Origin of the sequence: Mesorhizobium sp. B1-1-6, assembly GCF_006443035.1 — a bacterium.
Taxonomy (GTDB): Bacteria; Pseudomonadota; Alphaproteobacteria; order Rhizobiales; family Rhizobiaceae; genus Mesorhizobium.
The window spans coordinates 113,783-170,432 of the sequence record NZ_VFWR01000006.1 but is presented as its reverse complement, the minus strand read 5'-3'; the positions used below and the strand labels follow the sequence as shown (position 1 = coordinate 170,432).

General features: G+C 63.0%; 53 protein-coding genes and 5 pseudogenes (2 of these 58 cut by a window edge). 30 read left to right on the top strand and 28 right to left on the bottom strand.

Features of this window, described 5'->3' with window-relative positions; all coding sequences use genetic code 11:
• On the top strand, nt 1–652 hold the 3' portion of the coding sequence (locus tag FJ979_RS14125; RefSeq protein WP_140581651.1) for an IS481 family transposase. It extends 350 nt beyond the left edge of the window; 652 of the gene's 1,002 nt are visible here — the last part of the coding sequence; its start codon lies beyond the left edge, outside the window; it ends in the stop codon at nt 650–652.
• Nucleotides 653–916: 264 nt separating this feature from the next.
• Here FJ979_RS14125 and FJ979_RS14120 read toward each other — a convergent pair whose 3' ends face one another.
• Nucleotides 917–1,882: an IS110 family transposase gene (locus FJ979_RS14120; RefSeq protein ID WP_140581648.1), complete on the bottom strand. Its 966-nt coding sequence runs from the start codon at nt 1,880–1,882 to the stop codon at nt 917–919.
• 177 nt (nt 1,883–2,059) lie between these two features.
• Between FJ979_RS14120 and FJ979_RS14115 the strand changes: the two genes are divergently transcribed.
• From FJ979_RS14115 to FJ979_RS14060, 12 genes and pseudogenes are all read left to right on the top strand, one after another.
• Nucleotides 2,060–2,611, top strand: coding sequence for a hypothetical protein (locus FJ979_RS14115; RefSeq protein WP_140581646.1), 552 nt, complete (start codon nt 2,060–2,062; stop codon nt 2,609–2,611).
• A complete protein-coding gene (locus tag FJ979_RS14110; protein WP_224704893.1) occupies nt 2,604–3,116 on the top strand; it encodes an ATP-binding cassette domain-containing protein in 513 nt (170 codons plus the stop codon). Before FJ979_RS14115 ends, FJ979_RS14110 begins: the two co-directional genes overlap by 8 nt.
• A gap of 322 nt (nt 3,117–3,438) precedes the next feature.
• Complete coding sequence (locus FJ979_RS14105; RefSeq protein ID WP_224704894.1) at nt 3,439–3,768, top strand: hypothetical protein; 330 nt, start codon at nt 3,439–3,441, stop codon at nt 3,766–3,768.
• Between the two features lie 21 nt (nt 3,769–3,789).
• Nucleotides 3,790–3,975, top strand: a pseudogene (locus FJ979_RS14100) (TOBE domain-containing protein); the annotation flags it as partial.
• Nucleotides 3,976–4,169: 194 nt separating this feature from the next.
• Nucleotides 4,170–5,330, top strand: a complete 1,161-nt coding sequence (locus FJ979_RS14095) for a transporter substrate-binding domain-containing protein (protein ID WP_140581640.1) — start codon at nt 4,170–4,172, stop codon at nt 5,328–5,330.
• Nucleotides 5,327–5,971 (top strand): ANTAR domain-containing protein, encoded by a 645-nt coding sequence (locus FJ979_RS14090; RefSeq protein WP_140646432.1) that lies wholly within the window; start codon nt 5,327–5,329, stop codon nt 5,969–5,971. The genes FJ979_RS14095 and FJ979_RS14090 overlap by 4 nt, the downstream gene beginning before the upstream one ends.
• 17 nt (nt 5,972–5,988) lie before the next feature.
• The gene (locus tag FJ979_RS14085; protein ID WP_140581636.1) at nt 5,989–7,218 is read left to right on the top strand and encodes an urea ABC transporter substrate-binding protein; all 1,230 of its coding nucleotides are present in this window, start codon (nt 5,989–5,991) and stop codon (nt 7,216–7,218) included.
• A gap of 81 nt (nt 7,219–7,299) precedes the next feature.
• Nucleotides 7,300–8,163 carry a branched-chain amino acid ABC transporter permease gene (locus FJ979_RS14080; protein ID WP_140551984.1) on the top strand — a complete coding sequence of 288 codons (864 nt, stop codon included), beginning with the start codon at nt 7,300–7,302 and terminating at the stop codon, nt 8,161–8,163.
• A 5-nt stretch (nt 8,164–8,168) separates the two neighbouring features.
• Complete coding sequence (locus FJ979_RS14075; protein ID WP_140581633.1) at nt 8,169–9,227, top strand: branched-chain amino acid ABC transporter permease; 1,059 nt, start codon at nt 8,169–8,171, stop codon at nt 9,225–9,227.
• Nucleotides 9,228–9,229: 2 nt separating this feature from the next.
• Nucleotides 9,230–9,946: an ABC transporter ATP-binding protein gene (locus tag FJ979_RS14070; protein WP_140581631.1), complete on the top strand. Its 717-nt coding sequence runs from the start codon at nt 9,230–9,232 to the stop codon at nt 9,944–9,946.
• Nucleotides 9,939–10,649, top strand: coding sequence for an urea ABC transporter ATP-binding subunit UrtE (gene urtE / locus FJ979_RS14065; RefSeq protein ID WP_140581628.1), 711 nt, complete (start codon nt 9,939–9,941; stop codon nt 10,647–10,649). The genes FJ979_RS14070 and urtE overlap by 8 nt, the downstream gene beginning before the upstream one ends.
• Nucleotides 10,650–10,673: 24 nt before the next feature.
• Entirely contained in the window at nt 10,674–11,663 is a 990-nt protein-coding gene (locus FJ979_RS14060) for an acetamidase/formamidase family protein (RefSeq protein WP_140551882.1), read from the top strand.
• Between the two features lie 118 nt (nt 11,664–11,781).
• On the opposite strand, the gene FJ979_RS14055 is transcribed toward FJ979_RS14060, so the two are convergent.
• The 4 genes from FJ979_RS14055 to FJ979_RS14035 all read right to left on the bottom strand — a co-directional run bounded on the left by FJ979_RS14055 (nt 11,782) and on the right by FJ979_RS14035 (nt 18,132).
• Entirely contained in the window at nt 11,782–11,952 is a 171-nt protein-coding gene (locus FJ979_RS14055; RefSeq protein ID WP_246678959.1) for a DUF1330 domain-containing protein, read from the bottom strand.
• A gap of 517 nt (nt 11,953–12,469) precedes the next feature.
• Entirely contained in the window at nt 12,470–13,831 is a 1,362-nt protein-coding gene (gene hydA / locus FJ979_RS14045) for a dihydropyrimidinase (protein ID WP_140581626.1), read from the bottom strand.
• Between the two features lie 139 nt (nt 13,832–13,970).
• Nucleotides 13,971–15,641: an ABC transporter substrate-binding protein gene (locus FJ979_RS14040; RefSeq protein ID WP_140581623.1), complete on the bottom strand. Its 1,671-nt coding sequence runs from the start codon at nt 15,639–15,641 to the stop codon at nt 13,971–13,973.
• A 70-nt stretch (nt 15,642–15,711) separates the two neighbouring features.
• Nucleotides 15,712–18,132, bottom strand: a complete 2,421-nt coding sequence (locus tag FJ979_RS14035) for an FAD-dependent oxidoreductase (RefSeq protein WP_140581620.1) — start codon at nt 18,130–18,132, stop codon at nt 15,712–15,714.
• 497 nt (nt 18,133–18,629) lie between these two features.
• On the opposite strand from FJ979_RS14035, the gene FJ979_RS14030 reads away from it, so the two are divergent.
• The 10 genes from FJ979_RS14030 (at nt 18,630) to FJ979_RS13985 (ending at nt 30,507) form a co-directional block, all read left to right on the top strand.
• Nucleotides 18,630–20,303: an ABC transporter substrate-binding protein gene (locus FJ979_RS14030; protein ID WP_140581618.1), complete on the top strand. Its 1,674-nt coding sequence runs from the start codon at nt 18,630–18,632 to the stop codon at nt 20,301–20,303.
• Between the two features lie 73 nt (nt 20,304–20,376).
• Nucleotides 20,377–21,390, top strand: a complete 1,014-nt coding sequence (locus FJ979_RS14025) for an ABC transporter permease (protein WP_140581615.1) — start codon at nt 20,377–20,379, stop codon at nt 21,388–21,390.
• Nucleotides 21,387–22,268 (top strand): ABC transporter permease, encoded by an 882-nt coding sequence (locus tag FJ979_RS14020; RefSeq protein ID WP_224704900.1) that lies wholly within the window; start codon nt 21,387–21,389, stop codon nt 22,266–22,268. Before FJ979_RS14025 ends, FJ979_RS14020 begins: the two co-directional genes overlap by 4 nt.
• Nucleotides 22,265–24,346: an ABC transporter ATP-binding protein gene (locus FJ979_RS14015; RefSeq protein ID WP_140581612.1), complete on the top strand. Its 2,082-nt coding sequence runs from the start codon at nt 22,265–22,267 to the stop codon at nt 24,344–24,346. The genes FJ979_RS14020 and FJ979_RS14015 overlap by 4 nt, the downstream gene beginning before the upstream one ends.
• On the top strand, nt 24,343–25,590 hold the full coding sequence (locus FJ979_RS14010; RefSeq protein ID WP_140581608.1) for an MFS transporter: 1,248 nt from the start codon (nt 24,343–24,345) through the stop codon (nt 25,588–25,590). The genes FJ979_RS14015 and FJ979_RS14010 overlap by 4 nt, the downstream gene beginning before the upstream one ends.
• The gene (locus tag FJ979_RS14005) at nt 25,587–26,360 is read left to right on the top strand and encodes an SDR family oxidoreductase (RefSeq protein WP_140581605.1); all 774 of its coding nucleotides are present in this window, start codon (nt 25,587–25,589) and stop codon (nt 26,358–26,360) included. The genes FJ979_RS14010 and FJ979_RS14005 overlap by 4 nt, the downstream gene beginning before the upstream one ends.
• A gap of 29 nt (nt 26,361–26,389) precedes the next feature.
• Nucleotides 26,390–27,415 carry an NAD(P)-dependent oxidoreductase gene (locus FJ979_RS14000; protein ID WP_140581602.1) on the top strand — a complete coding sequence of 342 codons (1,026 nt, stop codon included), beginning with the start codon at nt 26,390–26,392 and terminating at the stop codon, nt 27,413–27,415.
• 11 nt (nt 27,416–27,426) lie between these two features.
• The gene (locus FJ979_RS13995; protein ID WP_140581599.1) at nt 27,427–28,374 is read left to right on the top strand and encodes a polysaccharide deacetylase family protein; all 948 of its coding nucleotides are present in this window, start codon (nt 27,427–27,429) and stop codon (nt 28,372–28,374) included.
• A 15-nt stretch (nt 28,375–28,389) separates the two neighbouring features.
• The gene (locus tag FJ979_RS13990; RefSeq protein ID WP_140581596.1) at nt 28,390–29,724 is read left to right on the top strand and encodes a dihydroorotase family protein; all 1,335 of its coding nucleotides are present in this window, start codon (nt 28,390–28,392) and stop codon (nt 29,722–29,724) included.
• Nucleotides 29,725–29,733: 9 nt separating this feature from the next.
• On the top strand, nt 29,734–30,507 hold the full coding sequence (locus tag FJ979_RS13985) for an SDR family NAD(P)-dependent oxidoreductase (protein ID WP_140581593.1): 774 nt from the start codon (nt 29,734–29,736) through the stop codon (nt 30,505–30,507).
• A gap of 51 nt (nt 30,508–30,558) precedes the next feature.
• On the opposite strand, the gene FJ979_RS13980 is transcribed toward FJ979_RS13985, so the two are convergent.
• Genes FJ979_RS13980 through FJ979_RS13940 form a run of 9 tightly spaced genes read right to left on the bottom strand, consistent with a single transcriptional unit; the run spans nt 30,559 to nt 41,271 of the window.
• Entirely contained in the window at nt 30,559–31,461 is a 903-nt protein-coding gene (locus FJ979_RS13980; RefSeq protein ID WP_140581590.1) for an SMP-30/gluconolactonase/LRE family protein, read from the bottom strand.
• Between the two features lie 29 nt (nt 31,462–31,490).
• Nucleotides 31,491–33,035: a trimethylamine methyltransferase family protein gene (locus tag FJ979_RS13975; RefSeq protein WP_140581587.1), complete on the bottom strand. Its 1,545-nt coding sequence runs from the start codon at nt 33,033–33,035 to the stop codon at nt 31,491–31,493.
• Between the two features lie 12 nt (nt 33,036–33,047).
• Nucleotides 33,048–34,016, bottom strand: coding sequence for a D-2-hydroxyacid dehydrogenase (locus FJ979_RS13970; protein WP_140581584.1), 969 nt, complete (start codon nt 34,014–34,016; stop codon nt 33,048–33,050).
• A gap of 1 nt (nt 34,017) precedes the next feature.
• Nucleotides 34,018–34,935, bottom strand: a complete 918-nt coding sequence (locus FJ979_RS13965) for a dihydrodipicolinate synthase family protein (protein ID WP_140581581.1) — start codon at nt 34,933–34,935, stop codon at nt 34,018–34,020.
• The gene (locus FJ979_RS13960; protein WP_181171887.1) at nt 34,935–35,528 is read right to left on the bottom strand and encodes a hypothetical protein; all 594 of its coding nucleotides are present in this window, start codon (nt 35,526–35,528) and stop codon (nt 34,935–34,937) included. The genes FJ979_RS13965 and FJ979_RS13960 overlap by 1 nt, the downstream gene beginning before the upstream one ends.
• Nucleotides 35,529–35,530: 2 nt before the next feature.
• Entirely contained in the window at nt 35,531–38,377 is a 2,847-nt protein-coding gene (locus FJ979_RS13955; protein WP_140581575.1) for a 2Fe-2S iron-sulfur cluster-binding protein, read from the bottom strand.
• On the bottom strand, nt 38,374–38,637 hold the full coding sequence (locus FJ979_RS13950; protein ID WP_140551861.1) for a sarcosine oxidase subunit delta: 264 nt from the start codon (nt 38,635–38,637) through the stop codon (nt 38,374–38,376). The genes FJ979_RS13955 and FJ979_RS13950 overlap by 4 nt, the downstream gene beginning before the upstream one ends.
• A 2-nt stretch (nt 38,638–38,639) precedes the next feature.
• Nucleotides 38,640–39,881: an FAD-dependent oxidoreductase gene (locus FJ979_RS13945; protein ID WP_140581572.1), complete on the bottom strand. Its 1,242-nt coding sequence runs from the start codon at nt 39,879–39,881 to the stop codon at nt 38,640–38,642.
• Complete coding sequence (locus FJ979_RS13940; protein ID WP_140581569.1) at nt 39,871–41,271, bottom strand: MmgE/PrpD family protein; 1,401 nt, start codon at nt 41,269–41,271, stop codon at nt 39,871–39,873. The genes FJ979_RS13945 and FJ979_RS13940 overlap by 11 nt, the downstream gene beginning before the upstream one ends.
• Nucleotides 41,272–41,438: 167 nt before the next feature.
• Between FJ979_RS13940 and FJ979_RS13935 the strand changes: the two genes are divergently transcribed.
• On the top strand, nt 41,439–42,338 hold the full coding sequence (locus FJ979_RS13935; RefSeq protein ID WP_140581567.1) for a LysR substrate-binding domain-containing protein: 900 nt from the start codon (nt 41,439–41,441) through the stop codon (nt 42,336–42,338).
• Nucleotides 42,339–42,496: 158 nt separating this feature from the next.
• Here FJ979_RS13935 and FJ979_RS13930 read toward each other — a convergent pair whose 3' ends face one another.
• Nucleotides 42,497–42,973, bottom strand: coding sequence for a tripartite tricarboxylate transporter substrate-binding protein (locus FJ979_RS13930; RefSeq protein ID WP_246678961.1), 477 nt, complete (start codon nt 42,971–42,973; stop codon nt 42,497–42,499).
• Between the two features lie 37 nt (nt 42,974–43,010).
• Between FJ979_RS13930 and FJ979_RS13925 the strand changes: the two are divergent.
• Nucleotides 43,011–43,528 (top strand): annotated as a pseudogene (locus tag FJ979_RS13925) (DMT family transporter); the annotation flags it as partial.
• Nucleotides 43,529–43,540: 12 nt separating this feature from the next.
• On the opposite strand, the gene FJ979_RS13920 reads toward FJ979_RS13925, so the two are convergent.
• From FJ979_RS13920 to FJ979_RS13900, 5 genes and pseudogenes are all read right to left on the bottom strand, one after another.
• The gene (locus FJ979_RS13920) at nt 43,541–43,825 is read right to left on the bottom strand and encodes a multiubiquitin domain-containing protein (RefSeq protein ID WP_140581561.1); all 285 of its coding nucleotides are present in this window, start codon (nt 43,823–43,825) and stop codon (nt 43,541–43,543) included.
• Nucleotides 43,826–43,928: 103 nt separating this feature from the next.
• Nucleotides 43,929–44,174, bottom strand: a complete 246-nt coding sequence (locus tag FJ979_RS33025; protein WP_246678962.1) for an RES domain-containing protein — start codon at nt 44,172–44,174, stop codon at nt 43,929–43,931.
• Nucleotides 44,123–44,431, bottom strand: a pseudogene (locus FJ979_RS33020) (RES domain-containing protein); the annotation flags it as partial. The pseudogene FJ979_RS33020 and the gene FJ979_RS33025, both read right to left, overlap by 52 nt.
• A 98-nt stretch (nt 44,432–44,529) precedes the next feature.
• On the bottom strand, nt 44,530–45,156 hold the full coding sequence (locus tag FJ979_RS13905; RefSeq protein ID WP_224704905.1) for an XRE family transcriptional regulator: 627 nt from the start codon (nt 45,154–45,156) through the stop codon (nt 44,530–44,532).
• A 147-nt stretch (nt 45,157–45,303) separates the two neighbouring features.
• Nucleotides 45,304–45,951, bottom strand: coding sequence for a hypothetical protein (locus FJ979_RS13900; protein ID WP_140581552.1), 648 nt, complete (start codon nt 45,949–45,951; stop codon nt 45,304–45,306).
• Nucleotides 45,952–46,000: 49 nt separating this feature from the next.
• Between FJ979_RS13900 and FJ979_RS33465 the strand changes: the two are divergent.
• From FJ979_RS33465 to FJ979_RS13880, 4 genes and pseudogenes are all read left to right on the top strand, one after another.
• Nucleotides 46,001–46,528: pseudogene (locus FJ979_RS33465) on the top strand (RelA/SpoT domain-containing protein); the annotation flags it as partial.
• Between the two features lie 664 nt (nt 46,529–47,192).
• Nucleotides 47,193–48,233: a PIN domain-containing protein gene (locus FJ979_RS13890; RefSeq protein ID WP_140581888.1), complete on the top strand. Its 1,041-nt coding sequence runs from the start codon at nt 47,193–47,195 to the stop codon at nt 48,231–48,233.
• Nucleotides 48,234–48,262: 29 nt separating this feature from the next.
• Nucleotides 48,263–48,622 carry a hypothetical protein gene (locus FJ979_RS13885; protein ID WP_140581549.1) on the top strand — a complete coding sequence of 120 codons (360 nt, stop codon included), beginning with the start codon at nt 48,263–48,265 and terminating at the stop codon, nt 48,620–48,622.
• Nucleotides 48,622–49,362 carry a hypothetical protein gene (locus tag FJ979_RS13880; RefSeq protein ID WP_140581547.1) on the top strand — a complete coding sequence of 247 codons (741 nt, stop codon included), beginning with the start codon at nt 48,622–48,624 and terminating at the stop codon, nt 49,360–49,362. The genes FJ979_RS13885 and FJ979_RS13880 overlap by 1 nt, the downstream gene beginning before the upstream one ends.
• A gap of 325 nt (nt 49,363–49,687) precedes the next feature.
• Here the strand turns inward: FJ979_RS13880 and FJ979_RS13875 are convergent, their stop codons facing one another.
• From FJ979_RS13875 to FJ979_RS13860, 4 genes and pseudogenes are all read right to left on the bottom strand, one after another.
• Nucleotides 49,688–50,314 (bottom strand): SMC-Scp complex subunit ScpB, encoded by a 627-nt coding sequence (locus FJ979_RS13875; RefSeq protein WP_140581544.1) that lies wholly within the window; start codon nt 50,312–50,314, stop codon nt 49,688–49,690.
• 56 nt (nt 50,315–50,370) lie between these two features.
• Nucleotides 50,371–51,324 carry a DUF1403 family protein gene (locus FJ979_RS13870; protein WP_140581541.1) on the bottom strand — a complete coding sequence of 318 codons (954 nt, stop codon included), beginning with the start codon at nt 51,322–51,324 and terminating at the stop codon, nt 50,371–50,373.
• 247 nt (nt 51,325–51,571) lie between these two features.
• Nucleotides 51,572–52,166, bottom strand: a pseudogene (locus FJ979_RS13865) (hypothetical protein).
• On the bottom strand, nt 52,156–52,452 hold the full coding sequence (locus FJ979_RS13860; RefSeq protein ID WP_140499702.1) for a hypothetical protein: 297 nt from the start codon (nt 52,450–52,452) through the stop codon (nt 52,156–52,158). The pseudogene FJ979_RS13865 and the gene FJ979_RS13860 overlap by 11 nt, the downstream one beginning before the upstream one ends.
• Nucleotides 52,453–52,702: 250 nt before the next feature.
• Between FJ979_RS13860 and FJ979_RS13855 the strand changes: the two genes are divergently transcribed.
• On the top strand, nt 52,703–53,830 hold the full coding sequence (locus FJ979_RS13855; protein ID WP_140560112.1) for a site-specific integrase: 1,128 nt from the start codon (nt 52,703–52,705) through the stop codon (nt 53,828–53,830).
• A gap of 44 nt (nt 53,831–53,874) precedes the next feature.
• Here FJ979_RS13855 and FJ979_RS13850 read toward each other — a convergent pair whose 3' ends face one another.
• The 4 genes from FJ979_RS13850 to repB form a co-directional block, all read right to left on the bottom strand.
• Nucleotides 53,875–54,393: an RES family NAD+ phosphorylase gene (locus tag FJ979_RS13850; protein WP_140560113.1), complete on the bottom strand. Its 519-nt coding sequence runs from the start codon at nt 54,391–54,393 to the stop codon at nt 53,875–53,877.
• On the bottom strand, nt 54,390–54,725 hold the full coding sequence (locus FJ979_RS13845) for an MbcA/ParS/Xre antitoxin family protein (protein ID WP_181165405.1): 336 nt from the start codon (nt 54,723–54,725) through the stop codon (nt 54,390–54,392). Before FJ979_RS13845 ends, FJ979_RS13850 begins: the two co-directional genes overlap by 4 nt.
• 467 nt (nt 54,726–55,192) lie before the next feature.
• A complete protein-coding gene (repC, locus tag FJ979_RS13840) occupies nt 55,193–56,398 on the bottom strand; it encodes a plasmid replication protein RepC (protein ID WP_140523080.1) in 1,206 nt (401 codons plus the stop codon).
• Between the two features lie 155 nt (nt 56,399–56,553).
• Nucleotides 56,554–56,650, bottom strand: the end of a protein-coding gene (gene repB / locus FJ979_RS13835; RefSeq protein WP_140499711.1) for a plasmid partitioning protein RepB. 869 nt of this gene lie beyond the right edge of the window; 97 of the gene's 966 nt are visible here — the last part of the coding sequence; its start codon lies beyond the right edge, outside the window; it ends in the stop codon at nt 56,554–56,556.

The window sequence follows — 56,650 nt, the reverse complement described above, 5'->3', positions numbered from 1 at the left end:
CGAAGGCGACAGGCCGGCGAAGAAGACGTTCAAGGCCTATCCGATCGGCTTCTTCCACATTGATATCGCGGAGGTCCGAACCGAGCAGGGCAAGCTACACATGTTTGTCGCCATCGACCGGACCTCGAAATTTGCCTTCGTCGAACTGCACGAGAAGGCTCCGACAGCCATTTCCAAAGAGTTTCTGCTACGCCTGATTGCCGCCGTCCCTTACAAGATCCATACCGTGCTCACCGACAACGGCATACAGTTCACCACGCCAGGAGCTGGCGGTTCGGCCGTTCCACTGATCAAGGAAGCGATCGCCAACGGTGAGATATTCCGGGCTCATGCCTTCGAATACACCTGTGCCAAGAACGATATCGAACATCGGACCACAAAGCCAAAGCATCCTTGGACCAACGGCCAGGTCGAGCGCATGAACCGCACCATCAAGGACGCAACGGTCAAGCGCTTCCACTACGACGATCACGACCAACTGCGTCGGCACCTTGCCGACTTCGTCACAGCCTATAACTTCGGTCGCAGGCTCAAGACCCTCAAAGGTCTCACCCCCTACGAGTTCATCTGCAAGGCATGGGCTTCCCAGCCCGAGCGCTTCACTCTCAACCCGATCCAGCAAATGCCGGGACTTCTCTATTCGGCGTGTTGAAGTCAAGCGCTTTCGAGCTCCCTCATCCAAGGGGTTTTGGTGCCTTCGCGGGGCCTCGCTTCTCTTCGGGATCGGCGCTTTGGCCCTCCCAGGATGGGATCAGTTGGAATGAAGGGAGCAATCTAAACAGCGTTCTCACCATGTTGCCATGGCCGACACGAGTCCCGGCACGCTCTTCCTCATCCTCCGTCCCGCGAAGGACATCTATCCACCCCAAGGCGGATTCCGTTATTGGTCGTTGCGTTCTGTTCTTCGATGAATCAGCTACATCACCGCTGGCGTATCTTCTCGAGCCCAGCGGAACTCGCTGCCGTCAATCCATATCCTGTGCATGATGACCGCCAATCTGCGTGCAAGAGCGACTGTAGCCCTTTGTCGACCACGGCGTTTGGCAACATTCATCGCCCACGCTTTCAACCACGACCACTTCTTCACGACGGTCAACAAGACTTGCGCGGCTTCATAAAGCAGCGTCCGCATCATAGCGTCGCCGCACAGTGAGACACGTCCGACGCGATGGTCTTCCCCTGATTGATGCAGCCGCGGCGTCAAACCGAGAGAAGGACCCACAGCCTTCGAATTTCTGAAGCGTGCCGGAATGTCGATCGTGGCTTTGAAAGCCAGCGCAACAACGGGACCCACCCCGGGCACGGTCATCAATCGTCTGCAAACAGGGTCACCCTTCACAATCGAATATTTTCCCTGCGAGATGCCATCGACAAGCTCACGGATACGCTCGCCGAACTTGATTACACTCACAATGCCAACCTTAAGCCCGAAGTTGCGCAGCAGCCCCCGGATATCATTCTCGATTGCCACAGCCTTTTCCTGCAACAGTTTGCGCGCAGTCAGCAAAGCCCGGCGCTTTTGACTGGTGAGCGTCTTCACATGCACGGGTCGGAACAAGTTGACCCGCATCATCTGGGCAATGCCACGGGCGTCGTTGCGATCGCTCTTGTTTACCTGCGCCTTCAGGTAGGCCTTCGTGTGCCGGGTCTCGATGCAAACCACCGGTAGCCCGGCTTCCGCCATCCCGCTGAACAGCCACTGTGACAGCGGCCCGGCTTCAAGACCGATGCGAGTCGCTGGCATCGCAGGATCATTGAGCAACCTCACCAAATCGTCGGGATAGCTCGGGATCTTGGTCTCACGGCAAATCTTGCCGGCGTCGTTCACGATACAAACCGAGGTCTCTTTGACCGAGACGTCCAGGCCAACATAATATGACATGCTGCGCTTCTCCATCTGATGCTTGTGGCTGCTCCAAAACAGACCACGTTTACCATCAGCTCGAAGCGCAGCACCTCAACGGGGAAACGAGGGGCTCGGACAGCCGAATACCCCATCTAAACATGTAGCGTTAGGCTTCCTCGATCGCGGCCGACCAGCTCGGCTGAGCGCATGGGCTTGGTGCCTGCCGGCCGGCCAACTGACGCCGACATGGCGTGTTGTCACCGCCACGGTTGCGACAAGCTGGTTGCCGCGGTCTCGGCAGCCACCACATTGGTCCAACATCATGCCGAAGTGGGGGCTACGGTCGGTCTTGCCGGCGGCCTGCTTGTCTTCATGCTCTGCCTGCGCTGTCATCCTCTCGGCTCGCCGGTCTTGCGCACCGCACCGATCGGTTTTGCGCGAGCGTGGTTGCGGCTCATCCAGCTTCCACTGATACTGTTGGCTGCATTCTTCTTCGTGCCCGCCAGTGCCGCGCTGGCGGCCGAGCCATCATCATGGGCGATACCGGCTGCAAGCGGAGTGTGGCTGCTGATCCTCAACGGCACCTATGCGGTGTTCGCGGCGTATTTCCTGAACACGCCGCTGGTCGCATCCATCAGCTTCCTGGCAGCGATCGCCTACACGAGCTACGAATCCCTGGAATACGGCCGCACCGTTATCATCGGTTTTGCCGCATTGGTGCTGTGGCTAGGGTACTGGGCACGGCAGAGATACAATCATGGATGAGATGACCAACAAGACACACGCCGACCAGGCCCTCCTGGCCCTGTCGGACCTCAGCGTCGGCTATGGCGGACGGCTGGTAATCACCGATATCGACCTCACGTTGCGGCGTGGGGACATTCTTGGGCTTCTCGGCGCCAACGGTTCCGGCAAATCGACCCTGATCAAAACCATGACCGGCCAGATCCGCCCTCGATCGGGAACCGTCACCATCGACGACATCGCGCTGGCGCATGCGCCGGAGCGCGCCAAGGCTCGCTTCGGGCTCGCCATCGATGCCCCGGACCTGCCGCCGTTCCTGTCCGGGCGGCAATATCTCGAACTCGTCGCCTCGATCCGTTCCTGGAGCGCTACCGGCTGGCCTGGTAGCGATCTCGTCTCGCGGCTCGCACTCGACCCGTGGCTCGATCGGCCGATCGGAGAATTCGCTCGGCACCCGTGCGAAGATCTCGATCGCGGCAGCATTACTCGGCTCGCCGCCGCTCATCATTTAGGGGAGGCAGCGTGACGTTTGCTCTGTCAGCGCACCCAACGGCTCGTTACGAGTTAAGGGCGAGCCGCTTGGCTAGCTCTTCAGAGCGCGGCGGCTCCGATGCTTGCCAAGCTCCATGTCAGGCGAAATGAGAAATTGACCCCTCCTATTGCCTCACCGATCAATGTTACCGAGGGCTGCGGTGGCGACAGTGCTCGCATTAGCTGCCGCAGTGGCGGCGGCGGGTACTGGACGTGGTGGCCGAGATCGTCAGTATGGCCGTGGAGGGCGATCGTACTGAATTGGAGGTGGGTCATGTCAGGCGACTTCGGACCGTCAGAGTGCGACGGCCTCACACATGACTTCACGCGCAAGTAGCGCGTCGCCGTTGTCGAACCTCGACGCCAAGCTGCGCCGGCGCGTGCGCGAAGAAATCCGCGATCTCCAGCAGGAGCTGAAGCTGACCGTGGCCTACGCCACCCACGACCAGGAGGAAGCGCTGGCCGTCTCCGACCGCATCATCGTCATGAATGCAGGCAAGATCGCGCAGGACGGCACGCCGCGCCAGCTCTACAACCAGCCGGACAACCGCTTCATCGCCGACTTCATGGGCGACGCCAACCTCATACCGGTGACGTGGCCGACGGACGGCGAGCATGTCGAGTCCAGGCGGGACCGGCGCGGCTGAAAGTTCGCCGCCGCGGCGGACAGCCTTGCCGGCACCGTGCTGAAATCGTCCTATCTCGGAAACCATATGGAATACCGCGTCGGCCTCGTTGATCCCGCCATGGAACTGTTTGTGTCATCGCCCGATACGACGAGGCTGATCGCCGACGGCAGCGCGGTTTCCGTAGTCGTCGAGCCTGCCGACGCGGTGCTGATCGGCGGCGGCTGAGCATTCTCCCGATCGCCGGACCGCGATGCGTTTGCAGAGGCCGCCGCATCGATGCTTGACACGGCTAATGTTTCATTGAAGTATGACAATGCGCAGGGCAAATGAGCCCATGCAGCGCGAAAATTGCGTGACATATTGATGGCAAGAACGCCCACAGTGCCGACTGTTGGGCGTCTTTTTGCGTCGAGGGGGTCATGGCAAGAACGCAGTACCATATTGGCGTCCTGTTCTCGCAAAGCGGGCCTTACGGCGTGGTTTCGCGTTCCATGTTCAACGGCGCGATGCTCGCCTTCGATGAGATAAGGGCGTCTCCCGACTTTCCTTTCGACCTGGTGCCGATCGTGGCCGATCCGGCAGGTTCCTTCGGCCAGTACGCCGTTTCGAGCCAAGAGCTTCTCGGCCGGAACGGCGTGCGCCATGTCGTCGGCTGCTACACCTCGTCCAGCCGCAAGGACGTTATCCCCCTCTTCGAGAAATATGACGCGCTGCTCTGGTATCCCTCGCATTACGAGGGGTTCGAGAGTTCGTCCAACGTCGTCTACACGGGTGCGGCGCCCAACCAGCACATCATTCCGCTGATCGAGTTCCTGCTTACCCATATGGGCCGGCGGGCATACTGCATCGGCTCCAACTATATCTGGGCCTGGGAGAACAACCGCATCCTGCGCGAGGGGCTGTCGGTAGCCGGCGGAACCGTCCTCGCCGAACGCTACCACGCGGTGGGCGACACAGATTTCTCCAAGACCATCGCCTCGATCCTCGACGCCAGGCCGGATTTCATCTTCAACACGCTGATCGGCACCAGCGCCTACCGCTTCTTCCAGGATTTCCGCGCCGCGTGCATCGAGCGCGGCATCGACCAGCCCGCCGAAATGCCTGCCGTCGGCTGCAGCCTTTCCGAACCCGAACTGGGCGAGATCGGCGACCGCGCGATGGATGGGCACATCAGCTCGAGCGTGTACTTTTCTTCCATAGACACCCCCGCCAACCGCCGTTTCATCGGCGCCTACCGTCGACGCTGGCAGGATGCCGCGCCATCGGCGGATGCCGAGGCTTCCTATGTCGCGGTGAAGATGCTCGCAGCCGCTATCGCCGCGGCCGGGTCGGACGACGTCCAAGCCGTGCGGCTCACGCTTCCCACGCTTTCGATAGACGCTCCTCAGGGAACGGTCAGCGTGGACGGCCCCACCAATCACGCCTTTCTGACGCCACGCATCGGCCGATCCAAAGCCTCGGGCCAGTTCGAAATCCTTTGGCAGGCAAACCGTCCCGTCCAGCCCGATCCGTATCTCGTTCAGACCACCCCACGCTACGCGGTCCGCAACAGCGTTCCGAAGCTGAGGTCAATCAAATGAGCGAGCCGCGGATCATCCAAAATTTCATCGGCTATCGCGCCACGATCGCCACGGAGCAGCCCGCGGCCGTGGAACAGCTCCTGGATATGCTGGCGAAGCTTGGCATCTCTTCCGCCGCCGCCGAGATCAATGACTGCAAGATCCAGATCGATCCCAGCGACAAGGACGTGCTGTTCATCGATTCCGATCTCAACGTCACCGTCGAGACGGGAGCATCGGAGCCCAGCCGCTGCCTGCCCGTCATCGGCATCATCGGCGTCGAGGCGCCAAGCCGGCTGCGGTGGCTCATGCAACTTGGCGCGACGGCCACCCTGCGCAAGCCGGTCCATCGGGCGACCGTCTATTCGGCGCTGTTCGTCGGCATCAATGAGTTCCGCCGCCGGCGCTATCTCGCCGATCGTGTCGAGGAATACGAGCGGCGCCGGCTCCTGCGCAGGAGCTTGGTCAGGGCGGTGTTGATCGTCATGCAACGCACCGGCAGCGACCACGCTGCCGCCTACGATCATCTACGTCGTGAAAGCATGCGCTCGCGGCAAAGCATCGAGGAGTTCTGTGCATCGTTCGTCCAGGCCCATGGTCCCGACTTGGATGAAGCCGAGCCGCCCATCGGGACAGGCTTACCCTACGCAAAAAAACTGTAACCGGAGGAGAAATCGATATGACTGCAAAGTGGTTACGGGCCGGGACGCTGGCATGCGCCTTTGCCCTCTCGGGAGCGGCCTACGCCGCGGACCCGATCAAGATCGGCGTTCTCGAGGATCAGTCGGGCGACTTCGCCGCGGCGACCATCGGCAAGGTCCACGCCATCCAACTCGCGACCGACGAGATCAACAAGGCGGGTGGCATTGCCGGGCGCCAGATCGAGCTGGTCATCTACGACACCCAGTCGGACAACAACAGATACCAGGAGTTCATGCGCCGCGTACTGCAGCGCGACAAGGTCGATGTCGTCTTCGCGGGCTTCTCCTCGGCTTCGCGCGAAGCCTACCGCCCGATCGTCGACCAGCTTGACGGGTTGGCCTTCTACAACAACCAGTACGAAGGCGGCGTGTGCGACTCGCACATGATCGTGACCGGCGCCGTGCCGGAACAGCAGTTCTCGACCCTCATCCCCTGGATGATGGAGAAGTACGGCAAGCGCGTCTACACGATCGCGGCCGACTACAATTTCGGCCAGATCTCTGCCGAATGGGTCCGCAACATCGTCAAGGAGAATGGTGGCGAGATGGTCGGCGAGGAGTTCATCCCGCTCGGCGTCTCGCAGTTCTCGCAGACCATCCAGAACATCCAGAACGCGAAGCCTTCCTTCGTCGTGACGCTGCTAGTCGGCGCCGCGCAGGCGTCCTACTACGAACAGGCGTCATCGGCCAATCTCGGTCTGCCCATGGCGTCATCGGTCAACGTCGGCCAGGGTTACGAGCACAAGCGCTTCACCCCGCCGAGCCTCGCCAACATGTATGTGACGACGAACTACATCGAGGAAGTCGACACGCCGGCCAGCAAGGCTTTCCTGGAGAAGTTCCATGCGAAGTTCCCCAACGAGCCATACGTGAACCAGGAAGCCGCGAACTCCTACATCGCCATGAATCTCTACAAGGAGATGGTGGAGCGCGCGAACGGTTCGACCAAGCGTGACGATCTGCGCAAGGTCATCGCCCAGGGCGACGTCTGTTTCGATGGCCCGTCCGGCAAGGTCTGCCTCGACCCGAAGAGCCAGCACATGTCGCACACCATCTTTCTCGCCCATGTCAACAAGGACCACTCGATCGACTTCCCGAAAGTCTGGGAAGACATCAAGCCATACTGGCTGGGCGAAGCCGGCTGCGACCTGACGAAGTCGGACCCGATGGAACAGTACACGCCATCCAATCCTCCGCCCAAGCAGTAGACCCGACTTGCCGGGCGGGCGCATCGTCGTGCCCGCCCGGCGGCATGCCCGCCTGTTGGACCGGAGCCGCCCATGCAGTTCATGACAGCACTCGTATCGTCGGCCTACCAGTTCGGTGACGCCTTCGCTTTCCTCGTCTTGTCGGCCTGCGGGCTCGCTGTCATCTTCGGCATGATGGGCGTCATCAATCTCGCCCATGGCGAATTCATCATGTGCGGCGCCTATGTGACCGTCTTCGCGGTTCGCTGGGGCATACCGCTGCCCCTTGCGATCATCTGCGGCAGCCTGTTCGCGGGACTGGTCGGCATCGTCATAGAACGGCTCATCGTGCGCAGGCTTTACGCCAGACCGCTCGATTCCATCCTCGCCACATGGGGCGTGAGCCTGATCGCTTCGCAGGGTACGCTCATCCTGTTCGGTCCGACCATGCGCGGCGTCGGCACGCCGCTCGGCAGCTTCACGGTGGGGAACCTGTCCTTCTCCTACTACCGGCTGGTTCTTATCGCGACCGCCCTGGCGGTATTGCTGCTCCTCTATTTCATATTCAACAAGACCCGCTTCGGCGTGCTTGCGCGGGCGACCATCCAGGCGCCGCACATGGCCAGCGCGCTCGGCGTCGACACGAACCGCGTCTACGCCCTGACCTTCGGCATCGGCGCGGCGTTGGCCGGCCTGACCGGAGGCATCTATGCCCCCACCATGACGATGGTGCCGACGATGGGGACGACGTTCATCATGGAGGCCTTCGTGACGGTCGTGGTGGGCGGAGCCGACATCTTCATCGGAACCGCTCCGGCCGCGGCGCTGCTCGCGGTCGTGAAGGCCTCATTGACGTCCTGGCAAGGCCAATTGGCCGGGCAGATCGGCCTTCTGCTGGCGGTCATCCTGGTCATCCGCCTGCTGCCCAAGGGCATCACCGGCTTGATCCTCAAGGACCGAGCGTAGGCAAGATGATGCTGTCACGGATTTTCAAACGCTTCGAGGGGCCGCAGACCATGGGCCGCGGGCCTGTGTTCTGGAGCCTGTTCGGGCTGGTTCTCGTCGCCGCCCTCGTCTATCCGCTGTTCGCCGACGGCTATGATGTCGGCAACAACATCTACTTCCTGAACTGGACGTTCATGGCGCTCGGCCTCAGCGTCATCTGGGGATATGGCGGCTCGCTGTCCTTCGGCCAGACCGCGTTCTTCGGCATCGCCGGCTACAGCTACGGCATCCTAACGATCAACTTCGGCACCGCCTCCGGTCTCGGCCTTGTTTCTGTCCTGCTCGCCGTCGCGATCGCGGCGCTGTTCGCGGCAATCCTGGGCTACTTCCTGTTCTTTGGTCGCATCAGCGGCATCTTCCTCGGCATCGTGACCTTGTCGGTCACGCTCGCCCTCGAGCGCTTCATGGCGCAGACCGCCGGTCCGGAATGGAAAGTCGGATCGGCGCGGCTCAACGGCTTCAACGGCATGAGCGGCATGCCGCCGCTCACCCTGCCCTGGTTCGGCGGCGAACTGGTGCTCTTTCCCGACATCGGCCTCTACTACGTGGTTCTAGGCCTGGTCGTCGCCGTCTATCTCGGCCTGCGCGTGCTGGTCAATTCCAAGTTCGGCAACGTGCTGGTCGCCATCCGGGAAAATCCCGGACGCGCCGAAATGCTGGGCTACGACGTGCGCAGATACCAGCTTGCGGCCTTCATCCTCGGCGCTGCCCTCGCCGGGCTGAGCGGCGTGCTCTATACCAGTTGGGGCCAATACATCACGCCCTCCTCCATGGGCATCACCTCGGCGGCGCTGCCAATCATCTGGGTGGCGGTTGGCGGCCGGTCGGATCTCACGGCGACGCTCATCGGCACGCTCGTCGTCCTATCCGCCTTCCAGGCGTTGACGATCTACGGCAGCCAGTACGCGCTGGTGGTGATGGGCCTGTTGCTGGTCTGCACGGTCCTGCTGGCCCCCAAGGGCCTTGTCGCGAATGCAGGGCTGCTCCTGGCCTCCTTGTTTTCGCGCAAGGGCGGGAGCAAGTGACGATGGCGCTGCTCAGGACGGAAAAACTCAACAAACGCTTCGGCGGCCTTCATGTCGCCGCCGACGTCAGCTTCTCGCTGGAGGCCGGCAAGATCCACTGCCTGATCGGGCCGAACGGCGCCGGCAAGAGCACCTTCTTCAAACTCCTTCTGGGAGAGCACCAGCCCTCGAGCGGGACGATCCTGTTCGACGGCGAGGACATCACGCACCTCAAGCCGTTCCAGCGCATCAACCGGGGCATGAGCGTGAAATTCCAGGTGCCGGGCATTTTCGGCGCGCTGAGCGCCCGCCAGAACCTCGAAATCGCCCTGCAGCACCGTGTCGGGCCAGCGACGCTCGACGAGGAAGTTGAGCGGCTGCTCGATTTCCTGCAATTGCGGCCGGTGGCGCTTCAGCTGGCGGGCAACCTCAGCCATGGCTTCAAACAGTGGCTGGAGATCGGCATGGCCATCAGCCTCAAACCCAAGCTGCTGCTTCTGGACGAGCCAACCGCGGGGATGTCCCCCGAGGAAACCTTCATGACAGGCGAGATCGTCAAGCAGCTCAACGCCGAGGGCATGACGGTGCTTGCCGTCGAGCACGACATGGCGTTCGTTCGCCAAGTCGCCCAGCGGGTCTCCGTCCTTCATTTCGGGCGGCTGTTCGCCGAAGGCACGATCGACGAGATCGTCGCCGACGATCGGGTCGCGGCCATCTATCTGGGACAGAACCATGACTGAGGCCCTGCTCCAGATCAAAGGCCTTCGCGCCGGCTATGGCGGCAAGCCGGTCCTGCAGGGCATCGACCTCGAGGTCGCCAAGGGCGAGATCGTGGCCGTCATAGGCCGCAACGGCGTCGGCAAATCGACCCTGATGAAGACCCTGATCGGGCTGGTCGACAGCATGGCGGGGACAATCCGGCTGGATTCGACCGAGCTGACGGGACTGACGCCATTCCGCAGGGCGCGGCTCGGGATAGGCTACGTCCCGCAAGGGCGAGACGTTTTCCCCCGCATGTCGGTTCGGGAAAACCTCCAGGTCGGGGAATCCATGAAGGGGCGCGTCGCGCCCGACATCTACGAGCACATCTACCAGCTCTTCCCCATCCTGAAGGAAAGATCGAAACAGCAAGCCGGGACCATGTCCGGCGGCCAGCAGCAGCAGCTCGCCATCGGACGCGTCCTCGTCGGATCGCCGCGACTTCTCCTGCTCGACGAGCCGTCCGAAGGCATCCAGCCGTCGATCGTGCAGGACATCGGCCGCATCATCAAGCAACTCAACAGGGACAGCGGCATGACGATCATGTTCGTCGAGCAGAACCTCGACATGATCAAGGCCTTGGCCCAGCGCTGCTACGTGATCGACAAGGGCAGGATCGTCGCGCATGTGACGCCGCACGAACTCGAAGACCGCGACACCATCAGGAAATACCTGGCCGTCTAGGCCGGATCATAAGGAGAGAGACAAATGTCCTGGCTTGAAAACTCGATCATGGCTAGACGGGGCGTCGCCAAGGGAAAGGTCAAGACCGTCCACAACATGACGGAGGCCGACCAGGGGAAGTACCACTATGTCTACGGACCCTATGTGGAGCCGGTGCTGCGGGTCGATCCCGGCGCCGAGGTGTCGGTGGAGACACATGACGCGTTCGAGGGCGTCATCAGGAAGGAAACGGACGTACCCAGCAAGCTTCTGAATTTCCCCTATCTCAATCCACAGAACGGACCGATCTTCGTCAACGGCGCGGAAAAGGGTGACTGCCTGGCCGTTTACATCAAGGAGGTCCGCCCCCGCGGGGAACAGCCATGCGGCACCACCTGCCTGATTACCGAATTCGGGGGGCTGGTGGGCACCGGCGATACGGCCGTGCTCAACGCACCCCTTCCCGAGCGGGTCAAGAAGCTGCATGTCGATGCCAAGAAGGGCGTGGTCTGGAACGACAAGATCACGATCCCCTACGAGCCCTTCATCGGCACGATCGGCACCTCCCCGGAGATCGAGGCGATCTCCTCCCTGCAACCGGACTATTACGGCGGGAACATGGATCTGCCGGATGTCGCACCCGGCGCCGTCATCTACCTGCCGGTCAATGCGGCCGGCGGCCTGCTCTATCTCGGCGACTGCCACGCCAACCAGGGTGACGGCGAGCTTTGCGGCGTCGCCATCGAGCACCCGACCGTGACGACCGTGCAGATCGACCTTATCAAGGGCTGGAACTTCAAATGGGCCCGGCTCGAGAACGAGAAGTCGATCATGACGATCGGTTCCGGGCGTCCGATGGAGGACGCCGTCCGCATCGCCTATCGCGAACTGGTCCGCTGGATGGCCGCCGAATACGGCTTCACCGAGCTCGACGCCTATATGCTTCTGACACAGGTCGGCCGGGTCAGGCTGGGCAACATGGTGGACCCGAAATACACGCTGGGTGCCTCCATCCTGAAGCACTACCTGGCGTGACGATCTTTTCGAAGCCGGATCTTCGGTGCTGAACTAGCGCGGCCGGTTCATCGCCAATGTCGGTCATGTCCTGCGCACCGAAGGCAACAGAGTGCTGTCGGCGTTCAGTCTGCGACCATCATTGCAAAGGATCCGAGAGCACGCCCTCGACAACAATTATATCGTTGATCGACGCGTCTTTCCGAAGGGCAATCGCCTTCCGGTATTCCGGGGATTCGTAGCAGGCGAGCGCGGTGTCGTAGTCCGGTAACTCGATGATGATGTTACGGTCCCGCCCCTGGCCTTCCACAACCTTCGAACGCCCTGCCCTTACAAGATATCTGCCGCCATACTTGCCGAACAGCTCGAGGATGCAATCCAGTAGGCTTTCTGTTTCATCTGACTCTCCTCCGGCGACGACCGTTTCCTAGCGTAGACAACTCCGCGGCCACGCGCGCCGCCGCGTGCGCCGTTGTCCAGAACCCGCTGGCAGGCAAGGCTGCCGAAGACCTGTTGGAGCTTGTCTCCTATGGCGCCGAACCCGGAGAACTGCTCGTGCGCGAGGCGGCGATGCTTCTTTCGAAACCCGTCGTCTCCTATGGCAAGGCCGCTATTGTCGGTCCTGGCGGAGACATCGAACATGCCGCAGCGACGCTGCGCAACGCGCTTCGGTCGTCGCGCCCTCCACTTCCTTGCTTTCATCCACCTCGCCGCAGCAATGCTATGGATGCGCTGAATGTCGATTCAGCCTAGTTCTGGCAAGCGCCGCGCTGCGGCGTGCCGCGCGTTTGGCGCGGCGAAGACAGCCTGGCGTATTTGCGCAACCTCTATGAGGAGCGCTTCCCTGTTCCCCGTTCGATGAACCGGCCACGCCCGGGCTTGCCCACGAACGACCCGCCATCTGCGACGACCTCGCCGCGGCTGATCGTCATTTGCGGATATCCACGCACCGATATGCCGTCGTAGGAGCTGTAATCGATGTCGGAATGGAGCGTCTCGGCCGAGAACGTGAATTCCTTGTTCGGATCGAACACCACCACATCCGCGTCGTAGCCGGGCAGGAGCTGACCCTTTTTGGGGAGGCCGAAGATTTTCGCAGGGTTGGTGCAGCACACCTCGACCCACCTGTTGAGGCTGAGCCTGCCTGCGTTCACGCCGAAATGATGAATCAGCGCCAGACGGGCCTCGATACCCGATATCCCATGGGCGGGTTGGCCCGGGGGCCGCTTGCGCGGACCATGGTCGGTGGACACGATGTCGAGAGTGCCGTCCGCGAGAGCCTGCCAAAGCGCATCTTGATGGCGCTTCTCCCGTATCGGCGGGCTGGTCTGGATGGAGAAACCGTTGGCCAGGGTTCGCTCATAGTCGTCGCTGGTGTAAACCAGATAGGCCACGCAGACCTCGCCATACACGCTCTGACCACGTGCTTTGGCGTGCCTGATCTCGCGCACGCCTTCCTCGCAGGTCTGGTGATAGAGGATCAGGCGGGCGCCGGTGTAGGCCGCGAAGGCTATCACGCGATGGACGGCCTCGCCTTCGGTCGCGGAAGGAAGTGTCGACAGATACCACTCCGTGCCGGTCTTGCCTTCCTTCGCCAGACGGGCCTTCAGCATCCTGATGATGTCGTCGTTTTCGGCGTGGACCACCGCGAGGCCGTCGCGTTCGGCGATGACTTCCATCGCGCTGAAGATGGTGGTGTCGTTCAGCCGATAGCCGTCATAGGCCATGAACATCTTGATGGAGGTGACCCCGCGATCGAAGATGTCGTGCAATTCTCCAATTCGCGACGGGTCGGTGTCGCGTATCGTGAGGTTGAACGCATAGTCGATCACCGCCTCGCCTTCGGCCTCCTTTTGCCGGACATCCAATTCCTTGACGAGATTGACGCCGGCATAGGGCGACGCGAAATCGACGAATGTCGTCACGCCGCCGATCGCAGCGGCCCTGCTGCCGACCCCGAACGAATCCGCACCCGGCGTATAGAGCGGGGCGTAGCGCGGGTCAGTCAGATGCACATGCGCATCGATGGCTCCGGGAAGCACATAACGACCCCGCGCGTCGATTTCCCTCTGCCCGACCAACCCCTGCCCAATGGCAGCGATCTGTTCGCCGTTTATAGCCACATCGGCAAGAAACGTATCATTGGCGGTGATCACCGTGCCGTTTTTGATAGCCAGATCGTAGCTCATGGAGTTTCCACCTTCAGCTTGGTGAGAATTCAGAGGGGCGCACCGCGTGATGCGACGCCGATAGGGGCAAGGTCCCTGCCCTCCCAGAGATTTCGGGAGGGCGTGAACCGTCTTCCAGTCGACGGCGAGCCGGCGCTGTCTAGGCCGCCACGACTGCGTAATCCTTGGCGAAGATGAACTCCGACGGGTGCTTCTCGAAGCCCTTCACCTTCTTGTCCATCACGGTCTGCTGGTCGCGCCAGTAAGGCTGGATGATCGGGCTTTCGTCCTGCAGGATCAGCTCGATCTTCTCCATCACCTTGGAGCGCTCCTTCGGATCGAGGATGCCCTCGGCCTGGGTCAGCAGCTTGTCGAATTCGGCGTTGGAGAAATGCGACTCGTTCCATGCCACGTTCGAGCGGTAGGCCAACCCCAGCGTCATGATGCCGAGCGGCCGATGGCTCCATCCCGTGATGGAGAACGGAACCTTGGTCCATATGTCCCAATATTGGGCATTCGGCAGGGTCTTGATGTTGATCTTCACGCCGATGTCCTTGAACTGCTCGACCAGCGTCTGAGCCATGGCGACCTCATAGGCCGGTTCGGAGCGCGTGATCATGTCGTGCTCGAACCCATCCGGGAATCCGGCGTCGGCCAGAAGCTTCTTCGCTTTCTCGACGTCTCGATCGATCTTGGGCAACGGAGCATACTCCGGATGCGACGGGGCGACGTGGTGATCCTCCCCTTCCGCTCCACCGCCGAGCAGGGCCAATTGAATGATCTTGTTGCGATCCACGGCGAGCCTCATCGCCTGGCGCACGCGCTTGTCGGCGAACGGACCTTCCGGGTGCATGCGCGCGACCGTCGTCTGGGCCGACGGGACGCTGTAGACGGCAACATGCGGGAAACTCTTCATCGAGTTGATTTCGACGCGATCCGCAGTCGACAGGCCATCGACCTGTTTCGAGGCCATGGCGGCGATGCCGGCCCCGGCGCCGTCACCAAGATCGACGAAGGCGAACGTGTCGAGGTACGGGCCTCCGCCCCAATAGTCCGTCCTGGCCTTGAACTTGGCGTTCTTTCCGATGTTGTACTCGATGAGTTCGAACGGCCCGGTTCCGTTCGTGCCGACGCCGAACGCACCATTGTTGTTGGGATCGATGATCGGCATCGCGTAGTGGAAGAAATGTTCCGCCACCGCCACCTGGGGCGACTTGCAATTCAGCCTGACGGTATGATCGTCGACCTTCTCGATGGCATTGTCGGACCACAGGCGGCTCGACATCTTTGCGTTGCCCTTGTCGTCCTTCTCGCCCGTATCGTACTGTTCGACGAGGTAACCCGTCATCAGGCCCAGCATCGAAGAGCCGACCTTGGGATCGCAGACACGCTTGAGGTTCCATACGACGTCGTCGGCGGTGAAGTCCCTGCCGTCGTGCCATTTCACGCCCTTGCGAACATGCAGCGTCCAGGTTTTCAGGTCGTCGCTGACATCCCATTTCTCCAGAAGGTAAGGACGGGTGATGTTATCGCGATCGGTGAAGGTCAGAAATTCGCAAACCTGGCGGATGACGTTGGACTTCTCGTAGAAGTCGACGGTGTGGGGATCCTTGATCTCCTGGCAACGCATGCCGATCCGCAGATTTCCACCTTTCGGCATATCCTCGGCGCGAGCCTGGGACATAGGCTCGGGCAGCCCCGCCATGGCATAGGCGGCCGTCGCCGAAAGCCCAAGCAGCGTTGCCTTCCTGAGAAAGTCGCGGCGGCCGATCCGGCCGTCCTTCATCTGGTCGAGAAGCGTAGGAATATAGGGATGCGATGCTTTTTCCACGGTATTACCTCCCAGTTGCCGCAGGTCTAGATCATGCGATAACCCTTTTGGCGCGCCACGATTTTCATAATCAGGCCCGCAGTCTCTTGCCATCGGGGTCGAAAGGCGGCCGGTCGAGCAACACGGCCTTGTGCGGGTGGCCGAGGATCGCGACCGTGACCGCTTCTCCGGACTTGACGGAGCCCGCCTTCACGTAGCCAAGCGCCAGCGACATGCCGACATGGTAGCCATAGGCGCCGGACGTGACTTGGCCGACCGGCGTGCCGTCCGGCAGGAAGATCGGCTCGCCGCCCGTCGCATCGGCATCCTCCGCCTCGATCGAGATCATGATCAACTCGTCGCGCGCCGGCTTGGAGGCCAGCGCAGCATAGGCGCCCCGATTGAGGAAGTCGCCCTTGTCCATCTTGACCAGCCGGTCGAGCCTGACCTCCTGCGGCCAGTATTCGGGCGAATATTCGCGACCCCAACTGCCGTAGCCTTTCTCGACCCTGAGTGACATCAGCGCGCGCGAGCCGACCGGCCCGCCGCCTTCCTGCCGCGCGGCGTCGAGCAACGCGCTGTAAAGGGCAGTCTGGTCCTTCTCTTCGCAGTAGAGTTCCCAGCCGAGGTCTCCGGTGAAGGAGACGCGCAATGCGATGACATCGACGCGTGCAACGGTGATGCGGCGCGATGCCATGAAGGGGAAGGATTCGGTCGTCAGATCGTCATTGGCAAGTCGCTGCAGCACCGCGCGCGACTTCGGTCCGGCAACATTAAAGCCGCACATCGCCTCGGTCAGCGAGCGGAACGTGGTGTCTGGAGGCAACGGCACCATCTTGAAGAAGCGCTGATGGTAGCGTTCGGCCATGCCGGAGCCGAAAATGCGATATTCGTCTTCGCCGAGCTTGGTCACCGTGAAGTCGCCGGCAATGCCGCCGCGCTTGCCGATCAGCGGCGTCAGGCAGGATTTGCCGACCTTGGCAGGGATCTTGTTGGCGAAGAGTGCGTTCAGCCAAGCCTCGGCACCCGGCCCCTTCACCTCGTATTTGGCGAAGTTGGAAACATCGATAACGCCGACGTGGTCGCGCAGCATGCGCGCCTCGCGGCCGACGGGATGCCACCAGTTCTGCCTGGTGAACCCTATCGTCTCTTCTCGAGGCTCGCCGTCGGTCGAGAACCACAGCGGATGCTCCCAGCCGAAATTCAGGCCGAAGACTGCGCCCTTATCCTTCTGCATGGCATAGGCCGGTCGCGTCCGCACCGGCCGCCCTGCCGCGCGCTCCTCATTCGGGAAATGGATCTTGAAACGGTGGCTGTACTGATCCTGCACCCGCGCCTTGACGAAGGCCTTGCTTGCCCAGTGGCCGAACCGGGCGAGATCCCAGCCGAACATGTCGAGCGTCGGCTCGCCCTCGATCATCCACTCTGCGGCGAGTTTGCCGAGTCCGCCGGATTGCGAGAAGCCAGGGATGAGGCCGTTGCAGCAGAAATAGTTCCTCAACTCCGGCACGGGACCGAACAGCGCCGCGCTGTCCGGCGACCAGATCATCGGCCCGTTGATGACCTTCTTGATGCCCGCGGCGCCAACCGCCGGCACGCGGGCGATGGCGCGCATCATGTTTTCCTCGATGCGCTCCAGATCGTCGGGGAAGAGCTCATGGCCGAAATCCAGCGGCGTGCCGTCCTCCGCCCAGAATTTCATCGCCCGCTCATAGGCGCCGATCAGCAGGCCAAGGCCCTCCTGGCGGAGGTAGTATTCGCCGTCGCGGTCGGCGACCGAAGGCAGGCGCCTGCCCATATTGGCGATTTCCGGGATGGTCTCGGTCACGAAATACTGGTGCTCGGTGGGGATCAGCGGAAGTTCCAGCCCGGCCATGGCGGCGACCTCGCGTCCCCACAGGCCGGCGGCGTTGACCACCCATTGCGCGTGCACGTCGCCTTTGGTGGTGCGCACGATCCAGCTGCCGTCCGGCTGCTGCTCCGTTCCTGTCACAGGGGTAAAGCGGTGGATCTCTGCGCCGCGCTGGCGCGCGCCGGCGGCATAGGCCATCGTGACGCCCGAAGGATCGACGTTGCCGCCCTCGGGTTCGTACATGATGCAGCGTATGCCATCGAAATCCACCAGCGGGTGCAGCCGCTCAGCCTCGGCCCGGTCGACCTCGTAGAAATTCATCTTGTAGCGGCGGGCCTTGGCCTCCTGCAGCCTGAGCTGATGTTCCCGCGCCTCGGTCTGGGCAAGGTAGAGCGATCCCGGCTGGAAGACGCCGCAGCCCTGCCCCGTCTCCTTCTCCAGCTCCTTGTAGAGCGCCATCGTGTAATGCTGCAGACGGCTGATGTTGGTGGAGTCGTGCAGGCCGTGGATGTTGGCCGCGGCGTGCCAAGTCGAGCCCGAGGTCAGTTCATCGCGCTCGAATAGCACGACATCGGTCCAGCCATGTTTCGCGAGATGATAAAGGATGGAGCATCCGATCAGACCGCCGCCGATCACAACAGCCTGGGCATGGGTCCGCATTTCACGTGTTCCTTTTGGCTCTAGGTCCGAGGGCAGGCAGATTTGCAATTGGCATGATGGTGACTGAGGGCTGGGCTCGGCTTACGTTCGCCGGCATGACCTCACTTTTTCGACTATCGGCAGTGTAGAAAGCCCGACAAATGGCTGTAAAGCCTGCAATTGGGCGCCAATCCCGGTTTCGGCTATGATTTTGGCCAAAAAAAACGAGGTCATAGCCACATTAATCTTCGTTTGTGGACAGGGGGGCCCGGTGTAGCTTCTAGTGGGGAAATGAGCAGCTGTATCAACGGCGCCACGAATGGGAGCCACCGCTATGGACATGCATCCGCGGCATGGGGACAGGCCGGTTTTCCGGCAAGCCTTTTCGCCGACCACGCATTGTCACCACGGGCCTTGGAGTTGCGCGTCCGCCAGCGAATTCGGTTCCTTGCCGACCGAACGGCAGCGCCGGGACGCCCATCCAACCAGCGCATTGTGACAACTCGGAGGTCAATATCTTGGATAAGGCTCCACACGCGTATATCCCGACACTCGTCGATCAGCTCAACGACGGCGCGATCAGCCGCAGGGACTTCCTGCGCAAGTCGACGCTGCTCGGTCTTTCGGCCGGAGCGGCCTATGCCATGGCCGGTCTCGTCGACCCGTCGACGCAGGCCCGCGCGCAGGATTTGCCGAAAGGCGGAAACCTGCGCATCGGCATGCGCTGCATGGAGATCAAGGACCCGCATCTGGCCGACTTCGCCGAGAAGTCGAACATCATTCGCCAGGTCTGCGAATATCTGACCTTCACCGACCGCAACAACATCACCCGTCCCTATCTGCTCGAAAAGTGGGACGTCAGCGACGACCTGAAGACTTGGACGCTGCACATCCGCAAGGACGTGAAATGGCGCGACGGCAGAGCGCTGAACACCGACGACGTGGTCTGGAACCTGAAGCGGGTCAGCGATCCGGCTGTCGGGTCCTCCGTGCTCGGCCTGTTCACCGGCTACCTGGTCGAGGAATACGACACCGGCGAAAAGGACGACAAGGGCAATCCCAAGAAGTCGAGCCGGCTGTGGTCCGACAAGGCGATCGAGAAGGTCGACGACAGCACGGTGCGGCTCAACCTGTTCTCGCCGCAGATCGCGGTCGCCGAACACCTGTTCCACTATCCTATGTTCATTCTCGACCCGAAGGACAACGGCGCCTTCGGTCCGAGCGCTAATGGCACCGGAGCGTTCGAGATCGTCGAATACACGGTCGGCAAGGGCGCGAAATACAAGGCGCGAGCTGATTATTGGGGCGGCGCGCCGCATCTCGACACGTTCGAGTTCGTCGACCTCGGCGACAATCCGGGCGCCGGCATCGCGGCAATGGCCTCCAAGCAGGTTGACGGACTGTCGGAAGCCGACGCGGTCCAGATCAATTCTATGAAGGCTTTCCCCCACGTCGCGATCCATAAGGTCGAAACCACGCAGACCATCGTGATGCGCATGCATCCCGACGTCGAGCAATTCAAGGACAAGCGCGTGCGCCAGGCCATGCGCTACGCGATCGATCGCGACAAGATCATCCAGACGGTCCTGCTCGGCGCCGGCACGCCGGCGGAAGACCACCACGTGGCGCCGTCGCATCCCGAGTATGCCGCGCTGCCGAAATGGCCGCGCGACATCGAGAAGGCAAAGAAGTTGATGGCCGACGCCGGCCAGGGCGATGGCTTCGAGATCGACGTCGTGACAAGGCCCGATCCGATCTGGGAACTGAACACGACACAGGCGATGGCCGAGCAGTTGAAGGACATCGGCATCAAAGCCAACATCAAGTCGCTGCCGAGCGCCCAGTATTGGGAAGTGTGGACCAGCGCGCCGTTCAGCCTGACGGCATGGGGGCATCGCCCGCTCGCCATCATGACGCTCGGCCTAGCCTACCGCACCAATGGAGCGTGGAACGAGTCGCATTTCTCCAATGCCGAGTTCGACAAGCTGCTCACCCAGGCCGAAGGCATCCTCGACCCGAAGGAGCGTTCCAAGGTGATGGAGAAGATCGAGCTGATCATGCAGGACGAAGGGCCGATCGTGCAGCCATTCTGGCGCATCTTCTCGACCGTGATGGACAAGAAGGTGCAGGGTTTCGAACTCCATCCTTCGCAGTATATTTTCGCCAAGGACTACGCGGTCGTCGCCGCCTGACCAATTTGCCCGGCCGCCTTCGAGGCGACCGGGCATTCAACCCCGATTGCATCAGGAGCGGACATTCCGGCCGATGGCGAGATTCGTTGCGAGACGACTGGCGATGATGCTGCTCACCATGGTGGCGGCTTCGTTTCTTGTTTTTGCCGTCTGTGAATTCACGCCGGGCAGCGTCGCGCGCAAATCCCTCGGGCCTTTCGCGACCCAGGAACAGGTCGATTTCCTCACCAGGAAGCTGAAGGCGGATGATCCGCTGCTGGTGCGTTACGGCCGCTGGGCGGGCATACTGCTCGGCGTCATTCCGGACCCGCTTCAGGACCCCAGCACCGGGCTCAATTTCACGGACCCGCGAGGCGCCCAGTACTTCGGCAATTTCGGCTATTCGACGCTCAACAAGCTGCCCGTCAACGATGTGATCTGGGACCGGCTCGGCAATACGGCGATCCTGGCCGGACTGGCCTTCCTGTTGATCGTGCCCTTGTCGATTGTCTTCGGCATCCTGTCGGGCCTCAAGGAAGGCGGCGTACTCGACCGGGCATTGTCGATCATATGCATCACCTTCACCTCGATCCCCGAATTCGCTTCCGGCGTTTTCCTGGTTACCCTGTTCGTCATCCTGTGGCCGGTGCTGCCGGGCACCAGTCCGCTGGATTCCGACGGCGGCTGGTCCATTCCATCGCAACTCGTGCTGCCGGTCGCGGTGCTCGTCATCTACGACTTCGGCTATGTCGCGCGCATGATCCGAGTCTCGATGATCGGCGTGATGGAAAAACCTTTCATCCGCACCGCGGTGCTGAAGGGCATGAGCACGCGCCAAGTGGTGATGCGCCACGCCCTACGCAACGCCATGATCGCGCCTTTCACGGTGCTTCTGCTGCAGATCAACTTCCTCATCAGCGGCGTGGTGGTGACGGAACTCGTCTTCGCCTATCCCGGCTTCGGTCGGCTGCTGCTCGACGCCAGCCTGTTCGGCGACATCGCGACCATCGAAGCCGCCACGCTGATCACCGTCGCCATCGCGGTCACGACGCAGTTCCTCGGTGACCTCGGTTACATGCTGCTTGACCCACGCATAAGGTTGAAATGAACGCAGTGGCCGAACAGAGAGCGATGGACGGGACGGCTGCCAAGCCGACGGGCAGGACGCGCCTGAAATGGGCGCGGATGCTGCGCTCGCCGACCGCGATGATCGGATTATTCCTGGTGGGCTTCTGGGTACTAGCAGCGATCCTCGCGCCGGTCCTGCCGCTCTACTCGCCGACCGAACAGGACGTGATGGCGCTCGCCGACCCGACGCCTTCGGCCGCGCATTGGCTTGGCGTCGATATCCTCGGCCGCGATGAGCTGTCGCGGCTGATCTTCGGCGCCCGCACCGTGCTGGTGGTGGCGCCGCTCTCCGTCGCCATCGCCATGATAGTCGGCATCACGCTGGGAATGATCGCTGGTTATTACGGGGGCTGGATCGATGCCCTCATCAGTCGGCTGTCCGACATCATCCTCGCCTTCCCGGTGCTGGTCCTCTACGTCATACTGATCGCCAATATCGGCCCGTCCGTCTTCAACATCGTCATCGCCTCGACCGTCGCTTCGGCCCCGGGCATCGGGCGAATAACGCGAGGGCTGGTGCTCGGCCTGAAGGAGCAGGAATACATCGCTGCGGCTAGGCTGCGCGCCGAAAGCACGCTCTACATCATGCTGGTCGAGCTGCTGCCCAACTGCCGCGGCATGCTGATCGTCGATGCCTGCCTGCGCATCGGCTACACGATCATCACCATCGGCATCCTCGGCTTCCTCGGCCTCGGCCTGCCGCCGCCCAACCCCGATTGGGGCGGCATGGTCAAGGAAAGCACGACCGTGCTCAACGTCTGGCCGCTGATGTCGGTGCTGCCGTCGATTGCAATCGTCAGCCTGGTGCTCGGCTTCAACCTCCTGGCCGACGGCCTGCGGGAAGCCTGGAAGCCATGATTCCGACTGCTGACATATTGGCGCCAGCGCCGAAGGGGCAAGCCGCGGACGCCCCGCTGCTCGAGGTCCGGGACCTGCGCATCGAGTTTCGCGCCAAGGCGGAGACCGTCGTTGCCGTGCCAAGCTTGTCGTTCGAGGTCAGACCGGGCGAAAGTTATGGGCTGGTCGGCGAATCCGGCTGCGGCAAGAGCACGACCGCGATGGCCATCATGGGCTATCTCGGCGCCACCGGCCTGATCGCCGGCGGCAGCATCCGCTTCGAAGGCGAGGATCTGGTCGGCGCGCCGGCACACAGACTGCGCTCCATGCGCGGGCGGCGCATCGCCATGGTCTATCAGGATCCGATGAGCGCGCTCAATCCGGTCAAGACCATCGGCGCGCAGCTTGCCGAAGTGCCGATGCTCCATCTCGACGCCAGCCGAACCGACGCGCTCGACATGGCGGCAGCCATGCTGAAGGACGTGCGCCTGCCAGACGCCGGCGACATGCTGAAGCGGTATCCGCATCAGCTTTCCGGCGGCCAGCAGCAGCGGGTCGTGATCGCCATGGCGCTTCTGGGCAGGCCTTCTCTGCTGCTGCTCGACGAGCCGACCACCGGCCTCGACGTCACGGTGGAATCGGCGGTGATCGACCTGATTGGGGAGCTGCGCCAGCGCTACGGCACCAGCCTGCTGTTCATCTCCCACAATCTCGGCCTGATCGCCGAGAGCTGCGACCGCGTCGGCATCATGTATTCCGGCGAACTGGTCGAAGAAGCGCCGACAGGCGAGCTGTTCGGCCAACCGCGGCACCCCTACACGCAAGGGCTGATCGACTGCATTCCCGACATCGACCACGGCAAGCACAGCCGCACGCTGGCTGCCATTCCGGGTCACATCCCGCTGCCCTCGGAGCGGCCGCGCGGCTGCCTGTTCGGGCCGCGCTGCGCCGGTTTCAAGGCCGGCCTGTGCGACCAGCCCGGAATCATCCTCGAACCGGCGGGAGAGCACCATCTGGTGCGCTGCGTGCGCTGGCCTGAACTCGACCTCGGTCGCCGCGACCTGCCGACGCTGGCCGAAGAGAGAACGGCGCCGGAGGCCGCAATAGCCGTATCGGATGTCACCAAGCTCTACCACCTCAGCAACCACAGGACGCTGAAGGCCAACGAGCATGTGTCTTTCGAGGCCGGCAAGGCCGAAATCGTCGCGCTGGTCGGCGAGTCCGGTTGCGGCAAGTCGACCCTTGCGCGCATCGTCACCGGCCTCGACCGCGCCACATCGGGTGAAATCCGCATGGCCGGCGAAAACATCGCAAAGATCGAAGCAGCCTCTCGGCCTAAACAATTGCTGCAATCGATCCAGATGGTGTTCCAAAATCCGGATTCGACGCTGAATCCCTCGCACAGCGCCGGCTTCTCCATCCGCCGATCGTTGAAGAAATTCGGCATTCGCACGGGCAAGGCAGCCATCGACCAGCGCATGCGCGAACTGCTCGAGATGGTGCGGCTTTCGCCGGACTTCGCGGCGCGTAAGCCAAGCCAGTTGTCGGGCGGACAGAAACAGCGCATCGCCATTGCCCGCGCCTTCGCTTCCGACCCGTCGCTGATCGTCGCCGACGAGCCGGTATCGGCGCTGGACGTCTCGGTGCAGGCGGCGGTGGTGACGCTGCTGCTCGACATCCAGCGGACCCGCCACGCGACGATGCTGTTCATCAGCCACGATCTGGCGCTGGTGCGCCATGTCGCCGACAAGGTCGTGGTCATGTACCTCGGCAAGGTGATGGAGAAAGGCACGGTCGATGAAATCTTCGGCGGCGCCACCCATCCCTACACCGAGGCCCTGATTTCGGCGATCCGCAGCACGAAAGCGGAAGGCGCCGGGCGCAGGCGGATCACGCTGACCGGAGACACGCCTAGTCCCGTCAACGTTCCTACCGGCTGCCGCTTTGCCAGCCGGTGCCATCGCAAGGTGGGTCCTATTTGCGACAGCGAGCCGCCGCCGATCCGCACAATGTCCCCCACGCACGAGATCGCCTGCCATATCCCGAAGACGGATCTGGCCGCGCTCACCCTCATGGACGAGGCGCGTGGCCCTAAATGAGGACATGGTCGCTGGCCCGTCTCTGGCGTCAGGCGGAACGATCGCGCGCCATCCTGCCGATCATGGCGCTCATCTGCCTGGCCGGCATCGGCAGCTCCATGCTGACGACGGCCGTGTCACTGGCCTTGAGCGCGCCGGGCATCGCGCCCCCAAACGTGCAATTGGTGCTCACCGCCTACCCGCTCGGGTTCCTCGTCGGTTGCCTCATTGCTCGTCCACTGGTGTCGCGGGTAGGCCACGAGCGCGCCTTTTTCATCATAACCGTGATCGCGGCGATCGGCACATCAGGCTTCGTGTTCACCGATCTGCTGCCGGCATGGTTCTGCTTCCGCCTGCTCGGAGGGCTGGCCATGGCGGCCATGTTCGTCGTGTGCGAAAGCTGGATCAACCTTTATGCTGACCAGCACAATCGCGGCAGGCTGTTTTCCGTCTACATGATGACAACAGCGATCGCCGTGCTGCTCGGCCAGGTGCTTTTGGAGATCGTCGGGGCGCACTCGCCCCATCTGTTCGGGGTCAGCGCGGCCACGGTATTAATGGCAGTGCTTGCACGCTTCGTCTCAAAGCCATGGCCTGCCCTGCCTGCTCCGCAGTATGAACCGTCCGTGCCGGACATCCCGGCGAAGGAAGAGCGTTACGGCGTCATCCAGTTGCTGCGGCTGGCGCCCGTTACGGTGGTCAGCGTCTTCCAGGCCGGCGTCACCAACATGAACGTTTTCGTTCTGACCCCGATCTATGGCGCCAAGATCGGGCTATCCGCCAGCGCGACCGTCGGCCTGGTGACGACCGTCAGCATCGCCGGGATGCTGGCGCAAACGCCAGTCGGATGGCTCTCGGACCGGTTCGACAGGCGTGTGATACTGCTCATCCAGGGCCTGCTTTCGGTGTCGCTCTGCGCATCCATCGCCTGGATCGGAACCAGGCCGCTGCCATTCCTCTTCCTGCTGTTCTTCATCTATGGCGCCACGGCGCTGACCGTATATCCGGTGGCGATAGCCTTCGCCAATTCGCGAATGCACAGCCGTCATATGGTTGCCGCTTCCGGCACGTTGCTGCTGCTCTATTCAATCAGCAATATCCTGACGCCCGGCCTGTCCGCGGCGCTCATGGAGCACACCGCCCCGCAGGCCATGCTGTTGGTGCTCGGCACCGGCGGCATTCTGGTGGCAATCGCGGCTTGCATCAACTTGCGGCAGCGCCCGGTGGGGATTGTGGTCGTGCAGCCCTCGGGAGGCGAGCCGTGACAGCCGCCGCATCCCCCCTGCCCGGCCGCCTGACCGGCAAGGTCATTCTGATCACCGGCGCCGCAAGCGGGATCGGCGCCGCGATCGCACGCCGATGCGTCGAGGAGAACGCTCGCGTCGCCTGCGCGGATCGCGACATGGCGGCAACGCAGGCGCTTGTCGCAAGTCTCGGATCGAACGCCTTGGCGGTCGGCTGCGACGTCACCGAGCCGGATTCGGTCAAATCCGCGGTCGCCACTACAGGCCGGGCATTCGGTGGGCTGGACGGTCTGGTCCACAATGCCGCCGCCCCATCGACCGACGGCACGGTCGCCGATCTCGCGCTCGACAAATGGCGGCTGGAGCTGGACGTCAGCCTCACCGGCGCCTTCCTGGTCTCCAAATTCGCAGTGCCCTTGATGGCGGCCGGCGGCGGCGGCTCGATCGTCCTGATCGGCTCGCAATTCGCGCGCGTCGCCGTCGGCAAGGCGGTGGCCTATTGCGCGGCCAAGGCCGGCCTTATGCATCTCGCCAAGGCCATGGCCGTCGACCATGCCGGGCAACACATCCGCGTCAACAGCCTGTCGCCCGGCGCTGTCGCGACCGCGCGCCTGCTGCAACGCTGGCCGGACCTGAAGGCGGCCGACGAGGGTCTCGGGCCGGCGCATCTGCTCGGGCGCATTGCCCAACCTGAAGAGATCGCCGCCGCCTGCGCCTTCCTGCTTTCGTCCGATGCCTCATTCGTCACCGGCACGGACCTTCTCGTGGATGGCGGCTATGCCGTACGCTGAACCCCTTTCCGGTATTGGAGGTTGATCCGATGACCCTGCTCGTCACTGGCGGCACCGGCTTCGTCATGAGCGTCGTCGCCCGCGCCTGGCTCGACCGCGACCCGACCGCGCGGGCTGTGATCCTGGACCGGTCTAATCTCGACGCGGCCGCCGAAAAGCATTTCGCGCCGATGCGCGATAGGCTCACCGTCGTCAGCGCCGATATTCTCGACCCGAAGACATGGTCCGCCGCGCTGGACGGGCAGAACATCTCGGCCATCGTGCACGGTGCGACCATCACCCCGATCTCGCGCGGCAGCGCTTCGGAAGCCAAGCGGCAGCCTGAGGCCGAGGACCCGGCGCGCATCGTCGACGTCAATCTCATGGGCACGGTGCGCATGCTGGACTGGGCCCGCACGCGGCCTGCCCTGAAGCGCTTCGTCTATGTCAGTTCCGGCTCCGTCTACCGGCACAACGGGCCGGACTGGAGCGGCGAGCCGCTGCCAGAGGACGGCTATGTCGCGCCGCTCACGCTCTACGGCATCTCCAAATTCGCCTCCGAAATGGTGGCCAATCGGTACGCCGACCTGTTCGGTCTGTCGGCGATCTCGGTGCGTCTCGCGTCCGTCTATGGGCCGATGGACCGCGCCACGGAGAGCCGGAATTTCCGCCATGTTCCAAACCGCGTCGCGCACATGGCATTGGCCGGCGAGACGATCAGGCCGAACAGCCTTGAATCGGTCGGCGACTACGTCACTTCCACCGATGTCGCCGCTGCCATTCTGGCGCTGATCGACGCGCCGCGCCTCAATTATCGCCACTACAATATCGGTTCCGGCGGCGGCCAGACGATCGGCGACATCATCGGGTGGACGCGCGAGCGGGTTCCAGGTTTGAAGGCCGAGGTCAGCGCCGGCGCCGATGCCAATATCGTCCAGGACACGTCACTGAAAGGCGGCATGTGGGGGGCCTACGATATCGCCCGGATCATGCGCGACACCGGGTGGCGGCCGCGCCCCGGCAAGGAAGCCTTCCACGCCTATATGGATTGGATTTCCGCCAACGAGACGAATTGAGAGGGATTGCCATGGCACCGAACGCTGCTTCACATCCGGCGAACGCCCAGCCGCGCGACTTCGTCGGCTATGGGGCGAACCCACCCTATGTGATCTGGCCGGGTGGCGCGAAGGTCGCGATCAACCTCGTGCTGAACTACGAGGAAGGCTCGGAATACAACTGGCTGGACGACGGCCGCAACGACAATTGGGGCGAGTACAACAACAACGGCACATCACCGCACCGCGACCTCGGCACCGAGACGCATTTCGAATATGGCAGCCGGGTCGGCGTCTGGCGGCTCGCCCGGCTTTTCGACCGCTACAACGTGCCGATCACGGTTTCGGCCTGCGCGGTGGCGCTGGAGAAGAACCGCGCCGTCGCCGAATGGATGAATGCGCGCGGCCACGACCTGCTCGGGCATGGGCTGCGCTGGACCGACTATCCCGGCATGCCGCGCGAGGAAGAGGAAAGGCAGTTGCACGAGGCGATCACGCTCTACCAGAAGGTGCTTGGCCGCCGGCCGCTGGGCTGGAATTGCCGGTCGTTCCCGAGTGTCAACACACGTGACCTGCTGGTGCGAGAGGGCGGCTTTCTCTATCACTCCGACCCCTGCAACGACGAATTGCCCTATTTCGTCGACCATGGCGGCCAGCGCATCCTGGTCGTGCCCTATTCCAAGACGCTCAACGACAGCCGCTTCCTCATCGCGCCGGGCTACAGCAACCCGCGCGACTTCGCCGAGGATTGCCGCTCGGCGATCGACTACATGCTTTGGGAAGCCGACGAGACCGGCGGGCGCATGCTGAACATCTGCGTGCATGCGCGCTGGATGGGTCAGCCGAACCGGGCTGCGGGCCTGCGGGCGGTCATCGAGCATATACAGAAAACGCCTGGCGTTATCTTCATGCGCCGGGCCGACATCGCCCGCTACTGGATTGACAATCAGGACAGTTTTACCCGCAGACAGGGCCACTAGCAGCGGAGATGCGTCATGTTTGAGACGCTCATCACAGGCGCCACGATCATCAATGCCGATGGAGAAGCGCGCCGCAACGTCGCGATCCATGGCGGCAGGATCGCCGCCCTGGTCCAGCCCGGAGAATCCGCCGAGGCGCGCACCCTGATCGACGCCGCCGGCTGTTTCCTGTTGCCTGGGCTGATCGATGCGCATGCGCATCTCAGGGAACCGGGACTGACCCACAAGGAGGACTTTTCATCCGGCACGCATGCGGCCGCACTCGGCGGGGTGACGACCGTGCTCGACATGCCGACAGACGAGCCCTGGACGGCGACGGCGGATCAACTCGCCGACAAGATGGCGCTGACGACCGGAAAACTGAATGTCGATGTGGGTTTCCAGGCCGTGCTTACCAAGGATTTTGGCCTGATCGCCGCCGTGGCCGAAATGGCGCCGGTCTCGTTCGAGCTTTTCACCGCCGACGTCCCAAAGGATTTTCTGTTCCAGACGACGGATGCGGTGCTGCAAGCCCTGAAGGTGATGGTGCCTTTCGGCACGACAATCGGGGTGTCGCCCGGCGACCAATCGCTGCTCGAAGGCAGCATGGCACGTGACCATGACGGCCACATAGCGGCGTTCCTGAAGAGCAGGCCACCGGCGGCGGAGGCCAACGGCATTGCCCGCGCCGTGCTGGCAGCGACCGAGGCCGGCACCCGTATCCATGTGCGGCAGATCAATTCGGCGCTCGGCGTCGAGACGTGGCACCGCCTGCGGGATCTGGCCGATGCCAGCGTCGAGACAACGCCACAAAGCCTGTTTTTCACGGCGCACGACTATGAGACCCAGGGAGCCACGCTGAAGGGCTCGCCACCGTTGCGATCGCCGGAAGATGTCCGACGCCTGCGCGAGGCCGTTGCCTCTGGCATGATCGATGTCATCGGCACAGACCATGCGCCGCACAGCCCACGGGAAAAGGCCGCCGCCTATCCCGCATTCGCCGATATTCCAGGTGGCATGCCAGGTTTGCAGACGCTGCTGCCCGTGATGCTGAAGCTGGCAGACGAAGGCCTGATCGGCATCTCCGATATCGTGCGGATGTGCGCGGCCAACCCCGCCGACCGTTTCGGGCTGGGCAAGCGCAAAGGCCGGCTCGCCGTCGGGTTCGACGCCGATATCCTGCTTCTCGACCCCAAGCGGACTTTCACCGTGCGCAACGCGGACCAGAAATCCAAAGCGAATTATACACCGTTCGACGGCTGGAGCGTGTCGGCAACTTTGCGGCAGGTATTTCTTCGAGGCGTGGAAATCGTCCGCCACGGCATTTTGACCCGGCCGGGGCAAGGCCAGGTGGCGCGGCGGGAAGGCTAAGGCAGCGAGATGGGTATTATGGAAGGCAAGGTAGCAATCGTCACCGGCGGGAGCTCCGGCATCGGCCGGGCCATCGCGCGGCGCTATGCGCAGGAAGGCGCGCGGGTCGTCGTGGCCGATGTGCGCGAAGAGCCTGTCGAAGGCGGAGAGCCGACCGCTCAGGCCATCCAATCGGCAAGCGGCGAGGCGATCTTCCTGTCCGTCGACATTTCGGACAACGGCGCGGTCGAAGACATGACTCAGCAGGCAATCGGCCATTTCGGTCGGCTCGACGTGCTGGTCAACAATGCAGCCATCTACACCTCGACGACTTTGACCCAGACCACGCTAGAACAGTGGGCGAAGGTCATGGCGGTCAACGTCACCGGCTTCTTCTACTGTTCGAAGCACGCGGTATTGCAGATGCTCAGGCAGGAGCCGGTGAACGGCGTGCGCGGCCGCATCGTCAACATATCCTCGCAGCACGGCATGGTGGCTTGCCCCGGCGACTTCCCCTATTCGGTGAGCAAGGGGGCCATCGTCCAGATGACGCGCCAGATCGCTGTCGACCACGCGGAAGACCTGGTCGTCTGCAACGCCGTGGCGCCCGGCAAGATCATCACCGGCAAGCCGGGCGTCGCCAACGATCCCGACGCCCTCGACTATTCGCGCCGCCGCACGCCATGGCCGCGGCTCGGCCAGCCGAACGACGTCGCCGGCGCAGCCCTGTTCCTCGCTAGCGACCTGTCCACTTACATGACCGGCGTCAATCTAGTGGTCGACGGCGGTTGGATGGCGGGTTGACCGGCCATCCAGCCTGCATATTGCGAACCGATAAGTCGTGCTCGATAACGGCTACTTGTTCGGTATCTCGTAGACCTTGCCGTGCCATGGCGCAGCGTCGATCTGGTCCAAGGCCATGACGTAGAGTTCCTTCTCGTCCGGACCGAATGCGAAGTTCGGCATCGACGGGGACGGCACCGACAGCGTGCGAAGAAGCTTGGCGTCCTTATCGACGACGATGATCTTGCCGGGTGCGTCGAGCGAGCGCGGGCTCTGGCCGATATACATCTCGCCGGCGTTGTCCATCTTGATGCCGTCCGGCCAGATATGCGGCTGGTCCGGGAACAGGTCGTCCAGCCGCAGGAAGACGCGCCTGTTGCTCAGGCTATGGTCGGCGGCGACATCGAATTCGATGATGCGGTTGTCTTCCGTTTCGACCAGATAGAGGATCTTGCCGTCGTTCGACATGACCAGGCCGTTGGCGTTGTGCAGGTCGTCCGCGACCTTCGCCACGCTGTCGTCCTTGCCGATGTAGTAGGCCGACGCGTCGATCGCAGCGCCGCCCTTGCCAGAGCCGGTGAAATAGATTCCGCCATCCTTGTCCGGCGCGAAGTCGTTGGGGCCGCTGAACGGCTTGCCGTCCTTGTCCTTGTCGTAGGCATCGAGGGTCTTGCCATCGGCCGAAATGCGGCCGATCGAGTTGCTGTCGTAGCAGGTTACGACGAACTCGCCCTTGGCGGTCGGCAGGACCGCCGAGGGCCCGCAGCCGTCCATTTTCCAGAAGATTTCGTTCTTCTTGCCATCCCACACATCGACGGTGTTGCGCCCGTATTCGACGTAGAACAGCTTGTCCTGGAACCAGATCGGGCCTTCCGCGAACCAGGCGTCGTCGTTGATGACCTTGACGTCGGCGGCTTGCGCAGACGCCGTCAGGGCAAGAGCGATCGCGGTACCGAGCAGATGCAGTTTGGTCATGCCAGTCCACTCCTTCTGTTTGAAGTCGATCAGGGCTCCTGGTCGCCGATCTCAAGTCTCCGGCGCGCCACGTAGTCATCCAGTTCCTCACGGACCGCGGGGTCCAGGACGGGCTCTTCATATTCGGCCAGCGCCTGCTGCCAGAGCTGGGTCGCCCGTTCCAGCGCGTCATGGCCACCGGCTTCCTGCCAGGCGCCGTAGTTCTGCCAGTTCGACAGCATCGGTCGGTAGAAAGCGGTCTCGTAGCGCGCCATGGTGTGCTCGGAGCCGAAGAAATGGCCTCCGGTCGGCACCGACTTGATCGCCTCGAAGCCAAGGTCGTCCTCCTCGAAGGGCATCGGCCGCAGGAACTCCATCATGTTCTGCAGGATCTCGACATCGAGGATCAGCTTCTCGTAGGAGGCCGTCAGCCCGCCCTCGAGCCAGCCGGCGGCGTGATAGATCAGGTTCGCACCGCCGAGCACCGCGCCCCAGGTCGCCATCTCTGTTTCGTAGGTGGCCTGCAGGTCGACGACGTTCGACGCATTCGCATTTGAGGTGCGGTACGGCAGATTGTAGCGGCGGGCCAACTGGCCGGCGACGATGTTGGCTTTGGCATTTTCGGGCGTGCCGAAGGCAGGCGCGCCGGAGCGCATGTCGACGTTCGAGGTGAAGGCGCCGTACATCACCGGCGTGCCGGGATTGATCAGTTGCGTCAGCGTCACGCCGAAAAGCGCTTCGGCATTCTGCTGCGCCAGGGCGGCGGCCAGCGTGACCGGGGTCATCGCGCCCATCAGCGTGAACGGCGTGATTGTCACCGGCTGGCCGTGCTCTGCCATGGCGATCAGCCCCTCCGCCATCGCCTCGTCGAACAGGCGCGGCGAGTTCACGGAGATGATGGTTGTGACGCCCGGCGAAGACCTCATCTCCTCAACCGGAATGCCGCGCGTGATTGCCATCATGTTGATGCTGTCCATGGCGCGGCCACGTCCTATCGCGGAGGCGTGGAAGCCCAAATCGGAAAGCGCCAGGTTTGCGCGGTAGGTGTCGAGATGCCGGGAGTTTGCCGGCAATTCCATCGGCGCCACGACCTGGTTGCCGATGATGTGGATGGCATTGAAGTGGTGCGCGAGGCGGATGAAATTCTCGTAATCCGCGAGATTGCCTTGCCGCCGGCCGTTGATGCGATCGTGCACGTTGGGCGGGCCGGCAACGAGGCCGAACGCCAGCGAATTGCCACCGAACCTGATCCTCTTCTCCGGATTGCGCGATGTGATCGTGAAGCTCGACGGCGCGCTCTTCAGCGCTTCGGTCACGATGCTCTCGTCGATGCGGATCGTGCTTTCCTCTCGGTCGACTATGGCTCCCGCGGCTTCGAAGATGCTCATCACCTTCTCGCCCATCACCCGGATGCCGAGCTCGGAAAGTATCCGCATCGAGGTGCGATGCAGCTTGTCCATCTGCTCCTCGTCCAGCATCCGCATCGGCGCGTAAGGGTTCGTCACGCTCTGCCAGGGCAGTTGCGCGATGCCGCCGCCGCTGCGCCCCGCTGCTCTGGTGCGCCGTCCACCGCTTCGCCTGTCATGCGCCGTCATCGGCCTGTCCTCCTAGTAACCGCGTTTGGGATCGACGACATTGTTCAGCGGCTCGCCACGCCGGTAGCGGGCCAGACTGTCGGCGAACATGCGCACCGACTTCACATCCCAGCCGTCATAGACCGAAGAGCAATGCGGCGTGACGATCACGTTGTCGTAGCCCCATAGCGGGTGCGATTGCGGCAGCGGCTCTGTCGCAAAGACGTCGAGCGCCGCGCCCTTGATCCGTCCGGCATCGAGCATCGCGAGAAGCGCCGCCTCGTCGACGACGAAGCCACGGGACACGTCGATCAGCACGACCGAAGGTTTCATCGCCGCGAAGGCTTCCTTGCCGACAAGGCCGCGGGTGCTGTCGAGCAGGGGCACGGCACACAGGATGAAATCGGCACGGCCCCAAAGTCTTGGCAGATCCGCTATGGCGTGCACTTCATCGATATTCTCAGTCGGCTTCGGATTCGCTCGCACCCCCAGCGTCGTCATGCCGAACGCCTTGGCACGCGCGGCAACCGCCTGCCCCGTCTTGCCGAGACCGAGAAGCAGCAGCGTCTTGCCCTGGATCGGCTCGACCTTGCCGCCGATCCAGTTGCCGGCCGCCTGTTCGCGTGCGAAGCCACGCAGGCCAAGCGAAAACGACAGCATCGCGCCAAAGACGTATTCCGCCATCATGTCGGCGGCGACGCCTGCCGAATTGGTCACCGTCACCCGCGCGGGATCCCACGGCCGCAGGTGATCAGTGCCGGAACCGCCAACACAAACCCAGCGCACTGTCGGGTTCTCGACCACCGCCTTGCGTGGATAGAGTGAGCGCTGGCCAAACCTGATGCTGAAGATCACTTCGGCGCCGGTTTCCGAAATCAGGGCCGGAAGCGCCTCGTAACTTTCGCAGCCATGCACCGTGATGTCGGGATGCGTCTCGGCCAGCACGGCCAGCGGCCCGTCCAGCGAATCGGCACTGACGATGACGGTCGGGCGCGCCGACATCTCAGCCTCGCCTCGGGCCGGGAATGTGATCGGCAAGAGGCCGCAGCACATCCAGCAGGGCCTTGCCCTCCTGCACGGTGGCGTTCTCATGCGGCGCGCGCAGGTTGAGCCAGCGATGATCGCCGGAACGAACGGCGAGAGCCGCCTTCATGCCCTGGATCAGACCAGCATCCTGAACCGCCTTGCGAAACGCCTTGATGGCGATGTTAGCGGCCGTGACGTCTCGCCCCGCGCGCGCATTGTCGTAGAGCGCTCGGATCGCCTTCGCGTTGAGGTTGACCGAGGCTGATATGCAGCCCGCCGCGCCGGCATCCAGCCCCTGGGTGAGCTGGCCTTCGGAGCTTGGAAAAACCGAGATGTTCGGGACCGCGGCGATAATCGCGGCAGTGTTGTCCCAGTTTCCGCCGCTGTCCTTGTAGGCCACGACCGTGTCTGGAAAGGCTGCGTTGAGCCGGGCGGCCAGTGCCGGCGAGACCGGCACGCCGGAGTTCTGCGGGATGTGATAGAGGATCAGCTTCAGCTTCGGGTCGGCAACCCTGTCGATCAGTTCCGAATAGTAGCGCGCCTGTCCATTGTCGCCTGCCGCCGTGTAGAAGAACGAAGGCAGCACCATGACGCCGGCGCAGCCTACGTCCAGCGCATGTCTGCTAAGCTCGACCGTCTCGGGCAGCGCGGTCAGACCGGTTCCTGGCATCATCTTTTCCGCGGGGATACCAGCCTCGGCCAGCCACTCCAGCGCCTCCATGCGCTCGACCGGCGAGAGCGACAGCGCCTCGCCGGTCGTGCCGAAAGGCGAGAGATAATGCGCCCCTTGGGCGAGCACCCATTTCGCATGGCTTATCCACAGATCGCGGGCGATGCCGCCGTCTTTTTCGAAGGGCGTCAGGATCGGTGCAATGACGCCTTGTACGCTGTTCATCAGTGGATCCCCCTGGTCATCGTATCGTCGGCGGCTAGCTTTGCCACCGTGGCAACTGTCCTGATGAAATACGCTGTCGATGCGATGTCGAAGAAGATGTCAAAGCCCCCCTCGCCCCGCACCAGCACAGCCTCGACATGCGCGACCCGCGTCTGCGCGATCGCGTCGGCGGCGAAACGGTCGGGCCGCAAATCCAGAGCGCAAAGCCGCGCCATCACAGGTTCCGTCAGCGGCCCCGAGAGCCGCATCCAGCTCCAGCCCTCCTCCCGCCAGGACCAGTAGCCGCGCGCGCCATCGGCGGCCTGCCAAGCGTCGGTCAATTTTGCGACTGCGTTGCCGACACCATCGTCAACCGCCAGAAAATCCTCGGCCCCCAGACGCAGCAGCCGGATGCCGCCCAGCGTGGCAACGCCATTGACGGCCGGTAGAGCCAGGCCCTGCGCTTCCAGCCAGCCGGCGCTTCCAGGCCCCTTGATGCCGAAACGCGGCCGGGCCGTCAGATCGCTCAATGTCAGCCGGCCCTTCGGCAAGGCGGATTCCGCTGCCGAGCCGTCCGGCGACAAGGGAAATGTGCGCGATCCGGGAACGGTCATCGCTACAGCTCCTGCCGAACGTTCTGCGGATCGAAGAAGGCATGCCCAACAACCGGTGCCTCGACCAGCTCGCCGTCGCGGCATTTCACCGTAATCCTGCTGCCGGGTGCCGCATCGTCGATATGGACATAAGCCAGCGCGATGTGATGGCCGAGCGTCGGCGAGAAACCGACCGAGGTGACCTGCCCCACCGGGTTGCCGCCGCGCAGCACGAGGCAGGATTCGCCCGGCACATTGCGCAATCCTTCAAAGGAAAGGCCGACCAGGCGGCGCGATTCTCCGAGATTGGCGCGCATCTCGATCGATCGCTTGCCGACGAAGAACGGCTTCTTCTTCGAAACCGCCCAGCCGAATCCGAGTTCATCGGGCGTGGTCAGCGCATCCGTGTCCTGGCCGATCAGGATATGTCCCTTCTCCAGCCGCATGATGCGCGAGGCCTCCAGCCCGTACGGGCGCAAACTATAGGGTTTGCCCGCCGCGACCAGCGCATCCCATAGCGCGACGGCGTAGCTCGACGGGCAATGCAGCTCGAAACTGACTTCTCCGGTGAAGCCGATGCGCATGATGTGCACCGGAACGCCCGCCAGGCGACCCTGACGGCCATGTAGATAGGGAAAGGCGTCGCGCGCAAAATCGATGTCTCCCTCGAGCGCCTGCAACACGTCCCGCGCCTTGGGGCCTGTGACGTTGATGCCGGAAAACCCGGCCGTGACGTTGAGCACGTCGACCTTCAGTCGCCACTGCGCGTTCCAGAACAACATGTCGGCCTGCACCCGAGCGACCGCGCCGGTCGTCGCCGTCACGTAGAACTGGTCCTCCGCGAAGCGATAGGCGACGCCGTCGTCGATGACCGTGCCCATCTCGTTCAGCATCAGGCAGTAGCGGACGCGGCCGACCGGCTGATTGGCATGGGCCATGGTGTACATTCGATCGAGGAAGGCGCCGGCGTCCGGACCACGGATCTCCAGCTTGCCCAGCGTCGAGACGTCGAGCATGCCGACGCCGTCGCGAACGGCCGCGACCTCTTCGTGGATCAGGCGTTCGCTCCGGCTTTCTGGCCCGTAATAATAGGGTCGCCACCAGTTGCCGATCGGCTTCATGCGGGCTTCGAGCGCAAGATGCCGAGCATGCAGCGCGGTGCGGCGCTCCAGCGGCTCATGATGACCTGCGAGCACGCCGAGCTTTTCCGGACCCGTCGGGGGCCGCGCCGTGGTCACGCCGACCTGGCCGACCTTGCGATCGGTGGCCTCGGCAACGATCCGCGCCGTGGCAAGGGCCGAATGCCTGCCCTGGCTCGACCCCATGCCGACGGTGGAAAAGCGCTTCACGAGCTCGAGTTCGCGATAGCCTTCCTTTATCGCGTTCTGCAGATCATTGACCTGCAAATCCTCGTCGAGATCGACGAAGTCGCGCCCTTTCTCGTGGCCAGTCAGCTTCTGCGCCCAGGCCACGGCTTCAGGTTCGAATTCACTTGAGGCATTGGGCAGATCGGAGTGTCCCAGCCCATGAAGCGCCTCGTGCGCTGCGCGACGGCCATCCGCCATGGCCGACGATAGTCCCGTCCTGCCGGCAACGGCGCCAGCCAGGTGGACGGCGCCGTCCGGCAGCGTCAGCGTCATGCGCGCGGTCGCTTCGTCGTAGCCGACCTTGGCGCCCGCATGACATGGCACCTGCCACGCCGGCGCCGAGCCAACGGCCATCACCACGAGGTCGCAGTCCATCCAGCGGCTTCCGACGCGGACCCGTCTGACATGCTTGTTGCCGCGGGTTCCGGCCGCTTCATCGATCTGGGCGCCCGTGATGATTTCCGCGCCCCTGGCCCGAAGCTCGCCAGCGCTGCTGCCCGCGCCCTGTCTCGGATCGACGACGGCCGCGAGTTCGACGCCTGCCTCGATCAAGTCGAACGCGGCATCATAGCCGTCGTCATTGCCTGCCAGCACGACGGCGCGGCGGCCGGGTTTCACCGCATAGTGCCGCATCAGCCTCTGCACGGCGCCGACGGTCATGATCCCAGGCAGGTCGTTGTTGCGGAACACCGCCGGCTGCTCGATGGCACCTGTTGCCAGGATCACCTCGTGAGCCCTGGCGCGGTAGAGCCGGTTGCCTTGGATCAGCGGCAGCCAGTTGTCCTCGTACCAGCCGTTGCAGACGGTGGCGGTCATGACGCGCAGATTGGCCAATCCCGCCGCGGCAGCCCTCAGGCTGGCGAGCACGCCCGGATCGCAGCGGCGATAGGTCAGTGAACCGCCGATTTCCGGGTTCTCGTCGCACAGGACGACGTCGGCGCCGATTTGCGCGGCGGCGATCGCCGCCGCCAGGCCTGCCGGTCCGGCCCCAACGACCAGCAGGTCGCAGTGAAGATCGACCTTGTCGAAGCTTAAATGCGGGGCGCGAGTATCGACGATCCCGAGCCCGGCCTTGCGCCGGATCATCGGCTCCCAGAAGCGAAGCCAGCTATCCTGCGTCGGCCCCATGAAGGTGCGATAGTAGAAGCCAACCGGCATGAACCGCCCGAGCCGATCCATGATGGCGTCGCGGTCATTTCGCAGCGAGCCGTTGACGTTCTGCGCCGTCACCGTCATGCCTTCCCAAATCGGCGTCAGGTCGGCGGGGACATTCGCCTCCGACGGAAGCTGCACTAAAGTGTTCGCTTCCGCGCCGGCCATGGTCATGATGCCGCGCGGTCGATGGTACTTAAATGAGCGGGAAAGCACCCACTGGTCCGAAGCGGCGAGCGCGCTTGCAATGCAATCGCCGGCAAAGCCCTCATAGGACTTGCCCTCGAAGGTAAAGCGCATCGGCTGCGTGCGATCGATGCGCGAGCCATAGGGTGCCGCAAGCCGGGTCATGCCTGATTGCCCTCGCCCGGCGCGTAGGTGCGGATGATCTCGTTGGTGACGACGTCGCGCTCCGCCAGGAAAAAGAAATTGCTCGGCACGTGCCGCCACCACTCGGTCACGACGCCCTTGCGATTGTCCGCGCGAAACAGATGTTTCGCCCAGTCGGCGTCGGCGGTCGCATCGGCATCGAGCGTCTGGCGCACCGGACCGAAAGACCGGAATTCGTCGATGTTGCGCAGGCCGTTCATAGGGCAATCAAGCTGCTTCATGGTCAATGGCTCGCCGCCGTGGCGCCCATTTCATTGAGCAGCCGGAAGGTCTCGAAGCGCTCCAGCGCGAAGGGCTTGAGCAGGTCTGGCGCCCGGCCCTTGGCGATGGTCTCGGCCATGCGTTTTCCGGCCACGGCCGTTGCCTTGAAGCCCCAGGTGCCCCATCCGCAGTCGAGCCAGAGATTGGCAAGCGGGCTGGCGCCCATGATCGGGCTGTAATCCGGCGTCATGTCGGTGATGCCCGCCCACTGCCGCAACAGCCGAACCCCTTGCAGGAAGGGGAAAAGATGCACGGCGCCCTCGGCCAGATGTTCCTTCATGCCCAGCGTCGAGCGAGTCGAATAGAGCTGGTACGGATCCGAACCACCGCCGATGACGACCTCGCCGCGCGAGGACTGCACAAGATAGGTGTGCAGCGAAACCGACGAGACTAGCGTGTGCAGCCACGGCTTCAGCGGTTGCGTCACCATCGCCTGCAAAGGATAGCAGCGGATCGGCAGCTCCACCCCAGCCATCATCGCGACGTCGTAGTTCATGCCGCCAGCGGCGATGAGCACCGCGCCGCATGCGACGCGCCCGCGGTTTGTCATCACCGCCCGGACATTGCCACTCTCGACCTCAAAGCCCTGGACCTCGGTGCGCTGGTGAATCTCCACACCGCGGCGCGAGGCCTGCGCCGCGTAGCCCCAGGCGACCGCGTCGTGGCGCGCTGTACCGCCGTCGGCGTGCCACAGGCCGCCAAGAATCTCGAGCGCGTTGCCGCGATCCATATTCAGTTCCGGCACCAGCTTTTCGACTTCCTTTGCGTCGATGACTTCGGTGCGGGTGCCCATGTGCTTGCCCATCTCGGCGCGCAGATCGAAGGCGCGCAGCGTGGCCTCCGTATGGGCAAGCGTGAGCTGGCCGCGCTGCGAGAACATGACGTTGAAGTCGAGCTCCTGCGACATCGTCTCGAACAGCGAAACGCCTTCCTTGTAGAAGGCGATGCCTTCCTGGGTGATGTAGTTGGAGCGGATCGTCGTGGTGTTGCGCGCCGTGTTTCCGCCAGCCAGATAGCCCTTCTCGAGCACCGCGATGTCTGTGATGCCATGATATTTCGACAAATAGTGCGCGCACGCCAGGCCATGCCCGCCGCCGCCGACGATCACCACGTCATAGGACGGCTTGAGCTCGGGCGTCCGGGGAATGTCGCCGGTCACCGGATAATCGCGGCTGAACCCGTATTTGAGGAGCCTAAGCGGCATGGCCACCCAGAGCGCCTGGAGGTTCGTAGATGAGCGCCGACAGGTCCGAGAACCGGCTTTCCGTGCCGGTCAGGCCGAGTATAGCATCGCGGATCGCGGCCGCCCTGGCTTCGCCCAGAACCGGCGCCGAGAACTCCATGTATTTGGCGACGATATCAGCCTCGCTGATGGGCGCTTCAGGACCGCCGCGTGCGTGGACGTCACCGGAATCCAGCAAGCGTCCGTCTGTCGTCTCGATCTGCACGTCAGCCCAGCGCCCTTCCGGGAAACGAGCGCTGTGCCTCGCCGATTCGCTAACCTCGACGCGCCCCAGCATCTCCCCAACCGCGCCGTCGCGCAGCCCCTGGCCCGAAATATGCTCCACCGCTATCCGACCGTACAGGATCATCGTGGCCACGGCGAAGGCCAAGCTGTATTGCGCCTTGGAAGTTGTGTCGGGCATGCCGTCGAACAGCGTCGCCGCGTAGTGGAAGCTGTTGACGTTGACCCTGCCTATATCCTGCGGCCGCAGGCCATGCTGCAGGCATAGCGACCGGGTCGCGTCGATCGCGGCGTGAGCCCAGCGGCAGATGGGATAGGGTTTGACGTATTGTAGCGGCATCTGCCAGAAATCGCCGAGATCGGCCCAATATCGGGCCACTTCCGGCGCCTCGACAGTGATGGCCGGAGCGCCGGCGAACCCGGCTTGCGCGAGTACCGCGGCCGACAGGCCGACCTGTGCGCCCATGCCGGAGCCGTCGTGCAGCATGGTCGGCGTCGCGATCTCACGCATCATCTGGCTGCGCGGCCCATGATATTCGGCAATGCCGAAGGCGTCGCGCAACTGGGTGTCGTTCAGCCGCAGCAGGCGGGCCGCGACAGCAGCGACGCCAAGGGAATTCCAGGCGCCCGAGGTGTGATAATCCGAAACGGTCGCGTGCAACGCGATGCCGGCGCGGCCCGCGACTTCGTAGCCGACCACGATCGCGGCGAGCGCTTCGATCCCGCTCAAATCTGGCTTCTCCTCTGCCAGCGCAAGCAGTGCCGGGATGACAGCAACCCCGATATGGCCCTTGGTCGGCGGATAGCCATCATGGCCGTCGAGATTGTCGGTCTGGGTCGCGGCGGCGAAGGCGGCACCCGCGATGCTGACCCGCCTGCCGTCGAAGATCATCCTTGCGGCGTGCCGGTCCGTTCCGCAACCGTAGAGCAAAACGGCGGCATCCCGCGCAATGCGGCCGGCCTGCATCGGCCCGGCAGCTATGGCGATGCCCATCGTATCGAGGAACTGGAGTGAGGCCGCCTTCAGGACATCGGCTGAAAAGAAATTCTCCGGGGAGCGCAGCACGAACTCCGCGACACGCCCGAACACGGTGCAAGTAGGCTCGCCCCGTTCCAACCGCAGGTCCATGATGCCCACCTCTCGCCAACCGCGCGCTTCCAGATAACTACGAATAATTTGGTCTCGCAGGCCGATCACGTGATTAGTTTGGCGCCATGGTACAAAAAAAACGAGGGCAAGCGATTGCGAAACCCGTTCGCGATGGTCTAGTTTTCGGCTCGATCAGGAGCGATGCCATGAAGCCACCTCCGCCATTGAACTACATCCGCTCGTTCGAATGCTCGGCGCGACACCTGAGCTTCACCCTCGCCGCCAGCGAGCTTGGCTACACACAGGCAGCCGTCAGCAACCATGTCCGGGGGCTGGAGCATTATCTCGGCCGCCAGCTCTTCGTGCGCTATCCGCGCAGCCTGAAACTGACGGAGATGGGCGAAGCCTTCCTGCCCACCCTGCGCCAGGCGCTCGACCAGATCGACCACGCCACGGAGGCGATCGTCGCCTCGTCACGCAACCGGACTGTCGTCATCTCCTGCCCGATGAGCCTTGCCGAAAACTGGCTGGCCGGATGTATGGGCGCGTTCCGCCAGGTCCATCCCGAGATCGAGGTCGTTCTGCACGGCACGATATGGGAGGACCTCAGCGAGCAGATCGCCGACATCACCATCTCGACCCGCCGCTTCGACGACTTGCCGCCGGGCGCCGTACAACTGTGGAGCGACCAGCTTGCCATCCTTTGCGCGCCAAGTCTGCTGTCCGGCCCCAAGGCGCTGAAGGCGCCGAGCGACATACTCGGCGTCGACTGGATCTTCGTGCATGGACGCCAGGAATACTGGCAGTGCATGGGCGACGCGCTGCAGATCGACATTTCCGACTATGAGAAAGGCATCACCACGAATGCCTCCAACATCGCGCTGGAACTCGCGGCGATGGGCGCGGGCTGCGTCGCCACGCAATATTCGCTCGCCAGAACCTACATAGCTCGCGGTCTCTTGATCGAGCCCTTCCCGGTGCGCGCCGCCAGCCCGTGGACATACTACCTTTCGGAAAGCCAGCTCTCCAAAGGCAACGTCGTCAAGATCGTCAGAAACTGGACCCTGGAACAGGCCGCCCTGCATATGCGGGAGCCGGGGGGTTAGTCAAGATCCGGACAGGCCGCACCCTGCCGGCGCTGCCAGACGCCGACTCCTTTGGGGCCTTTGCCGAACCTCAAAGTCGGTTTGCCTGCCGTTGTTTGATCCGCAGGCCGCGCAGGCGGCCTGCGGCTTTCGTGGCCCGCGCGATGCCGGCTTGCCGGTTACTTCTTGATGATGCCCAGAGTCGAATAGACCGCACGAAGCTCATCCCGATCCTTGGCGTTGGCCTCGGTGGCTGCTTTCGAGTCCTTGTAGTCGACGCGCCAGTAGGCCTTCTCGGCGGCTTGCTTCCACGCGGCGCTCTCGCTCATAGACTTCAACGTCTTGTCCCAGAAGGCGATCTGCTCGGTCGACAGTCCGCCTGGGGCTATGACGCCGCGCGTCGGGCTGTAGGACAGGGCCACTCCGAGTTCCTTGAGCGTGGGCACGTCGGCGAGTTCGCCGCCGAGCCGGCCTTCGCCTGACACCGCCACGCACTTCAGTTCACCCGATTTCTGATAGCCCGCGAAAGTCTCGCCGCCGGAGATCGAGAAGTCGATGTTGTTGCCCAGAAGCGCCACGGTCGACTCCGAGGCACCGCCGAACACGGCGGTATTGATCTTGCTGACATCTGCGCCGAGTTCCTGCGCCAGGCGCACGAGAAGGACGTGATTCTGGTTGCCGATGGCTGTGGAGGCGACGGGACTCGTGCTCGGTGTCGGCGGTGTGGCGTTTATCGTCGAAGGCAGGATTGCCGGCGGCCATGACAGTCCCTTCGGCATCGCCTTGACCGTCGGCGCTCTTGTCTCACTGGTTGGCGGCACGATCCTGTTTAAGCGGTTCGCGCCAAACGGCGGATTGTGGATCGGCAACGGTGTACAGAACCTCACCGGCGGCCTTGCCCTCGCGCCGTTCGCCTTCGGCATGGAAAGTGTCGCAGACGTGATGCCGGGCTGGCACTCGCCGCAGCGCTCGCCTATCTCGCCCTCCTTGTCTCGGTAGTTGGTTACCTGCTGTGGTTCCATCTACTGAAGACGTCGGGGGCGACAGCCGCGAGCGCCTATTATTTCCTGATGCCGCCGCTCGGCATGCTGTTCGGCTGGTTTCTGCTTGGCGAGCAGGTGGCGCCAACCGATCTTGCCGGCATTATTCCGGTAGCGCTCGGCATCTATCTCGTCACCCGCCCGGAGGGTTTACCCATCCTCCAACAGTAGAACGTATCGACTTCATAAACGGCTTCCTGAAAGACGAGAAGTTGGACGATCTCGACATGTTCCAGGAGGCGCTTTCAAAGCTCGGCCTCCCGCGCCTTCGGTAGTCGTGTCAACGCCGGTGAAGAAGCGCTCGGTTCCGTTCCCCTGCAGATCGACCTTTTCCGTGTTGCCGATCAGACGGTCGTCGCCGACCTGCTGAGCAAGCCAGACGCCATAGGACTGAGGATCGACGCCAGCCAGCCGTTTCAACTGCAAGCCAGTGATGAAGGGAGGCCCACGTTTTCTCATTTGAATCATTCAGCAACACTTACGATTGTCTCACGCTGGCCGTATATCAGCGACCGCATAGGCGCGTCGTTGGATTCTAGAAATCGCCCAGACATTGCGCGTGCTGCCCCGCTCACGCCAACCCGACTTTGAAGTTCTCCAAAACTTGAGCCAACCCAAGCGCGCCCAGGAGCGTCGTCACGCGGGTCGGCCGCAGTTTTCCTACTGCCCGATCGTAGACCGCGAGATTGGTCGCGCCGTTGAGGCGGGATGGATAGATGACCCCGTCAGGCTGAGCCGGGTGCTCATGAAACGCCACCGACCACCGGCGCGCCAAATTCTGCCGCTGTGCCCGAACGACATCGGTCGGCACCCCCATCCTGACGGCATTGTGAGGTCGACCAGGCGAAGCTCCGCCGTGGTCGCAACTTCCGCATAGCGCCGTTGGGTCAGCTCCATCTCGTCGATCGGAAGGTCGTCTACAAGTCCCTCGCGTCGGTCGCGAAGCACGGCCTCGAGGAAGCATACCTTCAACGGGTCGCCAAGGTAGAAGACACCAAAGCGATTTGCGTCGACGCGGTGCGCGGATCGCTGAAACGGCTTGGCGACTTTCCGTACCCGAGGGGATCGGGATATGTACCCCAGTAGATCCGCCCAAATGTGCGGCCCTGCTGTATGGTCTCGATTTCAAGCTCTGCTCGCTCGAAATCGGGTGGAGGTGGAGCGCCAGGCATTCAGTCGAAGTCGCCTCTGGCCATACCTTCCGCGGCGGCCAGCACCAAGGCATCGTCACCTTGCTGAAGAGCGCGAAGACCTGTTCGTCCATCGAGCGCGCCGTGACGCGAAACCAAAAACCGGTAGACCGCCAAGGCGCTGTTGCCCAATGCCGCGTGGAGCGCGGGCAATGCGCCGAACGGCCGTCCGTCCTGGTCGAGTTGCCAGCCAGGAAAGCGAAAGCCGCGCTTGGCGCCGTCGATCCCCAGGACCTGGCCGCTCTGCCGCTTTGCATTGACCGTCACCCGCGACGTGCCGAGCAGCCTGGCAAAGGCATCTGCGCTCAGCATGTCCTCGCCGGCGACAATCTCGGCGACACGCTTGCGGCCGCGCACGCGCGCCGCCGCAAGGGCCGCCTCAAGTTCGGCATCCGGCTTAGCTGTATCCTCGACGGGAAACGCATCGTCCAAAGCGACAGGTTGTTCCTCGACCGGCGATATCGTCTGTGCGCCGGCAGTTGGATCGACGTCAACCCGGAATGAAACGCGATGGCCGATCTTGCGACTGCGCGCGACGGCTTCCTGGTAGCGTTCGAGCAGCACCTTCTTGAAATCCGCCTGTGCCGGCAGTTTCGTCGTGAAGCTCATTGTGGCTACTCCCGCATGGGACGCGGTTTTGCCACGATTGGTTCGTTTTGAAGCGGCCATGGTGACAACCTCCTTCTTGCTGTCACCAATTTGGTTACAAGACGCAAGTTCGTCAAGTTCGATAACTTCGTAAAGTAGCCGGAGCCGTTACACAGGACCGATCAACGGCCCCGAGGGAGTGTCACTCCTCCAAGCGCAGTGTCGCATCGGGGAGCAGCTCGAGGACCTTGGCCAGCTCTGACTTCGGTACGTAGAACGGCATCCGTTTGGCCCCGTAATGATGCGCAGATGGTAGCGATGCATGCCGCCGACGATGACTATTTCTCCCTCGTGCTCTGCGATGACAGGCGGAGACACGCGCAGCCCGTGAACCCAGCGATACCCGATCTCGATGCTCTTAGATTTATACTGTACGTGCCAAGGGTCTTTGTCCCTGGTCGCCTGGTAGGTCAGCTTGGGATGGATGTCCGCCATATCAGCCTCGATAAGCGCGAAGTTGCTGGCGGGACGGTCGTCGGGGTCGTTGCCGTCATAGGCTAGATAGATCCTGGCGGGATCGCAATCCCATCCCGGCACGAGAGCCTTCGGGATGTTCTTACGCCCCTTGCCCCATTTCTGCGCTTTCCGCTCTATCTCCGCCTGGGTGACTTCGAATCCCTCGTCGAGCTTTCCTTCCATCACGGCCATTGCCGTCAGGTTGTTCAGCCCGCGGCCAATCAGCCGATTGAGTTCAGCGGCGTCTTTGGCGGTGAATGTCACGCTTTCCCCATCAACCTTGAACGACTTCTGCGCCACGCTGGACTGCAGGATGGAAAACCGTACAGTCGAGTGGATTCAACCATAAATGATTCGGTCCATGTCGCAGTATCCGCGGCTCGAATACAGCATGGATGACGTGCGGGCAGCCGGGAAAAGCCTGGCTGGTCCAGTGTACTTCACTCCACAAAACAATGCTGAAGCCATCGGGATATTCTCGGTAGCGAACTCTTGGCGTGACTCCCACATCTACCCCATGCGCAGCATCCGCGCTTCAGTGCGGATTGCCATGCGGCAGACCTCCATCCGCGGAGACATGGCCGCACGGCCAAAGCGGATGTCGTCCATCAGGCGTAAGCTCGCCGATACGACGATCCGGCTCGACCAGATGCAGGATCTCGGCGGATGCCGGGCGATCCTGAACGACATCGATGGGGTAAACCGGCTCGTCGAACGCGTCCGCGAGCGCTCCCCGCACGTCATTCGCAAGGAATGGGACTACATCCAGAAACCCAAGGGCGATGGCTACCGCAGCCACCATCTCTCCATGGAATTCACGCCCGCAAGAAAGGAGGACGAGTCCTTTGCCGGTCGGCGCATAGAACTGCAGGTTAGGACGCGCCGTCAGCACTCGTGGGCGACCGCCATCGAGGCCGTCAGTCTCTACCGCAATCAGGACCTGAAGCATCATAAGGGAGACGGCGACTGGCTTCGTCTGTTCGAGCTGGCTTCCGCCGAGTTCGCCCAAGTGGAGCGAAGCCCGCTTCCGACCGGGGTTCCGGATCGGGCAGAGCGCATCAAGGAGCTGAAGGACCTCAATGCACGGCTCGGCGCCGTGAGCACGCTCGAGAACATCAAGGCGGCCACCCATTTCGCCGAGAATTTTACCCATGACCGCGGCCGCTACTACCTCCTGCGGTACAGGCCGGATCACACAGTCAAGATCGAGACGTACATGGGGACCTTCTCCGCAACGGGCGCCCTCGAGATCGCCGAAAGGGCGATCGAGGCCGGGGAAAGCCAGGAGAAGGTCGTCCTCGTCGAGGTGGACAAGATCGACAAGCTGGTCTCCACTTACCCGAACTATTTCGGCGACGTCAGCCTGTTCATCCGCAACCTGCAGCTCGCCTGCAGTGGAAAGTCAGGCATCGAATACACCGTCGCGCCGCAGGAGGTGGTCAGGCCGAGGGAAGTGCAGCAGCCTGACTACGGCGCCTGCGCAGGCGCTACACGCGTTGGATCGAACCGCGACGCTGATCGCTTTTTGGGGGGCGTGGACGATGCTCAGAATATTGGTCGACACGTGCGTGTGGCTCGATCTCGCCAAGGACTACAGACAGCAGTCCTTGATCCTTGCAGCGAAGGAGCTGTTCGACGGGCGACAGATAGACTTCTTCGTGCCGGACGTGGTCAAAGCGGAGTTCGCTCGCAACAAGGCCCGTGTCGCCGAGGACGCGCGTCGCAGCCTGCAAGCCCATTTCCGCTTGGTCCGCGAAGCGGTCGACCGCTTCGCTGAGGACGACTACAAGAAGGAGACACTGCACTCCCTGAACGAGGTCGACCAGCGCATTGCCATGAAGGGCGAGGCCGTCAACGACTCCATCGAATGGATAGAAGGGCTGCTGACGCACGGACTGAGCAAGGCGACCACCAAAGCTATCAAGCAACGGGTCACGGAACGCGCGATCGCCGGGCTGGCGCCGTACCACCGTTCCAAGAACTCGGTCGGCGACGCGATCCTCATTGAGACCTACGCCGACTTGGCGAGGACTGCCACGGCGAAGGGGCAGCGCGTCGCGTTCGTATCCCACAATACCCGCGACTTCAGCGACCCGAACGGCGACCAGCGCAACCCCCATCCAGACATCGCCTCGCTCTTCGACGGGCCTCACTCGACTTACTGGACGTCGCTGAGCGACGTCCTGAAGTCTGAGCACGCTGACTATCTCGAGTTCGTAGACGAAGAGCTATCGTGGACGGATGAGCCGCGGCGGTTATCGGAAATCCTTGAGGCCGCGCGCTTGCTGGAGCGCCAGGTCTGGTACAACCGCCACTGGAACCTGCGTGTCCAAGTGGAGCGCGGAGACACGAAGGTGGTCACGAAGTCGGAATGGGAAACCGCCGAACCCCATAGCCGTAACAGCCGGGTCATTGTTGACAGCATCTGGAAAGGCGCACTGGAAGCCGCCCGGAAAACAGAGGAGGAGGTCGGCCTGGATCACCTTGGCCCGTGGACCGACTTCGAGTGGGGAATGGTCAACGGCAAGCTGTCAGCGCTCCGATGGGTCATGGGCGATGACTGGGACATGCTAGACACCTAGCGCGTCGGGCCAGAATCGGAGGGGTAAGCATGCAGGAATTCGAAGCCGCACTGATGGACCATTACGTCGCGTTCAACCTAGCCGTCGCCGTGGCCAGCATCATAGTGTCCGGCTACCTCGCACAGCGCATGCGGCCAGGGGTCCTGCTCGGGACGCTGGGCTTCGTCCTGGCGACAGCCCTCGCTCTCTTCGTAGCGGCGGCTGCTACATGGCTGGCGGCGGCGTTCATAACTCCGGGGCTGGCCCCAAGCTCGTCGGCGGTACCGCTCGGCGCGCTCGCATGGTCGTTCGAGACGGGTGTTGAGTTAGCCATGCTTGGCATCTCCGCGGGGATGCTCGCTTACCTCGTCCTCAGACTGAGACGGCCGGCTAGACGGGCGCATTCCTGATGACGAACATGGTCAGGATTAGCTGGAAGGTCATCGTCCCCGCAACAACGCTCATCCTCGCGGCAGGGCTGTCCTCGATACACGCGGCCGCGCAGTCGACAGGCGGAACGCCCGGCGGCGCTTCCGTTTCCGTGCTGACGGGCTGGCCGCTTGCCATCATGACCGCCGTGGCGACGACCATCGGCACCATTGCGGTTGCCTATTTCAACCATCGGCTGACCGTTGGCAGGGACTCCCATGAGGAGCGCGCCAGGCACGCCACCTATGTGGCGACTAGGGTCGTCTGCACGCTGGATCCGTTCGTGCTGCACTGCGTGGACGTGATCCATGACCAGGGCGAGTACGTCGACGGCGAACTGACCCCGCAGGTCGACGCCCCTGGACTGGAATTCCCGGCCGACCTCGACTGGAAAACCATGGACGCGGCCTTGATGTACCGGACCCTGTCCTTGCCCAACGAGATCGCTGCCGCCGACAGCACGATCTCCGCCTTCGCCGAGCACTCGGGGCCGCCGAACTGGGACGAAGTCTGGGAGGAAAGGCGCTACCAGTACGGCCGCGTCGGCCTCTACGCCCTCGACCTCGCCGCCGACCTGCGGCGACACTATGGGCTGGCGCAGCCCGACTACAGCCGCTGGAATCCCCGCGACACACTCGATATCGCCTACACGGCGGAGGATGCCAGGCGCATGAAAGTGAGCGAGGGCATCAAGGACATGATCAAGAAAGCCGACAAGTAAAAGGTGGAGAAAAAAGAAGACTGACGGCCGCGACGGCCATAATGCATCTCGCATCATTAACGGAGGCAAGAGGCGTCATCAGATCCCCGCCGCTGGCGGCGGTTAGTCGGTCGCCACCTCATGGCGCTCAAATCACCACGCCCGCCCCTGCCGGTCATCTCGCGCAGGCCGACTCTGCCGATGAGATTGAGCGCTCGCTGTTTCGAGACTTTCGAGCGCCTCTGCCCTGAACTGCCCTGTCCGAAAAACGCCCATACATTCGAGCACGCAACTGCTGGCGGTTGCTACACGCCGGACAGTCATCCTCGATCTCTGGATCGGCGTTTCAATAGTTGGACGAAAACCCCGGCATGATGTCGCCCGCCAGCAGCTTTTCCTTCGACAGCAGCCCTGCGTCTTCGAGCGCCTCGAAATCCGGCAGCTGGCGCAGCGTGTCGAGCCCGAACTGCGACAGGAAAGTTTTCGTCGTCACATAGGTATAGGGCGCGCCCGGCTGCGGGCTGCGCGGCCCTGAGGCGATCAGCTCTTGCCCGCGCAGCACGCCGATCAGGTCGCGCGACACCTCCTTGCCGAAGAAGGAAGACAGCTCGCCACGGGTAATCGGCTGAAAATAGGCGATGCACATCAGCACCAGCGCCTCCGCCTGCGACAACTCTTTTGTGCCCTGCCCCGCCGCTGTGCCGAACGCGGCATGGATGACGTCGCCAAAAGCCTTTTTGGTCCGGTACTGCCAGCCGCCGGCGACCGCCACCAACTCATAGGGGCGGCCGACGAGTTCGGCGCGGATGTCGTCGATGATCAGGTCAATGTTGCAGCTTCTGCCCACCACCCGCGCCAGCACCTCGCGTGTCACCGGTTCGCTGGCGGCAAAAATCACCGCTTCGACGCGGCCCATCCACTCGCGCCAGCGCAGCTCGGCGGGCAGATGCTCGAGCTCCGTGTCCAGCAGCATTCGCTGGACGTCCCTCTTGTCTGTCGGGCCTTCGGCTCTCGCGGTCCCAGCCATCGCTACAGGCCAAAAATCCGGAAGGTGGTGCGGCCGGAGAGCTCGCGCACGGCCTCGAGTTGCTGCAGCCGTTCGAACAGGCGTCGCGCCGCAAAACGCGACAGGGTTTTGGTCGTCAGCGAGCCAGAAACAGCATCGTTGTCGAGCAGTCTTTGGATGACATCGCCGGCCCCCTTTGCTCTGAGCTTCGGCGCAAAGGTGATGAGCCGTTCCGCCCGACGGCCAATCTCGGCGGCCAGCCGGCACGCTTCGACGGCGCCCTGAACCAGCGCGACGCAGACCGCGCGCTCAAAGCTCTTCTCCCCGGGTCGGATACGCTTGCCGCCGGCCTCACCGCGAAAGGCCGGGCCGAAGGCCTGGGCCATCAGCAGCGGCAGCGGGAGCGGCCAGCGCAGGCTTTGCGCCAGCACCAGGTCGGCCAGCCACCAGGCAAAAAGCTCGGCATCGGGGCGGATCGTTACGACGCGGGCGGCGATCGCCGCCGCGGCGAACGGCGCCGGCCGTCCCGAGCGCGCCAGGTCTTCGACGTGTTCACAAAGCGCCGCAAGGGCCTCGACATCCGAATGGAGGCCAAGCTGGTCGAGTATCTTGCCAAGCCGGTCAGGGGTAGCGACGGGCGGCTGCGCGGAAAACTGCCGCCAGGCGCCAAAAATGGTGCCGGCGGGTCCAGGGTCGGACCCGGCCTGGCGCAGATACCAGGCGTCGCGCAAGGCGGCCGCGTCCTCGGCGCGGCCGGCCAGCCGCATGCTGGCGGCGGCGCAGTTGAGCGCCAGCCGCTGCCGCCAAACGCCGGCCCAGGCGGGCTGTCCGCGGGCAAGCGTGTCGAGCGCGCCCAGGGCGGCGCCGGCCGCGAAGGCGGCGTCAGCGTCGCTGGAGGCGCCGTCGGCGGCGAGCGCCCAGACCGGGATGGTCGGCGGCAACGTTGGCTTGGCGGTGGCCGGATCAAGGCGAATCATGAAAGTGAGGGTAAAGCGCCCGTGCGCTTTGCGCCATGGCTTTCGCACCAAAACGCACAGCCTGTCGGAGCGGCACAATGAATGATAATGTTGCATTATCGATCGTTAGTGGACTACAAGGACAAATGGCCGTTTTCGTCGAGCAGAAGCCCAAAATTCACGCCCAGCGACCCTCCGGACCATCACACAGCGCGACGCTCTTTCCTGGAAAGGCTAACGATAGCGCTGGTGCATCCCACTGACGCTTTTACGCCTGCGGGCGCAAACCTGGCGCTGCCCGGTAGAAGATCACCCGCACCGACGGAACAAGCTGGCTGAGGTAATCGAAATCGCCAACATTGCCGGTCAGGACCGTCGCCCCGAGCAGACCGGCCTGGTGAAACATCAGCGCGTCGTTGAGGAAGCGGCGCTCATGCCCCTCCCCTTTCGGCAGATGACTCAGCCGGAACAACAGACCGGCAAGCATGCCGGCGCCTCCCCAGGGCGGTGGCGTCGGGTGCATGCAACCGGTGCGCCGGAATATCCTCGATCGTGTCCGCAACCGCTTTCAGGACCGACTTTGTCGTCGGGTACGCCGGATCGAGCCGGCCGAACACATGGCTGAGCTCGGCAAGGCAGACGGCCGAGTGGTGACAGAGCCGATAGGTCAGAAGGTTATCGACCGTTTCGGGCGTGCGTCCCTGCAGGACATCCAGATAGACGCTGGTGTCGAGGAGCAATACGCCGCCGACAGGCGACTGGTCACCTGCCCAGGACAGGGCGGAATCCGGTCGCCGTTCCAGCCCAGCGCTGCGCCGCTGTGGTTTTAGGGACCGCAGTGCGCCGCCTAGATCAAATGCCAAGATCGATGTCCGCGGAGATGCTGCCCTTGCGGCCGACGAGCCGGGCGCCGAAATCATCCTCGAGCGCCAGCCGCGACAACGCGAGCTCAAGCAGTTCGGTGTCTGAGCTCACATGGGCGCGCTTCTTTGCCGCCTCGATCAATTCCGACGACACCCTGCCGGAAAGGCGGGTGTTCTTGGCCGCGCCAAGCAGGCCGACCGCCCTCGCCTGCTCAAGCACCAGACGGTTGCGGGTGTGGGCGATCCGCTCCTCGCTTGCGGCTGTCGCTGCGCCACGTATGGTCATCTTGGGATCTCCATCTGTTGAACGGAATATGAAGGATGTTGAACATGAAAACAAGGAGAGACCGCCCTTGAGAGGCCATCCCTGGATCGGACAGGCCCGTTGCGCTCCCGCTGATGCGATACCAAGACCGGAGCGGACACAATTCCCTCAGCTATTCCGTCACACAGCTCGCGGTGGACAATTCCGGACTTTGGCCGCACCTTCGCTCGCAAGAATCGCATTGCTGCGACATTAGAATGGACGAGGCTGGATGGGCAAAGCCCGTAATTTGATGGTGTCCACCGACGCAATCGACGCCGATGACCTGCCGGACATTGTCGACGTCGTCATGGAGATGGGGCGGTCGGATGAAGGCCCCTCCCCTCCCCCGTCGGTCCTTGACCCGCGACAGACATCGTTGCCTACGCATCTCGAAAAGCTCGCCGACCGTGCGCGCGATTATGTCGAGGCAGCAAGTTCGGCGAACACCCGTCGCGCCTACGCAGCCGACTGGAAGCATTTTTGCGCCTGGTGCCGGCGCCAGTCTTTTGATCCATCGCGGCCGGACCCGCAGACCGTCGGCCTCTATATCACCGCGCAGGCTTCGGGCACTGGAAGGGACAAAAAGGCGGTAGCGACGATCGAGCGCCGCCTGTCATCCCTGACCTGGAACTACACGCAGCGCGGCCAGCCGCTGGACCGCAAGGATCGGCACATCGCCACCGTGATGGCCGGCATCCGCAACAAGCACGCCGCCCCGCCCCGGCAGAAGGAGGCGATCCTTCCCGAGGATCTGACCGCTATGCTAGAAACACTCGACCGCGGAACCTTGCGCGGCCTGCGCGACCGCGCCATGCTGCTCTTGGGTTTCGCCGGCGGCCTGCGGCGCTCCGAGATCGTGGCTTTGGACGTCGGCCGCGACCAGACTGAGGACGGCCGCGGCTGGATCCAGATCCTCGACAAGGGCATGCTGGTTTCGCTTCGCGGCAAGACCGGCTGGCGGGAGGTTGAAGTCGGGCGCGGGTCGTCCGATGCCACCTGCCCGGTTGTCGCGGTGCAGACCTGGCTCAAGCTCGCCCGTATCGCGCACGGTCCCCTCTTCAGGCGCGTCACCGGGCAGGGCAAGGCGGTCGGCGCCGATCGGCTCAACGATCAGGAGGTCGCGCGCCTGGTCAAGCGCACTGCGCTGGCGGCCGGCGTGCGCGGCGATCTGTCGGAAGGTGAACGAGCAAAGCTCTTTGCCGGACATTCGCTACGCGCTGGCCTCGCCTCCTCGGCCGAAGTCGATGAGCGCTATGTGCAAAAGCAGCTCGGCCATGCCTCGGCTGAAATGACTCGCCGCTATCAGCGCCGACGCGATCGCTTCCGTGTCAACCTCACAAAGGCGAGCGGACTATAGGCCGGGCTCGCCCCTCCCCTGCCCTTCGGATGCGGAAAAGTGCGTTATCTCCAGGACAGCTGGTCCTTCGGCAACCGGCCGCTTGGGTCGAATACGGCTACCTTGTGCGGCAGACCCGGACCCCAGTCCCAAAGGACCAGGTTACGATCCTCCTTCTCGGCGCTCGGCGCGAAACTTGGGACCACAATCCCGGCAATATTCCGAGGCCGCAGCCTGTCGTAGACGGACCGGGACGCCGGGCGCTCTCCGTCGCTAAGCGCCGTCGCCCAGGCGCAGGCCATGTCCTCGAGCGCGATAGAAAATTCTCCCCTCGCCTCGTCCGTTGTCAAATCCACGATGTCATCGCAGTCGATCTCATAGGAACACAGCACGCAAGGATCGATCCGGTGCGCGAACCCCTGGTTGGCTTCCTTGACCGCTGTCATGATGGTCAGCGCCAAATAGAGCGCCGGCACGCCTTTGGGATTAAATCGCGCACCTCTGATCGCCGCCCCTTCGCCGGAAGTCGGCTTGAATGCCCAACGTGGATCGTGTGCCCGGTAGCAGGTTCCAACGAACCTCAAGCGAAACCACCGACGGCCATGTGATCGAGATAATCACGGACCGCTGCGGCCTTGCCATCCTTCACCAGCGCCTCAGCGGTGCGTCCGCCAAATGCTGGAAGCGGCTGAGCCCGATACCAAGCCATCGCCTGCTCCTTGCCACCCGCCCAATCCGTCACGCGACTGATGATCTCGAGCATTTCCCGCAGACGCCCCTGTGTCTTTACCGCAGCGCTGCGCTCTGAGCGATAAAGGGTCTCGCGCGCAAGACCGGCGGTCTGGGCCAACTGGCCCTTGGACATGCCAAAACCGTCCGCGACCTGCTCGATCGCAATCTTCCCGTTCCGGTCCATATAGGACAAGATGAGAGGTCCATTCTTCTCGAGGATCTTGAATGCAGGGGCCACAGAATTCGTCCTACCATATTGAGAGTCATATTTCTTGTGCAAAATATATGGCAGTTCTCGGCAGCTTTCAAGCCCGGGCTGCTGCCACCGCCCGAGTACGGACGCGGATCGAGCCGACCGTGCGCGCGAGCATGTCGAGGTAGCGAGTTCGGCAAACACCCGTCCCGCCTATGCCGCCGGCTGGAGCATTTTTGAGCCCGGTGGCTTCAGGATTGTAACGCCCCTCCCCTGCCCTGATCAGGAGCCAAACAGCCGCGGCCCAGTAAAAAACGGCATAAGCTGGGTTGATCAGAATGTTGCCCGGTCGTGCGATGACATGCAGGGGGCAAGGTCTCACACGACAAAGTCGGCTAAGCATCTACAGGCAGAGCGGTCGTTTGGTCGAGCGCCCGCACAAATTGTGGTGCTCATCATCATCCGGTCATTCTTGCTGTTGCCCCATTGGCCTTCAGGGCTGCCATGAGCATCGGTCCGACCGAAAACTCTCCCGCCCTCGCCTTGTCGGTCAGCACACGCAGGTAGCCGCCGGCCGAATTGATGTGCTGCGCCCTTTGCAGGATGCACGCAATCACGATCGCGGCAACCTCCTGGCCCATCACATGGCAGGCCTCCTCATAAGCTGAGGGCGAAACGCCAAGGTATCCCCGCACCTGGGCGGCAGTCATCATCAAATCGCGCCAGTTTCCGATCCCGTTAACCGCATAGTCCGCAATTTCGGGACAAGCGCGCAGCACCAGTCCAATTGGGTAGCCTTTCGGCTTCTCAGCCGGAGGAGATGCTGGCTCGGCCGCCGCCCTGCTTTTTTCGAAAGCTGGTTCAAATACAAAAGTAGAGTCTGTGTTTGAATCAGATTGCTGCCGCTCATTATGGGATTCATTGGCGCTAGGATTCGTGGAATTCATAAAGCTTTCCAACATCCTATCCACTTCATCGTGGAGCTCGGCGAGATCTGCAACGATGCTCTCCAGATCGGACAGGCCGGCCCTGCGCGGTATTGCCTCCACGATAGCCCTAAACCGTCTCCAGACCGCCCCCCAATCGCCCGCGGCGCCCTCCTCGATCGCGGCCTCGACAAGCTTTTGAATATCGCGTCGATGGAGCGTGATCCGTTCGCGCATCAACTTGAGCGCCAGAGCGTCGGACCGGACCTGCTCCGCCGCTCGCTGGAATTCCGCTGCCCGTGTCAGCAGCGGCGCCAGCGAGAACCCAAATGCCTCCGCAATATTCCCGCCATGCCCCTTGCGAGCAAACCTTTTGCCGTTCGGACTGTCGCGGCGGACAATCAGCCCGCAACTCACCAGCTCGGCCAGATTCCTCCGAAGCGTGGACTCGGCCATGCCGTGCGCGCGCAGCGACAACTGTGCGTTCGACGGAAAAACCATCAAGCCGTTTTCTTCACTGACCTGGTCATCCGGGTAGAAGGACAACAGCCCGTTCAGCACTGCCAGGGCGCGGTCACCCACGCCGATGATGGACTTACCTTCACATAGCCAACGGTAGACTTGCCATTTTTCGACAGCAGATCCTTGCGGGATCTCCCGTGATGCCGCATTCGCCTGCACCAGCGCAAGCGTCATCGGCCGCCGCCCAAAGGGCGTCGTCGCGTACCCACTCTCCATTTCCCTCACCTTTCAATCAGGCAAAAGAAATCTGCTCGCCGAAACGGCGCCACGACTCTTGACAGTGATTCGGGGAAATGCGATTCTCAGCTTGCTACAGACGTGAGAAGGGCTTCCGCGACGGTGACGTTCGGGGGCCTTTTTCTTTTGCGGTCTTAGTCTCCTGTTTTCTTCGCCATTTCCGACTCCCGAAATGCCTCGAAAAGCTCATCGAGTTTGCCGGCAATGAATGTACCGAAGGGCAATGCTTCC

Bases quoted from the DNA above. Each gene is read 5' to 3' on its own strand.
- FJ979_RS14000 (WP_140581602.1), top strand. From the start codon at position 26,390: ATGACCCTGCTCGTCACTGGCGGCACCGGCTTCGTCATGAGCGTCGTC.
- urtE (WP_140581628.1), top strand. From the start codon at position 9,939: ATGACTGAGGCCCTGCTCCAGATCAAAGGCCTTCGCGCCGGCTATGGC.
- FJ979_RS13990 (WP_140581596.1), top strand. From the start codon at position 28,390: ATGTTTGAGACGCTCATCACAGGCGCCACGATCATCAATGCCGATGGA.
- FJ979_RS13855 (WP_140560112.1), top strand. From the start codon at position 52,703: ATGGGCAAAGCCCGTAATTTGATGGTGTCCACCGACGCAATCGACGCC.
- repC (WP_140523080.1), bottom strand. From the start codon at position 56,398: ATGGAGAGTGGGTACGCGACGACGCCCTTTGGGCGGCGGCCGATGACG.
- FJ979_RS13950 (WP_140551861.1), bottom strand. From the start codon at position 38,637: ATGAAGCAGCTTGATTGCCCTATGAACGGCCTGCGCAACATCGACGAA.
- FJ979_RS13980 (WP_140581590.1), bottom strand. From the start codon at position 31,461: ATGACCAAACTGCATCTGCTCGGTACCGCGATCGCTCTTGCCCTGACG.
- FJ979_RS13965 (WP_140581581.1), bottom strand. From the start codon at position 34,935: ATGAACAGCGTACAAGGCGTCATTGCACCGATCCTGACGCCCTTCGAA.
- FJ979_RS13985 (WP_140581593.1), top strand. From the start codon at position 29,734: ATGGGTATTATGGAAGGCAAGGTAGCAATCGTCACCGGCGGGAGCTCC.
- FJ979_RS13940 (WP_140581569.1), bottom strand. From the start codon at position 41,271: ATGGACCTGCGGTTGGAACGGGGCGAGCCTACTTGCACCGTGTTCGGG.
- FJ979_RS14060 (WP_140551882.1), top strand. From the start codon at position 10,674: ATGTCCTGGCTTGAAAACTCGATCATGGCTAGACGGGGCGTCGCCAAG.
- FJ979_RS14095 (WP_140581640.1), top strand. From the start codon at position 4,170: ATGGCAAGAACGCAGTACCATATTGGCGTCCTGTTCTCGCAAAGCGGG.
- FJ979_RS13885 (WP_140581549.1), top strand. From the start codon at position 48,263: ATGCAGGAATTCGAAGCCGCACTGATGGACCATTACGTCGCGTTCAAC.
- FJ979_RS14015 (WP_140581612.1), top strand. From the start codon at position 22,265: ATGATTCCGACTGCTGACATATTGGCGCCAGCGCCGAAGGGGCAAGCC.
- FJ979_RS13870 (WP_140581541.1), bottom strand. From the start codon at position 51,324: ATGATTCGCCTTGATCCGGCCACCGCCAAGCCAACGTTGCCGCCGACC.
- FJ979_RS14080 (WP_140551984.1), top strand. From the start codon at position 7,300: ATGACAGCACTCGTATCGTCGGCCTACCAGTTCGGTGACGCCTTCGCT.
- FJ979_RS14090 (WP_140646432.1), top strand. From the start codon at position 5,327: ATGAGCGAGCCGCGGATCATCCAAAATTTCATCGGCTATCGCGCCACG.
- FJ979_RS14020 (WP_224704900.1), top strand. From the start codon at position 21,387: ATGAACGCAGTGGCCGAACAGAGAGCGATGGACGGGACGGCTGCCAAG.
- hydA (WP_140581626.1), bottom strand. From the start codon at position 13,831: ATGAGCTACGATCTGGCTATCAAAAACGGCACGGTGATCACCGCCAAT.
- FJ979_RS14105 (WP_224704894.1), top strand. From the start codon at position 3,439: ATGACTTCACGCGCAAGTAGCGCGTCGCCGTTGTCGAACCTCGACGCC.
- FJ979_RS13935 (WP_140581567.1), top strand. From the start codon at position 41,439: ATGAAGCCACCTCCGCCATTGAACTACATCCGCTCGTTCGAATGCTCG.
- FJ979_RS13970 (WP_140581584.1), bottom strand. From the start codon at position 34,016: ATGTCGGCGCGCCCGACCGTCATCGTCAGTGCCGATTCGCTGGACGGG.
- FJ979_RS14025 (WP_140581615.1), top strand. From the start codon at position 20,377: ATGGCGAGATTCGTTGCGAGACGACTGGCGATGATGCTGCTCACCATG.
- FJ979_RS13960 (WP_181171887.1), bottom strand. From the start codon at position 35,528: ATGACCGTTCCCGGATCGCGCACATTTCCCTTGTCGCCGGACGGCTCG.
- FJ979_RS13880 (WP_140581547.1), top strand. From the start codon at position 48,622: ATGACGAACATGGTCAGGATTAGCTGGAAGGTCATCGTCCCCGCAACA.
- FJ979_RS13945 (WP_140581572.1), bottom strand. From the start codon at position 39,881: ATGCCGCTTAGGCTCCTCAAATACGGGTTCAGCCGCGATTATCCGGTG.
- FJ979_RS13845 (WP_181165405.1), bottom strand. From the start codon at position 54,725: ATGGACCGGAACGGGAAGATTGCGATCGAGCAGGTCGCGGACGGTTTT.
- FJ979_RS13920 (WP_140581561.1), bottom strand. From the start codon at position 43,825: ATGATTCAAATGAGAAAACGTGGGCCTCCCTTCATCACTGGCTTGCAG.
- FJ979_RS13975 (WP_140581587.1), bottom strand. From the start codon at position 33,035: ATGACGGCGCATGACAGGCGAAGCGGTGGACGGCGCACCAGAGCAGCG.
- FJ979_RS14085 (WP_140581636.1), top strand. From the start codon at position 5,989: ATGACTGCAAAGTGGTTACGGGCCGGGACGCTGGCATGCGCCTTTGCC.
- FJ979_RS13955 (WP_140581575.1), bottom strand. From the start codon at position 38,377: ATGACCCGGCTTGCGGCACCCTATGGCTCGCGCATCGATCGCACGCAG.
- FJ979_RS13905 (WP_224704905.1), bottom strand. From the start codon at position 45,156: ATGAGCTTCACGACGAAACTGCCGGCACAGGCGGATTTCAAGAAGGTG.
- FJ979_RS14110 (WP_224704893.1), top strand. From the start codon at position 2,604: ATGGATGAGATGACCAACAAGACACACGCCGACCAGGCCCTCCTGGCC.
- FJ979_RS14010 (WP_140581608.1), top strand. From the start codon at position 24,343: ATGAGGACATGGTCGCTGGCCCGTCTCTGGCGTCAGGCGGAACGATCG.
- FJ979_RS14075 (WP_140581633.1), top strand. From the start codon at position 8,169: ATGATGCTGTCACGGATTTTCAAACGCTTCGAGGGGCCGCAGACCATG.
- FJ979_RS14120 (WP_140581648.1), bottom strand. From the start codon at position 1,882: ATGTCATATTATGTTGGCCTGGACGTCTCGGTCAAAGAGACCTCGGTT.
- FJ979_RS14035 (WP_140581620.1), bottom strand. From the start codon at position 18,132: ATGCGGACCCATGCCCAGGCTGTTGTGATCGGCGGCGGTCTGATCGGA.
- FJ979_RS13875 (WP_140581544.1), bottom strand. From the start codon at position 50,314: ATGCTGCTGGACACGGAGCTCGAGCATCTGCCCGCCGAGCTGCGCTGG.
- FJ979_RS14070 (WP_140581631.1), top strand. From the start codon at position 9,230: ATGGCGCTGCTCAGGACGGAAAAACTCAACAAACGCTTCGGCGGCCTT.
- FJ979_RS13995 (WP_140581599.1), top strand. From the start codon at position 27,427: ATGGCACCGAACGCTGCTTCACATCCGGCGAACGCCCAGCCGCGCGAC.
- FJ979_RS33025 (WP_246678962.1), bottom strand. From the start codon at position 44,174: ATGGGGGTGCCGACCGATGTCGTTCGGGCACAGCGGCAGAATTTGGCG.
- FJ979_RS13890 (WP_140581888.1), top strand. From the start codon at position 47,193: ATGCTCAGAATATTGGTCGACACGTGCGTGTGGCTCGATCTCGCCAAG.
- FJ979_RS13860 (WP_140499702.1), bottom strand. From the start codon at position 52,452: ATGACCATACGTGGCGCAGCGACAGCCGCAAGCGAGGAGCGGATCGCC.